Source organism: Methylobacterium longum (assembly GCF_022179385.1).
In the GTDB taxonomy this organism is placed as follows: domain Bacteria; phylum Pseudomonadota; class Alphaproteobacteria; order Rhizobiales; family Beijerinckiaceae; genus Methylobacterium; species Methylobacterium longum.
The window spans coordinates 1-56,604 of the sequence record NZ_BPQS01000033.1; the positions used below are offsets into that span (position 1 = coordinate 1).

Below are 56,604 nucleotides of genomic sequence, written 5' to 3' on the forward strand. Positions count from 1 at the left end.
CGCCACGCTGGTGGACGAGGCGACCCTGCGCGAGTGGCTGGTCAATGTCGGCCGCCGCTCCGCCGAGGAGCGCATCGCGCACCTCATGTGTGAGCTCTTGCTGCGGCTGCGTGCGGTCGGCCGGACGGCCGGCGACGGCTACGCCTTGCCGATCACCCAGGAGGATCTGGCCGACACGACCGGCCTGACCAGCGTGCACGTCAACCGCACGCTCGGAAGCCTGAAGCAGCGGGGGCTGATCGCGCTGTCCGGGCGGCAGCTGCGGATCCTGGATCTGGCCGGCTTGGAGACCCTGGCCGAGTTCAAGCCCAACTACCTGCATCTGGGCGGGAGGGATGCTGCATGAGCCTGCAGCTTCAGCCCGTGCAGGTTGCCACGGGCAGCGAGGACCAGGAGAGCCAGCTCGTGTTCCACGAGGGGTTTCTGGTCGCGATCCTGGTTCGACTCTCCGACCTGCATGAGACGGATGCCGGGAAGTGGTTCCTGGAAGCCGGGTTCGGCCGGGTCACCGACATCTCGGGTCCGACCTTCGCCGACATCGACGAGGCGCAAGCCTGGATCTGCGCGCGTCTTGGATCGTCGGGCACCTGAGCTGCCGCAACGTAGACGGGCGGCGGTACGTTGAGCTCTGACCGCCGAAGCATGGTGTTCTCACGCGAAGGGCAGGCACGTGATGACCGGATCGCTTCACCCGCCCGACACGCATCCGTTCGTGCGCAAGATGGAGAGCATCGCCCTCTTCCCCCTGTCGCGGGAGGAGCGGGCCGCGCTTTGCGCCCTGCCCATGCATGTGGCGCGTTTCGACGCCTACCAGGACATCGTGCGCGAGGGCGACCGGCCGTCCCGCTGCTTCGCCCTGCTGGAGGGCTTTGTGGCCGCCTACAAGACGACGCCGTCAGGCAAGCGTCAGGTCATGGCCTATCACGTCGTCGGGGACGTGCCGGACCTCCAGAGCCTGCACCTGAAGGTGCTCGACAACAGCATCGCGACCGTCAGCCCGAGCCGGATCGGCTTCGTGGAGCACGACGCGCTTCGTGTGCTGTTCCGGGAGCAACCGAAGCTGCTGGAGGTGTTCTGGCGCTCGACGCTGATCGATGCCGCCCTTGTCCGTGAATGGATGCTCAACATCGGACGCCGCGAGGCCTACACGCGCCTGGCCCACCTGTTCTGCGAGCTGATCACGCGCCTAGACGCCGTCGGGCTGGCCCCTGAACGAACCTGCGCAATGCCCATGACCCAGCCCGAGCTGGCTGACGCGCTCGGGATCACACCGGTCCATGTGAACCGCACGATGCGGGATCTGAAGGCCGCCGGCTTGGTCACAGTCCGTGGCAGGCGGCTGACGGTGGAGGACTGGGAGGGGCTGAAGGCGGCGGCGGAGTTCGATCCGGCCTACCTGCATCTGCGCAGCGAGGACGGCGCTAAGCTTCCGACTTCCTGAAGGTGGACGCAGCTCAGCCCGGCAACACGCCGTTCGATCGGCGATCGCCGTGCTGATCGCCGGCATGAAACCACGCTGTGTAGCCCGCGCGGCTCGATCATCCGCCGCGCCGGATCGAACAGGTCACAGGCGAACACCATCGAGGCCCGGGAAGGCCCGAAGCGAGAGCGGAGACGACGTCCGCGTCCCTGCATCGCCGTCCATTGCCGTCCCAGCGCGGACCGGTGAACGACCACCCGACTGAGACTTGCGGCGCTCTCTCGACGCCAGCGGGCTCTGCCCGAGAGGGACATGCCCGCGTCGGAGCGGATCCGCCCCGAACGCGGGCAGGCACCCACACGCGCTATGATGAGGCGGGCCGCTTGTTGGCGAGACGTTTCTCGAGGCGCTTCAGGTCGATCACCACCCGCTCGTGCGTCCCAGTCCCGATCTGCTCGGCCTCATCCCAGGCCGCAACGCGGAATTGGATCTGACGTCCCGTGACGCCCACGACCTCGGCCTCCGCTCTCACCCGGTGCCCGACCGGGGTCGCCGCCATATGGCTCACGTCGACCTTCGTTCCGATGGCGCTCTCGCCGGGGTCGAGGAACTGGCGGATGGCGTTCAGAGCCGCGTTCTCCATCATCAGGATCATCATCGGTGTGGCAAAAACCGGCGGCAAGGTGCTGTCCTTGAACTGGCTTGCCAAATGTGGGGGACGGACCAGCATGGCGAAGCTGCCCCTCGTGCCCAACGGGATGTCTTGCATACGCGCGCTCCAGATCCGCTCCACCCTACCGGTTTGAACCGCCGAGCGCGCTGGGAGAACCGCACAACCGCCGGCCGGACTTCGCCGGGAGCGGCCGGTCCGCTCCGGAGCAGTCTCGCCGGGAAAGCGGACAGCCTCCTCCCGTGCGTGCGGCCGTCATGCTCGCGCGCGGGGGCCGCGCTGAGCCGTTGACGCCGGGTCGCCCTTCGCCAGAATCGCTGGACACCTGCTGGTGCCATCGAGTCCACATGATGCGACCCGGGTCGAGTCTCAGAGCCGCCCACCCCGAGCGGGACCCGAGAGGCGGGATGACTGAACCTTGGCTTCAACGATCGCCTGAGCTCTACTGCAAACAGCGATCCGCCCGCTGTCGAGCACGATACCGTGTCGTGCGGAGGAGCCGGTCGGGCTTTGCTGGGGCATGCGCCTCGTTCGGCGTTCGACACCGAGACGGCCTCTCAGCGGCCCACACCCGACAGGAAGCCCGATGATCTCCTCCGCCGGCGCTGTCTCGACCCCGGCCGCCGCTAAGCATCCGGTGCGACCTGCCCTGCTCCTGGGGGCGCTCGGGGTGGTCTTCGGCGACATCGGCACGAGCCCGATCTACGCCTTCCGGGAGTCGTTGAAGGCTGCCGGTGAGACCGCTGGCGAGGCGACCGTATTCGGTGTCCTCTCGATGGTGTTCTGGGCCGTCCTCCTCATCGTCGCCCTCAAGTACGTCGTGTTCGTCATGCGGGCGGACAACCAGGGCGAAGGCGGCACCATGGCGCTCCTGTCGCTGGCATTGCCTGTGGCGGGGAGACTGCGGCCAACCCTGGCCATCATCGGGCTGGCGGGCGCTTCCCTGTTCTTCGGTGATGCGATGATCACGCCGGCCATCTCGGTCCTGAGCGCGATCGAGGGACTGCAACTCGTCACTCCGGTCGTCACGCCCTACGTTGTGCCCATCGCCGCAGTCGTTCTGATTGGTTTGTTCGCGATCCAAAGCCGCGGCAGCGGCCGCGTCGGCTTCCTGTTCGGCCCCGTTATGGCCGCCTGGTTCCTGACCCTGGCGCTGTTCGGGCTGTATCACCTCCTGCAGCAGCCGCGCGTGCTCCTCGCCCTCGATCCCCGCTACGCGCTGGCCTACGTCGGCGATTCTGGGGCATCGAGCACCTTCGCCGTGCTCGGCTCGGTCTTTCTGGCGCTCACCGGCGGCGAGGCCCTCTACGCCGATATGGGCCACTTCGGTCGAGGCGCTATCCGGATCAACTGGTTTGCCTTCGTGCTGCCTGCGCTGGTGCTCAACTACCTCGGCCAGGGAGCCCTGGTCCTCACTGACCCCGCTGCGGCCGCCAATCCGTTCTTCCTGCTGTTTCCCGGCTGGCTGCTCGCCCCCTTCGTCGGGCTCACGACACTGGCCACGGTGATCGCCAGTCAGGCGGTCCTCTCCGGGGCTTTCGCTCTGGTGCAGCAAGCGATCCAACTCGGCGCCATTCCTCGGCTCGAGATCCGGCAGACCTCCGAGGAGTCCATCGGACAGGTATACGTGCCGCAGCTCAACTGGCTCTTGGCCGCCGTGGTATTGGGTCTCGTCTTCGGCTTCCGCTCGTCGGACGCGCTCGCCAATGCCTACGGCATCGCGGTCGCTGGCGACATGATGGTGACCACGCTCCTGGTGACCACCGTTGCCAACGGGCTCTGGCGCTGGCCGCCTTACTTGGTCTTTCCGACGGCCGGCCTGTTCTTGATTCTCGACCTGACCTTCGTCGGTGCCAACGTCCACAAAATCCCGGCCGGGGGCTGGTTTCCGCTCCTGGTCGGCAGCGTAGCGCTGACGCTGATGCTCACGTGGCGAAAGGGCCGAGAGATCGCGTTCGAGCGGCGCGACAAGGATGCCGTCACGATGACGGATTTCATCGCCGGGCTCGATGGACCGGACGCGCCGATCCGGATGCGCGGCACTGCCATCTATCTCACCAAGCAGACCCAGATCGTCCCCGCGGCGCTGGCGCTGAACGTCCGGCACAATGGCGTGGTGCACGAGCGCATCGTGATGCTGAAGGTGACGACGGAGCGCGTGCCGCATGTTTCTGAGACGAAACGCGTGACGGTTGAGCCGTTGCCATCAGGATTCAGCCTCGTCTGGCTGACGTTTGGGTTCGCCGAAAAGCCCGATGTCATGGCGGCGCTGCGGCTGCATCGCGACGTGGTTGGAGTCGATCCGGACACGGCCTCGTTCTTCATCGGGCGGGAGAAGCCGGTCCCGTCGCTGCGCCCAGAGCTGAGCTCTTGGCAGGAGCCGCTCTACGCCTTCATGGCCAGAAACGCCGTGCGCTCACCGGACTACTACCGCATCCCGCCGCCCCGCGTCGTCGAGCTTGGAACACAGGTCGAGATGTAGGCGACTGAGCCTTGAGCACCGATAACCGACCGCACTCGTCGACGGCGCCCGAGAAAGGGGTGCGGGGCTCCTTCCGTGGCCGATGGCCGCCATCCCGCTCCACGCATTCAAATCTGAGGCGCGGCCTTTCGCTGCCTTTCAGAAGTCCGTCAGTCGCAACTCCCTGATTGCACCAAGACGTCGAGCCGATACTTGTCATCCCTGCCTTGGTGGGTGACGTACAAGAAGGTTCCGGCATCGTGGATGAAATACTCGGCCGCCTCATCGCCGGAAAGCGGGTAGTGCGTCTCCCCCGTCCAGTGCACCAGCACGACGACCCCACCCGGCTTCAGGCTCGTCCGGACACGCTCCACCAGCCGCGTCACGTCGCCGGCGTCGAGGTAGTAGACCACCTCCGACAGTACGATCAGGTCGAACAAGCCCGGCGGCCATTGTCCCGGCACCTGCGCGATCTCGAAGCGGACATGCGGCAGGCTACGGCACCGGTCGCGCGCCTGCGCCAGGGCGAGTTCCGACAGATCGAGGCTGACGAGGGCGTCGCAGCGCTGAGCCAGCCTCTCGGTCAGCACCCCGATGGAGCAGCCGACTTCCAGGGCTGAGGCGTATCGGTCTCGCGGCAGCGCGTCGAGCGTGGCGGCGTACTTGGCGTGCTCGTAGGCGCTGGTGGCGAACTGCCAGGGATCGGGATCGGCGGTGTAGCGCTCGTCGAAGTAGCTCGGCGGCAGGGAGGCGGTGTGCCGGTTCATCGTGCGTCCCACCCCTCGAAGAGGTCGCCGGCGCTGCCGCCGGCTCCCAGGATCTCGGCCGCCGCAGTCGTGAGGGCCCGATCTGGTGCGGGCTGACGCAGGTAGGTGGCGAGGTCGCGGGAGAGCCGCTCCAGCGGGTGTTCGCGCAGGAAGCCCTGCAGGCCGACCGAACGCTGGGCGAGCTGCAGCACTTCGAGGCCGGCTTTCTCGACGGCCAATCTCGCCAAGTTGACGAAAGCGACCACGCGCTCCGGTGCGAGAGCGTCCTCCGTGACGGTCAAGGCTGCGCGTTCCACCCATTGTCGGGCGCCTTGAACCGCGATGGCGCCCTCGCCGAAGCGCGCGAGCTGGTGCGGGTCGTCACCTCGGCCGGTCGCCGAGAGGTGGCCCCGCCAAGCATCGAACACGGCCTCGATGCCCCCGAGCTGTACCGCTGCGAACCGCCATGCCCCGCCCGAGAAGGCGGGCTGCCGGTGGTAGTCGTCCCATCCGCCCAGGATCTCGTCCTGCGTGATGGCGATGCCCTCGAAGTCGACCGTGCCGGTGGCGGACGCCCGCATCCCGTGGACCCGCCAAGCCGTCAGGTCGGCGCGGCTCCCGGGGCTCAAGGGCACGACGAGCATCAGCGGCGGTGTGCCCGGCTCACGCTTGACGGTCACCAGGGCGCGGGTGACGAAGCCCGCCCCAGAGGCGAAGGATTTCACGCCGCGGAGCCGACCATCCTCTCCCAGCTTCAGGCAATCGCCGGGTGGGTCGGTGTTCCAGACGCCGAACAAGTGCCCCTTCTGAGCGTCCGCGAACAGCCGTGTTCGTTGAGCGGGGGTACCGTATCGGGCGACGAGCTGGACCGCGTTGACGTGGCCCTCGTATAGGCGGCCCAGAGCGAGGCTGCCGTAGCCGACCACGCGCAGGACGTCCGCGAGTTCGCCTGCCCCCGGCTCTTCGCCGAGGCCCATGCCGCCTTCAGCCGAAGGCACCGGTGCGGCGAGCAGGCCCAAACGGGCGAGGTCGGCGACATCGTCGGCCGGGAAGCCGCCGTCACGATCCTCGGCTTCCGCCCGCGTCGCGGACGTCGCGGCGACCTCACGCGCCGCCATGACGGCATCGTAGGCCAGCTTGGATGGCGTCCTCTGGTCCATGTGCCTTCCTCCTGTCAGGCCGCTGCGGCGGCAATCTCCTCGGCCGTGCGACCGGTCGCAACCGAGCGCGGTCGCTCGTCCAGGATGTCCGGCGCTCCGGGCTGGCGCGCCGCCGCGTCCTGAGACTTGATCAGGAGCCAGGAGACATGCCGTTCGCGGGGCCGAGGTTTCATCCGCATGAGGCGCCACCGGCCGGCCAGCTTCTCGCCGTGCAGCGTGAAGGCGAGCGATCCCGATGCGAGCGCCGCAGCGGGGTTGCCGTCCGGTTCCCAGGTGCCGCGGTCCCACAGCAGCACGACGCCGGCCCCGTAGCTGCCCGGTGCGATCACGCCCTCGAAGTCGGCGTAATCCATGCCATGGTCCTCGACCGCGACCGCCAAACGACGCTCGCCCGCGATGAGACTCGGTCCGCGCGTCACCGCCCAGCTCTTGAGGACGCCGCCGAGTTCCAGGCGGAAATCGTAGTGCAACCGGCGGGCGGCGTGCTTCTGCACGCGGTAGATCAAGCCGCCGCCATCAGGCATTGCCGGGCCCCTCGACCGACGTCGCGCCCAACCGACCCACGGCACGCGCGTTCTTGGATGCACCACCGCGGAGGAGGTTTTCCGTCCCCCGCATCAGGAACAGGACCAAGCTCGCAAGGCGGATGTGCTTCGGAAGCTCCCGCGGGCGAAGCGGCCGATAGACGAGGTGAGGGCTCGTGAACTCCACCGCGGCCAGGACAGCTCCGAACGCAGGCAGCCGGACGATGGCCTGCGCGTCGCCCGCCCGGATGCCGAGCCACGGCGCCCAATGCCGTGTGTGCGTCAATCGCCCGGACACGGAGAGGTGCCGAAGTCGACGGCGCCAAGCGAACCGGAACAGCGCACGCGGCAGTGGCTCAAGGCGCGGGTCGCACGGGCTCTCCGGCACCGCGCAGCGCAGCTTCATCGTGTCCGCTGCGCCGCCCGGCGCCCGCCCGTCGAGCCGGCCGGAGGTGACGACGAGGATATCCGGATCGTGCCGCACCCGCGCGTCACTCGACAGCAGCGACGAGACGAAGGCCTTGTCCTCGCCAACCGCGAGCGGCGGCATGCCGCCGACCTGCCGGTAGGTGGCGTGACGAACCGCGAGCGTGGCACCCGAGGTCGTCCAGTGCCGCGGCCACGGATCATGCGCGAGAGGGTTGAGCCGCGCCTCGATCTCAGTGAGCAGCGTCTCGTAACGACCCTCCAGCGCCCCGCGCGCGTGCAGGGCGGCGGGAAGGCGCGCGGCATCCGTCGCGTCGAGGGCGATCTTGCCGGCCACGGCGTCGGCTCCGGCCCTGATGGCGTCGAGGTTGCGGGCGACCCAGTCAGCCGGCACCCGGCTATCCGCGTCCGTTGTCAGGATCACGCCGTCCGGTGTGCCGCTCTCCTCCAGCCACGCGGCTGCCGCCTCCATGGCCTCCCGCCGGGCCCAGCCGGCATTCGCGCCCGCGAAGATGCGCTCGACGATATGGATCGGCACGCCCAGCGTCGGCCGCAGGGCTGCGACCACGTGGGCGGTGCCGTCCGTACAATTGTTGAGGAACAGCACGATCCCCAGTCCGCTTCCCCGGAGGTCTTCCTGCTGATCGAGGGCCCGCAGGCAAGTCTCAATACGCTCAGCTTCGTTGCAGGCTGGGATGGCTACAACAGCCTGTAGGACCTGAGCTGCCCCGCTCCCGACTTCGCGGGAGAGCACCAATTGTACAGTATCGGACAACGTGCACATCTCCGACCGGTCGCATCGCGACTGTCGGCGACCCGAGAACAACGTAGGGCGACGCTGCGCCACTACCTGGGGCTGCGACATCGCACACACGGACCGGAGACCGAACTCCATGCAGCCAGCCGCCAGCCTCGGTGCCTTGAACTTCGCCCTGGCCGGCGCGCGCGAGGGCTTCGGGCCGTTTCTCGGCGTGTACTTGCAGAAACAAGGATTTGACCCGGCCGCCACCGGCTTCGCCATGGGCCTCGCGGGCTTCGCTGGCCTCCTCGCCACGACGCCGGTCGGCGCGCTGATCGACCGGACGGCGTACAAGCGTGCCGCCCTGGCGGCCGCCGTCCTCGCCATCGCCATGGGCGCGGTCGGCTTGGTGTCTACGAACAGCCTCTGGCTGATCGGCCTGTCGCAACTCCTCATCGGCGTTGCCGACACCAGCATCGCCCCGCTGGTCGCGGCCGTCACGCTCGGCATCGTCGGGCAGAAGGCTTACGGACACCGGGTCTCGCGCAACGAGGCGTTCAACCACGCCGGCAACGCCGCCAATGCCGCGTTGTCGGGCGTGCTCGGCTACACGCTGGGGCTGGGCTACGTGTCCATCGCCATCGTGGTCATGGCGGTCGCCTCGTGCGGCGTCCTGTTCACCATCGACAAGGGCAGCATTGACCACGGCACGGCGCGGGGCGGCGCGCAGGATGAGCGCTCGACGCTGCGCGTTCTGTTCGGAACCAAGCCGTTGCTGATCCTGGCGGGCACTGTCTTCGCCTACCAGACCGCGAACGGCGCCATGCTGCCGTTCCTGGCGCAGGCGCGCACCGCGGCCGGCGCGGACCCGAGCCTGACCACCGGCGTCATGACCGTCGTCGCGCAGGCCACGATGGTCGGAGCCGCGCTCCTCGCCGCCCGCGTCGCGAAGGGGCACGGGCACGCCAATGTCCTCTCCATCGCCCTCGGGCTCGTCGTGGCCCGCGGCATCCTCGCGGCGTTCGCGACATCCTGGTTGCTGGTCATCCCGGTCCAGATACTCGAAGGCTTGGCGATGGGGCTCGGCGGCGTCGCCATCCCGGCCCTCGTGGCCGAGATGATGGAGGGCACGGGCCACGCCAATGCCGGGCTCGGCGGTGTCATGACCGCCTACGGCGCGGGTGCGACCGTGAGCCCGCTGCTGGCCGGTCTCGTCGCGCAGTACCTCGGCTTCGCGGCGTCCTTCCTCGCCCTCGCGAGCGTCGCCGGCGCCGGCCTCCTCGTGTGGATGGTCGGCCGACGGTTTCTGGGCAAGGAACAGCACACGGGTCACACTGAGGAGGCGTCTGCCGAGCCGGTATGACGGTCCGGGAGCGGATGGCATGGATGCGCGGCCTGAACCGAGCACCTCGAATGCGTTGGCCCGAGCCCTGACGGGCTCCTTCCCGGCCTTCGTGCTGCTGCAGGGCGCGCTTTACGCCGCCTACGGCACGGAGTCGCCGTTCCTGCCGAGCTTCCTCGGCGAGCGGGGCCTGACGCCGGGCGAGATCGGAATCGCGCTCGCGGCCGGGACTCTGATGCGCCTCGGCGCAGGCCCCATCGCCGGTCATCTCGCGGACCGCTACGACGCCGCCCGGGCCGTCCTCGCGACGGCGGCCGCGGCGGCGGGGCTGATCTCCTTCGCCTACCTCGCGGGCTTCGGCTTCTGGCCCCTGCTGGGGGTGAGCGTGCTGCACGCCAGCGCCATCGCGGCCTTGGCACCGCTGGCCGACGCCCTCGCGCTCTCCGCCGCTGAGCGGGAGGGCACCTTCTCCTACGGCTGGGTCCGCGGCGCCGGCTCGGCGGCGTTCGTGCTCGGGACCCTGTCCTCGGGGCTGCTCGTCGCTCAAGCCGGGCTGGCGAGCATCATCGTGTCGAGCGGCGTCCTGTTCCTCGTCATGGCGATCGCGGCGGCCCGTGTCCCGGCGGCTCCTCCACGCGATGTGACGCCGAGCCTCGGCCGTGGCGGCATCCGCGAACTCCTGGCCCTGGCGCCGTTCCGGCGTATGCTCCTCGTGGCCGCGCTCGTCATCGGCAGTCACGCGCTGAACGACGGCTTCGCGGTGATCCGGTGGCGCGAGGCCGGCATCGGGCCGGGCACGATCAGTCTGCTCTGGTCGGAGGCGGTCGCGTCGGAGGTGCTCGTCTTCGTGCTCGCCGGTCCCTGGCTGCTGGAGCGTCTGGGCGTCGCCCGCGCCGCGCTCCTTGCCGCAGGGCTCGGCGCGCTGCGCTGGTCGGCGATGGCCACCACCGCCTCCGTCCCCGTGCTGGTCCTGATTCAGCCGCTGCATGGACTGACATTCGCGCTCCTGCACCTCGCCGCCATGCACCTGATCACCGCGACCGTGCCGGAACGCCTCTCCGCCACCGCTCAAACCCTCTACGGCACGCTGGGACTCGGCATTGCCTCAGCGGTGATCACGGCGGCCGGGGGGCGCTCTATGGCCGCCTCGGCCCGGGTGCGTTCTGGGCCATGGCAATCCTCTGCGTGCTCGCTCTACCGCTGGCGATCGGCTTGCCACGCGCCTCCAAGGCCATCGGATCGGTGCCGTAAACCGGCCTTCCCATCGAGGGCTGATCGATGCATCTCGGCGGACGTTCGCTCGTTCCCCAGGAACTAGCCGCCGCAGCAGGAGGCGCGCGGACTGGCATGGCTTGTCGAGCGCTGGCCTTACGTGACCAGCCCATCCACCGGTCGCCGCTTGGCGACACCGTCCCCCGGCTCGGGCCGCTTCGTTCCCATCCGTCCGTCCTCGTCCGGGACCGGAAGCCATGCGTCAGAGCGGGGCCCTGCAACGGGGACGGATCGGACAAGCATGGTGAAGCTACCCTGTGCGCCCGCTGGGATCCGTTGCGCAGGCCTCCTCCAGATGCGCATCCCCTTGACTGATTTGGACCACGAAGCGCCTGGGGAGCAGCGCAGAGCTTGCGGCCGGAGTGAGCCCAAAGCGGAGAGTCCGGTCCAGAAATAGTGCGGTCGACGATTATCATCGGGCAGAGGCTGCTGCCCCTGTCTTCGCGAAACTTCAGATCGGGGCGCACGAGCTTGGACATGAGCCACTAGCAACATACGTTTGGCTGTTTGGTGATATCTCCTTAAGGATCGACCTGATTCGAACAGCAGATCCGATGTTATGACACGCTTCAACCAGGCAAAGTTGTAGAAACTTAACGTCAGGCGTGGATGCTGGGCCGGTGAGGTTTGCCGCATGACATCCGTAGGCACGTTCAGGGTCTGTGAGCCGGGCGGGATCCCGTTCCGGGAAGCTTTCGCCGAAGCGATCGCGCTGCCGTCCGTGCTCGCCACGATGCTGCGCAGCCTGATCGAGGCGTGGCCGGACGACGTCTACTCACAGCCGCTCGTCACAACGCGCTTTCTGGGCAGTCGGACGACCTACGTCTGTGATCCGCGCCACATCCACAGCTTGCTGGTCGATCACGCCGGCGCGCTGGAGCGCGAATCCTTCATGCTCCGCGCGCTCGGGCCCGCCCTCGGATCCGGCATCCTGACTGCCGACGGATCTCACTGGCGGGGACAGCGCAGAACATCGGCCCCGATGTTCCGGCCCGACCGCGTGCGCGGCTTCGTGCCGGTCATCGCCCAGGCTGCACAGGACACGCGCGAGCGGTGGCTGAGGGAAGGATCGGCTTTTGGGGAACGCGATATCCTGCCGGAGATGATGCGGACGACCTTCGACGTCATCGTGGCGACGATGGTGTCCGGGGACAGCCAACTGAAGGTCGAGCCTTTCGGGCGGGCGATCGACACCTACCTCGGTCAGACCACTTGGAAGATCGCGCTGGGCATGCTGAATGCCCCCGACTGGACCCCCCATCCGGGCGCGCGAGCGGGCGCCGCGGCAGCGCGCTATCTGCGCAGCGAGGTGGCTCGAACGGTCGCGCGCCGCCGCGAACGGGGGGAGCCGGGCACGGATCTTCTCGGCCTGCTCCTGCAAGCGCAGGATCCCGAGACGGGCCAAGCTCTGTCGGACGAGAGCCTTGTCGACAATCTGCTGACCTTCGTGGCCGCTGGCCACGAGACCACGGCGCTCGCGCTCACCTGGACGTTGCGGATGTTGGCGGAGCATCCGCAGATCGAGCAGCGCGTGCTGGCAGAGATCTCCGGCCTCGACCAGGATCCCGCCGTCGATCCCGATGCTGCCGACCGGCTCGCCTATACGCGGCAGGTCGTGCTGGAGGTGCTGCGCCTGTATCCACCGGCGCCCTTGATCGTCCGACGCGCGACGGCAGACATCCGCCTGGGAGACAGAATCGTGCGGGCCGGCGAGTCGGTCCATGTCCCGATCTATGCGGTTCACCGCCATGAGCTGCTCTGGAACAGGCCGCAGATGTTCGATCCCGACCGCTTCGCCCCAGGGGCGGCGGCTTCGCGCGATCGCTACGCGTTCCTGCCGTTCGGGGCCGGGCCGCGCGTCTGCATCGGCATGGGCCTGGCGTTGACGGAATGCCTCGTGATTCTCGCCACCCTCCTGCCGGCGTTCCGCTTCGTACCTGCGAAGGCTGAGATGCCGCCCTCACAGTTTCGCGTCACGCTCCGCCCGAAGGGCGGCATGCCAATGAAGATTGTTCCGCGTCATGCCCTTTGAACGTCTTCGCGAAAGACGCGGCAAAATCGGAGCACCTGACCAACTGGCTGGAAAAACCACCTCGCTCCTCGCCAGCGTCCGCCATCTGGACACGGTCGAGGGCTTGCCGGCCCGGTATCGCCTGCAGGTGCGCGCCGGCCTCCTCGATGAGACCTTGAAGCTGGCGAACTACTCGGCCGTGACGCACCTGATCATAGCGGGAGCAGTCACATGGTTCTTCTGGAACTCGGCGCCGAAGAGCTATCTTGTCGGCCTGCTCGCAGTGATCGCGGTCACGATCGCGGCGACGATCCATACGAATAGGCTCTACCGTCGCGCCTACGCGGACGCGGTTTCGGAGGAAGGCGTCTCGCGCGGCTACAGGGTCGCCGGCCTCCTCGCCCTCGTCTTGGGATTGGCCTGGGCGACCATGCCCGTAATGCTGTTCGCCCCTGCGGACAGCAACGAGCGGTTGCTGGTTGTCGCCATCGCGGCCGGCCTGATCTCAGATGTCTATGTCATCGGCCCGCTCCTGTCGGTCTCCTTCCTCTTCGCAGTCCCGGTCATTCTCGGCAGCTTCTTCGGGCTGGCGCGCTGCGGGGAGCCGATCGCGCTGAGCATCTCACTCCTGCTCCTGGTCTACTCGACCTTCGTTGCGCTCAGCGTGACCCGCATGAGCCGCCTGTCCCGCGAGCGCATCCTCGACCGCGTCCGGGTGCAGGATCAGGGTGAGACCATCGGCCTGCTGCTCAATGAGTTCGAGGAGAACACGAGCGACTGGCTCTGGGAGACTAACGAGTGGGGGACGTTCCAGCACGTCTCACCGCGTGTTGCCGAAGCGCTCGGCTGCACGGTCGAAGCGCTCCAGCAATCGTCAATCGAAGTGGTGCTACGACAAGGCATTGAGGCCCGGAGCGACGCCGATCAGACCGAGGACATCCTCGAGCACCTGCGACAAGCTCGGCTCTTCCACGACCATCTCGCCGAGATCAAGACGCCCAGCGGTTCCCGCTGGTTCAGGCTCTGTGGCAAGCCGTTCCACGATCAGAGCGGCAGCTTCGCCGGCTTCCGGGGTGTCGGTTCCGATGTGACGGAGAGCCGGGAGGCTGAGGCCCACATCGCCTATCTGGCCACGCGCGACGCCCTCACCGGACTATCCAACCGGGTCGCGTTTCATGAGGTCACCTCGATCGCCTGCGCCGCCGCGGTCTCGGACCCGCAGGCCGCGCCGGCCAGCCTCCTCTATCTGGACCTGGACGGATTCAAGGCCGTCAACGACAGGGCCGGTCACGGCACCGGAGACCTTCTCCTGCAGCAGGTCGCCGAACGCCTGCGCTCCACCGTCGGGGCGGAGGCGCAGGTGTTCCGGCTCGGCGGCGACGAGTTCGCGATCGTGCATCGCGGACGGAGGCCGGCGGAGGCGGAGGCGCTGGCCGAAGCGGTCGTCGCGGCTCTGTGTGCGCCCTACACCATCGACGGCATGCGGGCCGAGATCGGGGTCAGCGTCGGCATCGCGCACGCGCCGCAGGATGCGATGAGCACCGAGGATCTGTTGCGCAAGGCTGACCTCGCGCTCTACAGCGCGAAGGAGGCCGGGAAAGGCCGGTGGCGCAGGTTCGATATCGATCTCGATCGGCGCGTTCACCGCTGGCGGGAACTGGATGTCGCGATGCGCGCCGGGCTCGTCAACGGCGAGATGGACCTGCACTACCAACCGCTCGTGAACTTGCAGGATGGAGAGGTTGTCGGGTGCGAGGCGCTGCTGCGGTGGACGCGGACCGACCATGGCGTTGTCTCACCGGCAGAGCTGATCCCGATCGCCGAGAGCACCGGTTTCGTCATTGCGATCGGGCAGTGGGCGCTTCGCAAGGCCTGCGCTGAAGCGCTGAACTGGCCGAGTCATATGCGCGTCGCGGTCAACATCTCGTCGTCGCACTTCCGGCTGCCCGACTTCTCGCGAGAGGTCGAGGTGCTCCTCGGCGAGATCGGCTTGCAGCCGCAACGTCTCGAGATCGAGATCACCGAATCCATCTTCCTGGTCAACACCACCCACGTGCTCGACAATCTTCGGGCACTGCGTTCCCTCGGCGTGCGGATCGCGCTCGACGATTTTGGAACCGGATACTCATCGCTCAGCTACTTGACTCAATTTCCGGTCGACAAGATCAAGATCGACCGGGCGTTCGTGCGCGACCTGAGCAACCGGCCCGAGTGCCTGGCCGTGATCAAGGCGGTCATGGTGATCGCGCGCGATCTGAGCATCGACGTCACCGTGGAGGGGGTCGAGACCGAGCAGCAGGCGGAGCTCCTACGGGCGAGACGCTGCAATTCCGCTCAGGGCTTTCTGTACAGCCCTGCTCGTCCATCTCAGGAGGTGCAGGGGCTGATCGACAGCATACCGCAGAACATCAAAATCACGCGGCGATCGAGCCGCCACGCAGCCTGAAACAGTCTCTCGGCAGCATGTCGTCGTCGTACCGGAGCGTTCAAACCCGCGCACGCGGCGACGGCGGCGCGGTAACGTGAGGAACGGCCGGAATGACCGCTTCACCGCATTGGCGACGCGGGGAGGGGCCGACGCGGCGGTCCTCATGTTGCAACGGCACCGCAAGCCTGCACGTGCCTGCGCTATCGATTGCAACTTCGCCGGGATGTCGGCGCCTATATCGGCCAAGCCAAGACCGAACCTACCGCATGTTTTCGGGCAGATGCTGCATGGGATTCGCGCGGCTCGGCGCGCCCTGACCCTGCGCCGCCCCCTGCGGCCGCATCACCTCGGTCGAAGACTGGATCGCACGGGGGGGAGAGACCTGACCGCTGCCGCTGCCTCGTCCGGATTGATCCCGATCCGGCGCTGTCGGCATCGTCCCCGGCGTCGGTTGATCGATCCGGCTCTGCGCTGACTGGGCCAGAGCGGGCGCGGGCACGGCGAGGCCACCCGCCAAAGCGCCCAGGATTAGGCCGAGGCCGAGCGGATAAGTGCAGACAATGGCCGTGACGGATTTGGCGGGCATCGCTTGGTCGTGTCCCTTCGAAGGGCGCCTGTGCATTCACGCCACGCCGGCAATGCGTTGGCGCCACCGTCGTTCCCTTCGCTTCAGGGCTGGATACTCGGATCGTGCCGGCGCTCTCAGCGCAGTCCGAGCTGCGACTTGCTCGTGAGCCGACCGTTGCGGAAGGACAGATTCAGGTTGGCCCCGGTGCTGCCGGTTCCCCGCCAGGAATACGTCGACCGCTGAACTGTGCCGATCTCCATGTGGGTTACCCGTCGGCCCGGGCAGCCGAGGATCTTCACCGCCCGGCTGTAGCGGGTTCCGTGCTTCAGCGAAGCGTAAGCGTCCCGGGTGACGCGACAATCGGCCGAGCGAGCGGTGGCGGGTAGGCCGCTGACACCGAGGAGAAGTGCGGCGAGGGCAAGACGAAGATTCGACATTGGGAACGGTCCCGTGACGATGGAATCCGATGCGGCGCGCCCGGAACCGCAGGGCGCGTCGAGCTCAGCCGGGCTCGCCCGTAGCGGGAGCGTCCCCGGGGCCGAGCTTCTCGTCCGGCGCGATCTCCCCCGCCGGCCGGGCAACCACCTTCAGGTTCTGCCGCATCTCCTGGAGGTGATCGACGACCACTTGGTCGCCATCCGCGAGCCCGTCCAGGATCGCCGTGTTCTCGCCGTAGGTGTCTCCCGTTGTCACGGGCTTTTGCTGGACCGTGCCGCCGGCATCGACCGCATAGACGATCTGTTGGGCGAGCTGCGAGTCGAGGGCGGCGGTCGGCACCAGGAGCCTCTCCTTCGTGCCCGTCCGGATGCTGGCGCGGACGAACTGGCCCGGCAGGAAGCGCTCGTCGTGGTTCGGCATCAGGGCCCGGACCAAGCGGCGGGCCGTCCGGGGATCGAACCGGTTGTCGAGCTGGTAGATCCTGGCCTCGCGCACCGGCTTCCCGTCCTCGCCGAGCACCGACACGGTGACGCCCCCGTCCCGCATCGCCGCCCGGACCGCCTCTGAATCCTCGGAGGACAGGGCCATCTGGATGTCGATGGGATCGAGCTGGACGACGGAGACCAACTGCGTCTGGTTCTCGATGACGAGATCGCCGGGGTTGATGATCGACAGGCTGGCACGCCCGTCGAAGGGGGCGTTCACGACCGCGTAGTCCAGGTTGAGGTTCTGCCGCGCGATGGCGGCCTCCGCCCCCTGCACCTGGGCGACGGCCGAGGTCCGGTTCGCCTGGAGCTGCTGGAACCGCTGCTCGGTAGCGTAGCCCTTGTCGGCGAGCGTCTCGGTGCGGTCCACCTCCGCCTGGGCGAACGTGAGTTGGGCCTGAGCCTGGGCCTGCTGGGATTTGGCCGTCTGCAGCGCCACGTCGAAGGGTCGGGGATCGATGCGGAACAGCACCTGACCCTTCTTGACGTGGCCACCCGGCTCGAACGGGCGCTCCGTCACGTTGCCGGTGACCCGCGCCTGCAGAGTGGCATCCTGCTGGGCGATGATCGTTCCGGTATACGTGACGGCGATCGGGACCGTCACCTTGCGGACGGTGATGACCCGGACTTCCAGCGGCGGCTCGGCCGGCTCCTTGCGCGTCTCCCTGCCGAGGAAAGGCAGCGCGGCGGCGATCCGCTCCGGCGAGGGACGTCCGGCCCCGTACCAGCCCCCCGCGCCCGCAAGGACGATCAGCCCCGCTCCCACACCAACCTTGACTGCTGTCCGCACCGTTGACGCTCCCGAGACCGACGGCTCCGGCCTCCGCGATCGCGAGCGTCCGGCGGCAGAGGAACACGCTTACCGGCCAGACGTTGCAACGCGGCCTCCACGACGGCGGTGCACGACCGGAAGTCACGACCCCGCATGTTCGCCCGCTTCGTCGATCGGCCGGTGCTGGCCGGCGTCATCTCCGTACTGATCACGCTGATCGGCGCGGTCGCCGGCCTGACCTTGCCGATCGCGCAGTTTCCCGAGATCGCCCCGCCGATCATCAACATCCAGGCGACCTATCCGGGTGCCAGCGCGCAGCAGGCCTACGAGGCGATCGCGATCCCGCTGGAGCAGGAGATCAACGGCGCCCAGAACCTGCTCTACATCAACTCCACCAGCAACACCGACGGCAGCGTCAGCATGGACGCCACCTTCGAGGTCGGCTCGGATCTCGACGCCGCAGCGGCGGAGGTTCTCACGCGTGCCAACCGGGCCGAGGCCAAGCTTCCGCCCTCGGTCAACGCGCAGGGCCTGGAGATCACGAAGAGTTCGCGCCAGCGGCTCGGCAACATCGTCCTCTACGCGGAAGACGGAGCGCCCTACGACGAGCTGTTCCTGGCCAACTGGGCTGAGACGCAGGTGATCAAGCCCCTGCGCCGGGTGCAGGGCATGGGCCGCATCGTCAATTTTTCCAACAAGCGGTATGCGATGCGGATCTGGCTCGATCCGCTGAAGATGGAAGCGCTCGGCATCAGCCCGGGCGCGGTCACGACCGCCATCACCCAGCAGAACGCCCAGATCACGACGGGCACGCTCGGCAAGCCCCCGGTCGATCAGGCGACCGCCTTCGAGCTGCAGCTCGTCACCCAGGGGCGTCTTCGCCAGCCTGAGGAGTTCGGCAGCATCCTCCTGCGCGCGAATCCGGACGGCTCCGTGGTCCGCATCCGCGACGTCGCCCGGGTCGAGCTCGGCTCCGAGCAGTACGGCGTCCGCTCGAGCTTCGACGGGGCACCCTCGGCCACGCTCGGGCTCTACCAGAACCCCGATGCCAACGCGGTGCAGGTGATGGAGGGCGCCCGCGCCACGATGGTGGACCTCGCCAAGCGCTTCCCGCCGGGCCTGAAGTACAAGATCGCCCTCGACCGCACGGAATTCGTCAAGGAGGCGATCTTCGAGGTGGTGCGGACCTTGTTCGAGGCGCTCGTCCTGGTCGTGATCGTCACCTATCTCTTCCTCCAGAACTGGCGGGCGACCCTGATCCCCGCCATCGCGGTGCCGGTGGCCCTGGTCGGCACGTTCGGGCCGATGGCCCTGCTCGGCTTCTCCTTCAACACCCTGAGCCTCCTCGGCATGGTGCTGGCGGTCGGCCTCGTGGTCGACGACGCGATCATCGTGGTCGAGAACACCGAGCGCCTGATGGACGACGGCATGGCGCCGCCCGAGGCGTCGCGCGAGGCCGTGACCGAGGTCGCGGGCCCCGTCATCGCCACCACCCTCGTCCTGGCCGCCCTCTTCGTCCCCGTGGCCTTCATCCCCGGCCTGACCGGCAAGCTCTACAACCAGTTCGCCCTGACCATCGCGATCTCGGTCCTGATCTCGGCCGTGGTCTCGCTCACCCTGACCCCGGCCTTGTGCGGGCTGATCCTCAGGCACCGGGCGCCGGGCGCCAAGGACGAGAGCCGGTGGCGCGCGCCCCTGCGCTGGTTCAACGCCGGGCTGGAGGGCGCGAGCCGCCGACTCGTTGCGGCGATCGCTTGGCTGACGGGCCACATCGCCCTGGTCGCGATCGTCTTCGTGCTCTTCGCCGCCCTGACCGTGTGGATGACGATGCAGCGCCCCTCGGGCTTCGTGCCGGACGAGGATCAGGGCTACTTCTTCGCCGACGTGGTCCTGCCGAAGGGGGCCTCCGTGGCGCGCACCGACAAGATGGTCGACCGTGTCGGCGAGGCCCTGCGGGAGATCCCGAGCGTGGAGCACACGATCGGGGTGACCGGCCGCAGCATCCTCGCGGATGCGATCGCGCCGTTCTACGGCTTCCAGATCCCGACGCTGAAGCCCTGGGGCGAGCGCGACACGAGCGTGACCGACGTCATCGCCACGGTGCAGAAGGGCTTCAAGCACGATCCCGATGGCCAGATCCGGGTGGTGAACCCCTCGCCGCTCCCCGGGCTCGGCTCACGCAGCGGCCTCACCCTGGAATTGCAGGACCGGAGTGGTACCGGCGGGCTCAGGCTCGCTGAGGCGGCCCAGCGCTTCATCGCCGAGATGGAGAAGCTGCCCTCGGTCGGCCGTGCCATCCCGACGACCAGCTACGGCGTCCCGCAAATGCGGCTCGAGATCGACCGGGCCAAGGCCGAGCAGCTCGGCGTGCCGCTCCAGAACCTGTTCGACGCCCTCGGGACCTATGTGGGCTCGAGCTTCGTCAACCTCTTCAATCGCTTCGGCTACGTCTACCAGGTCTACGTGCAGAGCGAGGCCTCGGGCCGCCGGACGATCGAGGACGTCGAGGCGCTCACCGTGCTCAACAATCGCGGCGAGCCCGTGCGGGTCGGCTCGCTGATCCAGACGCATTTCGTCACCGGCCCGACCGCGGTCCTGTCCTACAACACCTACCCGACCATCGAGATCGCGGTGGACACGGCGGCCGATGCCAGTTCGGGCACCGCCATCGCGGCGATCGAGTCCCTGGCCGAAGCCAAACTGCCGTCCGCCTACGCGGTGGAATGGACCGACGTCGCCTACCAGGAGAAGATTGCCGGCGGCTACGCGCCGCTGATCTTCGGCCTCGGCACGCTGATGATCTTCCTGCTGCTGGCCGGGCAGTACGAGTCCCTGCGCCTGCCCTTCGTGATCCTGCTCGGCACGCCGATCGCGATCTTCGGCGCGGTGGGCTTCCTGGCCATCCGGGGGCTCGCCCTCGACATTTTCGGACAGGTCGGTCTCCTGCTTCTGGTCGGGTTGGCAGCCAAGAACTCGATCCTGCTCGTCGCGTTCGCCGAAGATCTGCGCAAACAGGGCGAGGACGTCCTCAAGGCGGCCCAGGACGCGGCGCGGCTGCGCATGCGCCCGATCCTGATGACCTCGTTCGCGTTCATCATGGGCTCGGTGCCGCTCGCCATCGCCAGCGGCGCCGGGGCCAATGCCCGGGTCTCGATGGGCACCGTGGTGATCGGCGGCCTGCTGGTGGCGACCTTCATCACCCTGTTTGTCACGCCGACCTTCTACGTCGCGTTCGAGCGGCTCCTGGGCAAGCCCGTCGCCTCAGGGGCGTACGAGAGCGCGGCCTCTCAGCCCGCCGAGTGACACGCGGGTTCGAACGGCTCGCAAGATCCCGCTGCCGCGGTGGATCGCGCCGACCAGGGCCGACACCGCCCCGGCCCGCTCGGGAAGCCCGTTCAGCGCGCCCGCCACCGCGCTGGCGACGATAAACCCGGTCGCCACCACAGCAAGCGACCTGCTGGGCATCGTGCCATACCGACACCCGCCGGCCGATCCCGGCGGATCGGTCCGTGCCGCTCCGATGTGGTCCGCCGCGATCCCGGTGGGGTTGGTGGATGGAGGGCGCGCGATCATGCGGCCGTCGGTGCGGACGGACCAGACGCTCACCGGGTCGGAGCGCCCCGCCGCCGGACTCTCCCCCGTCGTGGAGGAGAACCGCGGCAAGCGCCGGGTCGACCCATGCCGGCTCGCTGGCCGCCGGCGGGATTCTGCGGGTGGCTCTGCGGGCGGCTCTGCGCGATCGGGATCGACGTGTCCTCGGCGTAGCCGCGGCGGGGCATCAGAATATGCTTTCCTGGTGCAGTGCCCCGCATTTTCGGCAGCGGTAGAGTTGCTCGGCGGTGCGCCAGTTCCGCCCCGGCCGTACGAAGGGATCGCCAACGGGCTGCCGGTCATGTCGGCACCAACCCTGTCGGGCCGCACGTGCCCGTGCGGCGATCGCCCGCCCGATGCCGGCGAAAGCCCGCCCGATGCCGGCGATCGCACTCATGCAGCCCCCGCGATCTCGTCCGCGCCTGCCCGGGCCAATAGACTATTGACAAGCTGGCATGGCCTGAATTCAGTAGTTTGTGCAGGCCGGCTGCGCTTGCAATCCGAGTAGTCATCTTGAAAAAAGCGGGTGCCAACCGGCTTTAGGCCGTGTCTAGGGGGCAATCGGCGATGAGCGGCAGCGTCCCAAAGCACACCTTCGCTGTAGCCGTGCGCGTCAAGCGGTCGGGCCAAGAGGCGGCTGTGCTTCCTCGCGCCGAGCCGGAGCCGCGCCTTCCGAGGCTGCGACCGTGCGAGATCGCAGCCGCCGCTGGCTTCAGCGCGGTGCGGCGTGCGCTCGAGGAGATGCTTGTCGATGAGCATCTAGAGACCTGATCGAATCGGGCAGCGTTTCTGCTGCCCAGGGGCGACAGGGCACACAATGGTCCTGCTCGTCCGCCGCATCCACGCAAGACCGGGACAGCGCGATGCCAGACGACGAGGAAGACGGCGCGGCCCCGTCCTGGAAAGAGGTTGGCGAGGGCGAGGCGACCAGCCGGAAGAAGCTTATCGAGGGCGGCGGCCCGCATCAGCCGCCCCCGGCCGGAGAACCCTTGGGGAAGGATCGTCCGACCGGCACCGTGTCCGAAGACGAAGAGACCGGTCCCGTCGATCGGCCGAAGGGTACGTAGCCCCTCAGCCACGGGCTCCTCCCGTCGCGGGAGCGGCGCGAGTCGTCGACCGCTCCCGGCGCTCGCGGGGGCGCGTCGCCCAGGCCTCCGCCTGCTCATCGCGCCCGGTCCGCGGGTATCCCACGGCTTCGCGCAGGGACGCCCCGGTCGCGATGCCGCGCGTGCCGTCGCGGTACGGGGCGGCGATCTGCCCATGGCTCAGGCACCAGCCTGATCGAACGGGTAGTCGGGGTCGCGTCGCGGATCGTCCGGCGGCAGCACGGCCCGCAGGGCCTCGCGGATGGCGATCTGCAGCTCGGCACAGGCCTGCACGTTCGCCTTCGTGCGGCGGACGCCGGCCGCCCTGGTTCCGGCAACCATCAGGTCGAGGCTGATCTGGTCGAGGCTGGTAAGGCGGCGGGCCATGGAGCTACTCCCCGGACGCGCTGCAAGCGGCGTCGATCGCCGCGTGCCCGGCCTCGGTGATCCTAGCCTGGACAAGGCCCATCAGGCTGCCGACGTAGAGCCGGTCGAGGCGGCGCAGGGCATTGGCGTCGGGGCAGGAGCGCTTGTCGCCCCGCATCCTCGTCGCCCGGCGGCGGGGGCGAGGCGGGGGCGCGAGCAATTCGAACCCAGTCTTTCAGTCGGCAGTAAGCATGTATTGAAAGGCTTTGAACTGCCAAAACCGTGCGCAATTCCTTGGCAATAAGCGGTCCTATTAGTGTGATCGTAGATTTGGCTGGGATGCTTGCGATGGACGAGAAACGGTTCTCCGGGCGGACGGACTGCTTCAGCGCAGCCCACATCGTGGATGAGGACACCGGCAAGCGACTGCGGTGCTTGGTGTGGAATATGTCCGATACGGGCGCGCTGCTCGAGGCCGGCGAGGAAGACGGCGTTCCGGAGGCCTTCACGCTCCTGACCGCGATCGACCAGACCTCGCGGCGCTGCAGGGTGGTCAGGCGCACAGGGGCCCGTTTCGGCGTCCTCTTCATAGGAAGCTGAGGCGCGGTATCCCTGCAAGCGGGGCACCGCATGCCGCAGCCGAACTGGGCCGCGTCTCGGACCCAGGCGTCTCGGACCCAGGCGTCTCGGACCCGGGCCGTCGAGGCACCGGATCGAGGCCCGGTCGCAGGCCGAACCCGCAATCCCAGTCCGCGCTCTGCGGACGCTCGACGCCGGGCCGAATCTGTGGAGCGCTCCGGGTCATCGGCCATCCTCCGCGCTGACCCGCTCCCCGAACGCTCGCCCAGTTGACGGATCGGCCGACGCCTCGCGTCCGTCGCTGCTCGGCCCTTGCCGCACGCACCGCGTCCCCGCTATCGCAGCGCTATGGAAGTCCTCGTCGTCGGCGCTGGAATCGTGGGTCTCGCCGTGGGGCGCGCACTGGCGCGCCGCGGTCACAGCGTCATCGTCGCGGAGAAGACCGGCGCCATCGGATCGGGTGTCTCCTCGCGCAACTCCGAGGTCATCCACGGCGGGATGTACTATCCTTCGGGCTCGCTCCGGGCCCGGCACTGTGTGGCGGGGCGGCGCCTGCTCGTCGCCTTCTGCGAGAGCCATCGTGTGCCGTATCGGCTGTGCGGAAAGCTGATAGTGGCGACCGCCGAAGCCGAGGTGCCGAAGATCGAGGCGATCCACCGTCAAGGTCTCGCGAACGGCGTCGAGGATCTCGCGATGCTGGACGGTTCGGCCGCCAGGACGCTCGAACCGAACCTCGTCTGCTTCGCCGCCCTGCACTCGCCCGCGACTGGCATCGTCGACAGCCACGCGCTGATGCTGGCGCTCCAGGGCGCGATCGAAGACGCCGGCGGATCGATGGCCTTCCACACGCCGATCCTGCGCCTCGATCGGGAGGGCCGCGGCTGGCTCGCCCGCTTCGGCGGCCCGGATCCGGGCGAGATACCGGTCGACGCGGTCGTGAACACGTCGAGCTTCGGCGCTCAGGCACTGGCGCGAGAGACCGACGGCTATCCGCCCGAACGCGTGCCTAAACTCGTTCTCGCCAAGGGGAGCTACTTCGGCTGCATGGGCCGTCCTGCCTTCACGCGGCTGATCTATCCCGCCCCGGTGGAGGGTGGCCTTGGGATCCACCTCACGCTCGATCTGGCCGGGCGGATGAAGTTCGGCCCCGACGTCGAGTGGGTGGACGACCACATGTACGAGGTCGACCCCGCCCGCGAAGCGGCCTTCCGCCAGGCGATCCGACGCTACTGGCCCAGCGTGCCTGACGGCGCGCTCTTCCCCGACTATGCCGGCATCCGTCCGAAGCTCACGGGACCAGGCGAGCCCGCGGCCGACTTCCGGATCGATGGTCCGGCCGAGCACGGATTATCCGGGCTGGTTCACCTCTTCGGCATCGAGAGCCCAGGACTGACCTCGAGCCTGTCTATCGCCGAGGACGTAGCGGACCGGTTGGAGGCCTGAAACACCCGGTCTCTGCACGCGGGACGCGGAGCGAGAGCGGGCCGACGGAAGGCCTACGCTTGGGAGTTGGAGCGGCACGGCCTGCGCGCGGGATCGGCATGCCGCCCGCGCCGGACGAAGACGCCTGATGCTCCGCACACAGGCCGGCGAGCCTCCGATGTGGATTGGAGCCGGCGCACTTATCGGCGTCATCATCGCCGGGATCGTTCAGGAGAGGCGGGGGGCGCCGGATCAACCTGCCTCCTTACAGCCTCTACATCCCGTGAAGGAGGACAACTGAGCTCCGCCGGCGGCCGCCGCGCGGGGCTTTTCCGTTTCAGGCCTCCTCCGAACGGGGGATGTGCTGAGACGTCTGCCGTTGCTACCAATGGAGCGAGCTCCAAGCTCAACCCCGACTCAGCCCACCTGGCAGTTTGCCGCGGTGGGCTGTTCTTCGACTGGAGCGGCTATCGGTCCGATCTGGATCGAGGCTCATTCCCCTCGACACTTGGATTCAGAGAAGCCCGCCCGGCCCCGTCGCGGCGGGCTCTTACGTACGCGGTCCCCGCGCTCCAGATCTGACCGGCGCCACTGCGGCGTGGCGGCTCTGACCGATGCCGGTGGGGCGCCCGCATCATCCGCGTGCACGTCGCAGACGCGCCGACAGCGCGGCGCGAAACGGCTCGATCTGATCCCTGCGCGAGGTGTTGGTCTCCGATCCGCGCTTCCGAGAGGCGCTGGGTAAGCAGCCGTCAAGATCGGATCTATGGGGTCGATCGTTCTCGAAGACTGGTCCGTCAAATCATCAGGCCGATCAGCTTCGATGCGCCCCACCAAACGGCCCAGCACCAGAACGCGATGGTGACGAGGAGGGCGATCAACACCAGCGACGTGAGCAGGGATTGGTTCAGCCATCTAAGACGGAGGCTGCGCTTCTGCTCGGGGGGCGGGAGCTGAGTTCGACCGCCCTCATTTTCAGCGCTGCCTAGCATAAGTTAATTTCAATCGCTGTATTAACAAAGGCCAGTACCGGCATGCAGGCTGATACTTGGCTGCTTTGAATGCTCCCGTGACAACGATGGTTCCACTCGGCCTCGGCCACGTGGTTGTGAGCGGCGGCAACCCGCGTGACCATCGGCCCTGGCCATCGCGACCCGCCTGTCAGACCGACGTCCTACCGCTGCTCCGCCGCCCCGTGCGTAGACCGGGGCGGGGCTGAGCGTGCAGAGCCGCTTGCGGCAGGTGTCGAGAGCGGCGCAGCGGTCAGGCCGCCCGACCTGTCATCGACGTGGGCTTCCCTGTCCGTCATGCACCGGTACGGTCGCGGCTGCGCCTCTCCCTGCAATCTCATGCGCGTGAGAGAGCATCAGATTCAGGACGGACGTACTCAGTTCAAGTTTCCGGCGATGGCGGTGAACTTGGTGCTCAACGACGTTCCGACAACTTGAAGCGTGCCGATGATGGCAACCGCGATCAGTGCGGCGATCATGCCGTACTCAATCGCCGTCGCGCCGTCATTCTCGGCCATGAATCTTTGAACAAGCTGACGCATCTTCCATCCCAGTGTTTGCCACAAGGATGCATGCGGCCGTCCGTCTTAATGGCCGATTACTTTTCAGTCCGACTATTGCGATATGTAAATAGAGTTATAAAGGGCGCTTGTCGAGAAAATTGTTCGCAATTGATTTGAGCATCTGCGCCCAAACATATGTGCTGATCGCAGCCGCCGAAGGCCGCGAGCTGTGGGCAGGTTCGGCCCACCTCCGAGCAACCGCTTCCGCGATGTCGTGCAGAACCCTGGGCGGCAGATGGCGAAGGCGGGGTGAGGTGTTGTGTCGACGCAATCGTGAATGGCGGAGAACAAGCGAAGGGCCGGAAGACGAGATGCGTCATCCGGCCGATAGATCTGCTGCGGCTACTTCTTCGAAGCTGAGGCGGGCTTGGCAGTCACCATAGTCCCCTTGGTCGACGGCGCCGAGGCGTTCGTCTTCACCTTCGGTGCTTTGGGCTTCTTTGCCTCGCGGTTGCCGCGCTTGTTTTCCGAAGCCATGGGTCTCTCCCGGTGAAGATCACTGACCTAGGCCGCCCGGGCCGGGCGACCGACAGCGCGCCGTCCAGGGACGTAGGCCATCGCGCATCCCCGCAGGATAGCCGCGCGGGAGGCGATGTCGAGGGAACGAACCGGCGCCGCAGAACGCTCAGCCGACGACATTCCGGGAGCGGTCGCGGCGACGGAGGCGATCCGCCATCGGCTGGTCGTCCTCGCCGAAGGTGCGGACTTCGATGGAACGGTCTCCGCGCCGCTCGAATGGCATGGCCCATGGGGGGGCGCTGTCCCCGTCGGGTCGAGGCGCTCCGCCGCCATCCTGAGTGTTGATCTGAACAAGCCGGGTTAGCACCTCTTCAAAGCTGGGGTGTCTCGTGACAGCTTCGATGGCGGCGGCTGTCGCGATCACGTCGCGTCGCCTGTCGGGCGCCGATGAGGGCTACGCCAGGATCATGGCCGCCCCTGCTGGGGTCGGGGCGGCGCTGTCTTGTCCGCCGTGCGTGTCGATGAGAACACGATCTTGATCGGCGACGGAAGCGTGCTGCCTGACGCCGGGCAGGAGCCGGCGCGAGGGACGCGCGAGGGTGCGGGACGAGACTGCGAGAGGGCCCAAACAGGGCTCACAGTTCAGACTGAGACGCGACCGGATTTTGAGTCGACACCGCTCTTCATGGCTTCTTCGTCTGCGATAGCTTTATCAATCGCCTCAATCTCGGCCTGTACGTTCTGGATACTCTCCTGCTGATCCACCAGCTTGCGGCGTTCCATCACCATCTCCTCGCGTAGCTTCCGCAAGGCCTCGACCGGGCTCAGCATGGATTGCTCCTATCAGGGCGCGCCGCCCCAGCTCTTCGCCGTTCCAAGGGTTGAAGCCGATGCGGGCGACCTCGAGGGCGACCCGAACGGGCCGCCCCGTACCCCGCCGATCAGCCGCTGACTTCCGCGGCCGGTGTCACGAGCGGAGGCGTCTGCTGGTGCTGCACGACGCGCCAGACCTCATGCTCCAGCCGTCGGTAAGTCGAGGTGCAGCGTGCCTCGTATGCCTCGCCCTCGCGGCTCGCCTTCGCATGATAGGCAATCACGATGAGGCCTTCCTGAGGACGGCTGATCCGCTCGTCGGAGATCTCGATCTGGGACCACCGCGGCGTGGAGGCGACCGCCTCGATCGCCTGGGTCCCGCTCAGGACGAACGGCGGCTGCGGCAGCACCATCAGGCATTCGTCGTCGACCAGCTCGCGATAGTGATCAGCGTCGCAGGTCCACAGGCTCTTCTCGAACGACCACACCCGATCATCGTCCACGGCGCTCTCCCTGGTTCTTCGAATCGTCGAGGAAAGCGGACGGCCGGCACGTTCGTTCCGCTTTCGATCCGGCGACGACGGGGTGGGTCCGTTGCCCTACGCCTCGCGCAGCTGCACGCGCGGCCGCTCGCTGTTTTCCGTGACGACGATCACGCCCGCGGCTTCGAGGGCGACAGCGATCAGAACAGCGCGACGAGGGCCACCCCGGCCACCATGAGTAAGCCACCCAGGATCCGCCAGACGCTGGCAGGATGTCGTTCGAAGCCAACCCAGCCAAAGTTGTCCAGCACGATCGAGGTCACCACGCCGGCCGTGACGAGGAGGCCGAGGAATGGGGCGGCTCCGATCTGACGGGCCACGAGGAACTGAGCCAGGATGATGCAGCCGCCGAGGATCCCGCCGAGCCACGCCCACCACGGCATCGCCGCAGCCTGAGCCGCCGTCGGCCAAGCGAGCTTGCCTGAGAGAAGGCCGACGACGAGAATGCACGTCGCGGTGCCGGCGACCACGACGAGGCCGGCGGTCAGAGACTCGTCCAACCCCTTTGAGAGAGCACCGTTCTGCCCTGCCTGGATGGCATTGGCGACGCCAGCCAGCAGTACGAAGGCGTAGAGGTACCACATGGCTGAGATCCTATCCGGTGAGATCTCATAGGTAGGGCGAACCAGCAGGACGCTGCGCACGCTCGCCAGCGGCACGAGGTCTTGCGCCCGGGCCCCGCCTCCAGCGCCGGTCCTGACCCGGTCGTACTTGCGGCCGATGGTATCTCGTACACGGCCTCGGAGGGCTGGCTCAGGGAATCGGCTGACGGCAGCGAGAATGTCGGCGGCGGGTCTGGTCCGGACGAAGGGTCGGGCGCGTCGGCGGTGCAGCGTTCGAGCGCCGCCTGCGGGTCGACACGCCTTCGACCTTGGCCGCGAAGCTTGGCCGTGAGGGAGGAATCGCGCGAGCGCTTGATCGTGCGCAGCCGATGCGGCCGGAGCCGGTGGGCTGCCCCGGATCCGCTGCACGGCGCGCAACGCGATCGCGACGGAGGGAGAGGCTCCTCGCTGACGTCGCACGCCCTCTCCTCATCAGCGCCGCAGTGCCACCGCCCCGGCATATCGGCCTACTCTGGTCGTTCGTTTCAGGAGCGGGCGATCCGTTTGATCGCAGCGGTGATCTCGTCGCGGAGCAAGTCGTCGTCGAGCTCCGGGTCGTCGAGGTCGAGATCCGCCGCGCGAGCGGCATCCTTCAGGCGGGCAATCTCGTCGGTGACCCATTCATCAAGGCCGCGGTCTCGCCGAGCGGAGCTGTCGTGGACGTTCGCGGCGATCCAGTCCCGCATGAAGCTCGATGCCTGTTCGGCCACGGTGGTTCTCCTGTCTGGCGCTACGCATACGCGATGTAGGGGGCCGACGATCCGCGTGAGGATCAGGCGGGCCTGCGCGTCGCGATCCGCCGCCTGACGGTGGATCAGGCGGGCAGGGGCTTCGAGAGGGCCATTCCGATCGCAGGTGTCTGCGGCGTGGCGCTCGTGCGGAAAGGGCTCGACGCGGCTGGCATCCCGTCTGGCCCGGTCTTCCGGCCGGTCTGGCAGTCGGGGCGGGTGCGAGCCGTGGACGAGTTGCCCACCCCACCGCGCGTCACAGACCGGTCCGCCGCCAGCATCCCACGGGACTACGGCCCGGCCGCGAGGCTCGATGCCTCAACCTTCCAGGTCCACTCCCTGCGAGCCGGCCGCATGCTGGCCATCGACGCGGCGCGCGTGACGGTCCGGGACATCACCAGTCGCGCGGGCATGCCTCTGGCTGGATGACTTGGCCACACCCACTCGAGGTCTGCTTCCGGGCTGCCCGCAGGGACGGCTGGAAGACTGCAGGGGGCGCGAAGCCGCCGGACGAGGCTGACGCCGTGCAGGGCCTCCCTCCTGCAAGCACCCGGCTCTCGAGCCGCCCTGGTTGCATCCGAAACGACATATGGGTTGTTGCGGCAGGAATGGGGGCCAGCCATGGTCCACCCATGAGCCAGCAGGATACCGCAGCCCAGATCCTGTTCGCCGGCAAGGGCGAGATCCAGCGTCTGGCACGCGACCTCGACTGGTCCGCGACACCGCTTGGCCCCGTGGCGGGCTGGCCGCAGAGCCTCCGCTCGACGGTGCGCACGCTGCTGTCCTCCCAGTACCCGATGATCCTGACCTGGGGACCCGCGTTCACGCAGATCTACAACGACGCCTACGCCAAGCTGATCGGCGCAGGGCATCCGGCAGCGCTGGGCGGCGACATCCGCACCACGCTGGCGGCGAGTTGGGACACACTCGGTCCGATGATCGCCCGCGTCATGCGCACCGGCGAGGCGAACTGGACCCCGGCCCTGCCGCTGCTGATGGAGCGGGCGGGCTACCGGGAGGAGGCCTACTTCAGCGTCTCGCACGCGCCGGCCGAGGACGACGACGGCCGCATCGTCGGGATGCTGGCCGTCTGCAGCGAAGTCACCGCGCAGGTCGTCGGCGAGCGTCGGCTGGGCTTGCTGCGCGATCTCGCGGCCAAGGCCGGCGAGACCCGCAGCGTCGAGACGACCTGCGCCGACATTGCGGGCGCGCTCACCGACGACCGGCTCGACCTCCCCTTCTCGCTCCTCTTCCTGCGTGAGCCGGATGGCGGCCTACGGCGGGCCGCGGCGACCGGCATCGGCGCCGACCATCCCGAGGCCGCGCCGGCGGGCGCCGCGTGCTGGCCTCTCGCGCGCGCGCTCGCGGGAGAGGTCGTCTCGGTCGATGGACTGGCCGATCGTCTCTCGCTGCCGGCCGGCTTCTGGGCGGATCCGACCGACAGTGCCCTCGTCCTCCCGCTCGCCGGAGAGGCCGGCTCAGTTGCGCTCGGTGTCGTCGTGCTCGGCGCGAGCCCGAGCCGCGCACTCGACGAGGATTACCGCGGCTTCCTGCAGATCGTCGCAGGCCAGATCTCGACGGCCCTGCGCAATGCCCGCGCCCACGAGGAGGAGCGGCGCCGCGCTGAAGCGCTGGCCGAACTCGACCGCGCCAAGACCCAGTTCTTCTCCAATGTCAGCCACGAGTTCCGCACGCCGCTGACCCTGATGCTCGGCCCGCTGGAAGAGGTGCTGGCGTCCGACCGCCTCGAAGAGCGCGCCCGTGCCGAGCTGGACGTGGCCTACCGCAATGCGCTGCGCCTCCTGCGCCTCGTCAACACGCTCCTCGACTTCTCGCGCGTCGAAGCCGGTCGCGCCCAGGCCACCTTCGCTCAGGTCGACCTCGCCGCCCTGACGGCGGACCTTGCCAGCACCTTCCGCTCGGCAGTCGAGCGCGGCGGGCTGAGCCTGCGGGTCGACTGCCCAGCGCTGCCCGAGCCCGTCTTCGTCGACCGGGACATGTGGGAGAAGATCGTCCTCAACCTGCTCTCGAACGCCTTCAAGTTCACCTTCCAGGGCGGCATCGCCGTCCGGCTGGAGCCGACGCCGGGCGCTGTCCGGCTGACGGTCACCGACACGGGCGTCGGCATCCCGGCCGAGATCTTGCCGCGCATCTTCGAGCGCTTCCACCGCGTCGAGAGCAGCCGCAGCCGCTCGCACGAGGGGTCGGGCATCGGCCTCGCGCTCGTGCGCGAGCTCGCGGGCATGCATGGCGGTACCGTCGCAGTCGAGAGCCGGGTCGAGCGGGGCACCACCTTCACCGTGACGGTCCCAACCGGGCGAGAGCATCTGCCACCGGATCGGATCGCGGACGCGCCCGAGGCCCTGCGGCACGGCGGCCATGCCCGAGCCTACAGCGAGGAGGCTCTCCGGTGGCTTCCCGACGGGACCGCCGTGACGAACGTCGTCCCGCTGCGACGTGAGCTCGAATCTCGGCGCGACGCACAGGAGCGCGCGCGCATCGTGCTGGCGGACGACAACGCCGACATGCGCGCCTATGTCCACCGCCTGCTCGGGCTCGATCATGAGGTGGTCTCCGTCCCCGACGGTGGGGCGGCCCTGGCCGCTCTCCGCGAGGCGCCGACCGACCTGCTCCTGACGGACGTGATGATGCCGGTGCTGGACGGCATGGCGCTCACCCGTGCGGTGCGGGCCGACCCGGCCCTGCGCACCGTGCCGGTCATCATGCTCTCGGCCAGAGCGGGCGCTGAGGCCGGCATCGAGGGATTGGAGGCCGGCGCGGACGACTACCTCGTCAAGCCTTTCTCGGCCCGCGAACTGCAGGCGCGCGTCAGGACGAACCTCGAACTGGCGCGCCTCCGGCGAGAGACCGAGGAACAGACTGCGCAGGCCCGCAAGATGGAGGCTGTCGGCCAACTCACGAGCGGGGTGGCGCACGATTTCAACAACCTGCTGGCCGCCGTGATGGGCTCGGTCGAGCTGGCCGAACGCCGGGTCAGCGACGAGCGCGTCCTGCGCCTTCTGCACAACGCCTATCAGGCGGCCAAGCGCGGCGCGGCGCTCACCGAGCAGCTTCTCGCCTTCTCGCGGCGGCAGCGCCTGGAGGCGCGCTCGACCGACCTGAACGGTGTGCTGTCCGGGATGGCCGACCTCCTCCACCGGACGCTCGGCGGTACGGTCGCCGTCTCGACGCGCCTTGCTGCCGACCTCTGGCCCGCGATGGCCGATCCGAATCGGATCGAGCTCGCGGTACTGAACCTCGCCGTGAACGCGCGCGACGCGATGCCGAAGGGAGGCGAGCTCCGGATCGAGACCGCGAACTTCGCGGCTGCCGAGCCACGCCCGGCGGCCCTCCCGCCCGGCGCGTTCGTTCGCCTGAGCGTGACGGATACCGGGGAGGGTATGCCGCCCGAGGTCCTTGCGCGCCTGTTCGAGCCCTTCTTCACGACCAAGCCCCAGGGCCAGGGCACCGGGCTCGGCCTCGCCCAGGTCTACGGCACGGCGAAGCAACTCGGGGGCGAGGTGACGGTGGACAGCCGCGTCGGTGAGGGCACGCGCGTGGCGCTGTACCTGCCCCGGGCCGCGATGGGCGTGGCGCATCCGGACGCCACCTCCGCAACGCTGCCGGAGGCGTCGGGCGGCCTGCGCGTCCTGCTGGTGGACGACGACGGCCAGGTGCGATCCACGGCGGCGGCGATGCTGGAGGAGATGGGCCATACGGTCATCGCTGCGAGCTCCGGCGCGGAGGCGTTGCGCCTCCTTGCAGGCCAGGACACGGTCGACCTGCTCGTGGCCGATCACGCCATGCCGGGGATGACCGGGAGTGCGCTGGTGACCCGGGCTGCCGCGGACCGGCCGGCCCTGCGCGTTCTGCTGATGACCGGCTACGCGGAGGCCGCGGCCCTGCCGGACGCGGCTTTGGTCCTGCGCAAACCGTTCACCTTCGCGGACTTGGCTCAGGCGGTGCGGCACGCGCTGACGGTCGACGGCAGCCACGTCCTGCGATTCGCACGGTGTGGCGAGCCGGCGGCGAGCGTCTGATCGCCGGAGCTGGACACTGACTGGTGCAGGTGATGGGAGGCTGCCTCTGTCGCTTCACCGCAATCAACAGGGCAGGCCCTCCGCAGGGGGGCGATCGCTGACCAAGTTCCCTGCGCTGTGTGGTAGCCTGCTCCTAAATCGGCCTGTTTTCAGGATGATCACCCTGAATGCAGGTGGGGCAGTGCTTTTAAGGCAAGAATGCAGGATCTATCGCCGATCGGTAAGCGTGAATTCTGGGCGCGGGCCGATCGCAGCGCCGCCCGCAGGCGCGTGCGGTCGCTGGTTCTGAGGAGCAGCAGGCCCGCTGTCCTCATGGCGGCGGCGTGTCTCGGAGCCGCGCCGACGCTCCTTCCTCCGCAACCTGAGCTCGGAGTGGTTGCTCCGGTCGCCGCCGTTCCAGTCCCCACCCCGCGGCTGCCCGGCATGGTCGCGCTCATGTCGGCCGACGGCGCCATCGCCAATTTCGTCCAGATCTACCTGACGGCCGTGAACGCGGCGGCAGCGATCCCCCAATATGTCGGGACGCTCCAGGACACGTGGCTGAACGCCTTCTACGGCGACAAACAGCGCCTGAAGCAGTTCATCGAGCACACGGCCGACGCCAACGGCTTGCCGGGAGATTTTTTCCTGCGGCTCCTGCAGCAGGAAAGCGGGCTTGATCACCGCGTGGTTAGTCGCGCCGGGGCTCAGGGCGTGGCGCAGTTCATGCCCGCGACGGCAGCCGAGCGCGGTCTGGTGGATCCCTTCGATCCCTTCGAGGCGATACCGAAGGCGGCCGAGTTTCTGCGCGAGCAGCGGGCAGCGTTGGGCAGCCTGGGCATGGCGGCGGCCGCCTACAATGCGGGCCCGCAGCGCGTGAGGAACTGGCTCACCGGCCGCTCATCGCTGCCGCAGGAGACGAGGGCCTACGTCGCCAAGATCACGGGTCGTTCCGCCGACGACTGGCGGCAAGGTGGTGACCTGCTCGCCATCGCCGAGCCGGGGGCCCGGAACGGCTGGTGATTGCGACCGCAGGGTCGCGACCTCGCCTCCGGCAACCGGTTCACGAACGTGGCGCTGAACCGGGGGAGGGCGACGGCGCGGGCGGACGGGCGCGTTGACCGGTTTCGCGGTGAACACCCGCTCGGCTGACCGATCGTCACGCCCTTCTGCCGAGCGTGATCCGGTTTGCCGCGCGGGACGGTACGCTACCGATCCGCCGCGGCACCGATCTGGGCTCTCGGGTCGGCTGGCGCACAAGGCGCTCGAAGGGCCCGCCGTCGACGCCGAGAACGCGGGCGCCTGAGGGCCGCATCGCGCAAGCCTTGCGGAGCGACGGCGGAATTCGGACGCGCCGCACGATCGGCACGACGCGCGGCTTGCCGCACTCCGCTTTCCGGCGTCGAGCGGCCCCGGGATTGTCAGGACCGCGAGGCGTTGGAGTTCGTCTGAAGGGAGGGGATACGACATCCTTCAGAACGCGAACCGCATTCGTGCGGCGTCGAGCGTGGGACATCCGGAGTCGGACACGGTCTGGCCGGTCAGGCTGAGTTCGCCCCCGGCGACCCGCATTCTCCACCGCGACGTCCAGCAGAGCCACGGGAGCACAGGGCCAAGGCGCGGAGCAGCCTTGGCACCGCCGAGCACGCGTGGCATGACTCCGCCATGAGCGACATCGAAACGAACATCCACCCCTACACGCTGGAGGTCCTTCCTCCGAAAGAAGATGGCGGAGCCTACAATTGGGCAATCCGCAAGCACGGCAAGCTCGCCCAGCGTTCTGATCGCAGCTATCCGAGCGAAGCGAAAGCTCAAGCCGCTGGCTTGGCTACGATCGAGAAGCTGTTGAGCGGCTCGGACCGGTGACTCCGGTTTCCTGAGAGGATCGGGGCTGGCTGCCGCGCCTGAGGCGTTGGCGGCCAGCAGCGGACAGACGGGAGAGCGTCCGTTCGAGGACGTAGGGCTGAGCCGCAGGCCGGGCCGTTCCCGGAGCGCGCCAGTCAGCCACCTCGATATCCGCTTCCGTCGTCGCCCTCGATGCTCCCGTGCTGAGGCTCCTCCTGCTCCTCGCTGTCGAAGGCACCCATGTCACCGGGTTCCGACTCGCCGGGCGAGCGGGACCCCTGGGGTCGTCCGGACACCTGGCACGAACACGCCTCCGCGGCGGAGGTTCGGCCTCAGGGCCGGGATGCGGGGCACTGCGCGACAGGAGAGTCAAAGCACCTGCGACAGGAACCGGCGGGTGCGCTCGTCCTGGGCGGAGGCGAAGAACGTCGCGGGCGGCCCGTGCTCCACGATCACGCCGCGATCGGTGAAGTAGATGTGGTCGGCGACGTCGCGGGCGAAGTTCATCTCGTGGGTGACGAGCATGCAGGTCATGCCCTCCTCGGCGAGTTCCCGGATCGTGACCAGCACCTCCTTGACCGTCTCCGGATCCAGGGCGGCGGTGACCTCGTCGAACAGCATCACGTCGGGCCGCATCGCCAGCGAGCGGGCGATGGCCACGCGCTGCTGCTGCCCGCCGGAGAGTTCGCCGGGATACGCGTCCTCCTTGCCGGCCAGCCGGACTTTGGCGAGCAGGATGCGGGCCCGGGCCTCGACCTCGCGCCTGTCCTGCCCGAGGACGTGGATGGGGGCCATCATCACGTTCTGCAGCGCGGTCTTGTGCGGGAACAGGTTGTACTGCTGGAACACCATGCCGACCTTGCGGCGCAGCGCCAGCTTGTCGAGCCGGGGATCGGTGACGTCGATCCCCTCGACCTGGATCGAGCCGGCGCTCACCGGCACCAGCGCGTTGACGCAGCGGATCAGCGTCGACTTGCCCGAGCCCGAGGGGCCGATGATGCAGACGACCTCGCCCTTGCGGACGTTGAAGCTGATCCCCTTCAGGACCTCGAAGGACCCGAAGGATTTGTGCACGTCGGCGAGGCGGACGATCGGCTGATCGGGGGTCCAGCTCGGGGGCGGGGTGGCGGCCAGGGTCGCGCGCGTCATGGTCTCAGCGGGTCTCGAAGCGGCGTTCCAGGGCTGCGGTGAACCGGTCGATCGGGTAGCAGTAGAGAAAGAAGCAGAGCAGCGCGAAGCCGTAGAGCGGCGCGAACAGCTCGGGGCGGCCGCCCTCGGCCGCGTGCACCTGCGCGGTCAGCGTCAGCATCTCGGTGACGCCGACGATGGAGGCCTGCACGGTCGCCATCGCGATGAGCGCGTAGACGTTCATCCAGGGCGGCAGCATCCGCTTCGTGCACTGGGGCAGGATGATGCGCCACAGCGTCTGCCGCCGGGTGAAGGCCAGGGACTCGGCGGCCTCCCACTGGGTGTTCGGCACCGAGCGCACCGCGCCGCGCACGATCTCGGCGACGTTGGCCATGACCGGCAGGCTGAAGCCGAAGGTCGCCTTCACCCAGTCGGGCAGCGGCACGCGGATGCCGAACACCGTGACTTGGAACGGCACCAGGAACATCACGAAGAACAGCAGCACCAGCCAGGGCACGTTGCGGAAGACCTGCGTGGTGCACCACGCGAGGCGGGGGAGGATCCACCCCTCCGCCAGCATGGCCAGCCCGAGCCCGATGCCCGCCACCGTCCCGATCGCCATCGCCATCAACGAGATCGCGACGTTGAAGGCGAAGCCCGTGAGCAGGAGGGGCGCCCACTTGATCACGACCTCCAGGGGCGACAGCGCGCCGCCGCCGCCCTGCGCCCAGGCCGGGACGGCGACGAGGGCGAGGCCGGCGAGCAGCCAGAGATGGGCCGGGCGCAGGCGCACCGCCGCGCGGTCCTCCGGGAGCGCGAAGGGCAGGAGGACCGGCAGAGCGCCCGGTCGCGCCTCGCCCGGGCCGCGCGGATCCGGAACACTCATCGGCCGTATCCCGGGATCCGCAGGGCGCGCTCCCAGCGGTGCATGATCCAGACGAGCACGCCGACCAGGACCGCGTAGGTCGCCAGCAGCACGAGCATCATCTCCAGGACGTTCTGCGACTCGGACCAGATCTGCTTGACCGCGTACAGGGTCTCCGGGACCGCGATGGCGTAGGCCAGCGTCGTGGTCTTCAGGAGGTTGATCAGGTTGTTGTTCAGGGCCGGCAGGCAGACCCGCAGGGCCAGCGGCAGGACGACGTGGCGGTAGGCCTTGAAGCGGGTGTAGCCCAGGGCCTCGGCGGCCTCGATCGTGGTCCGGGGCACGGCCTCGATGCCGGAGCGGAAGATCTCGACGTTGAACGCGCCCGCGAACAGCGACAGCGAGATGATCGCCCACTGCACATTGGTCAGGATCGGCGCGCGCAGGCCGTCCGCCGAGCGGATGTCCGGAAGCAGCGTCCCGAGGCCGAAGTAGAAGAAGAAGATCTGCACCAGCGGCGGCGTGTTGCGGAACACGACCACGAAGCCGTTGACCAGCCCCCGCAGGACGCGCGACGGCCCGCTCTGCAGGAGCGCACCGACCGCGCCGATGACGAGGCTGGCCAGGATCGTGCTGATCCCGAGGAGCAGCGTCATCCGCAGGCCGGCCACGTAGCGGTCCCAGTCGTAGGGATCGTAGAAGATGGTGAAGTTGAAGCCCGTGGTCTCGTAGAGCTGCTGGAACCACGCCTGGATCGTGGCGATCATCGCGGGCGAACGCTCGGAGCCGTCGTGCAGGACCGCATCAGTTGGTCGCGTTCTTGTACTTCTCGTGCATCGCCTTCGAGTAAGCGGTCGGCTCGATGCCCCACTTCTTCTCCTCGTTGACGATGAAGCCGGTCTTCATCCAGTCCTTGGTGGCGTCCTCGACCGCGGTCTGGAGCGTGGTGTTGCCCTGCGCCACCGCCATCATCCACGGGGCGTCGAGGATGCCCTTGAGCGGCAGCGCGTAGTTGGCCTTCCAGTCGTCGTCGAGCAGCTTACCCTGCAGCATGCTCTGGTCGTAGACGTAGCCGATGCAGTTGCCCTGCTTGAGCGCGAAGAGCGGCTTCTCGGATCCGTCGAAGGCGACGATCTCGGCCCCGTAGGTCCGCGCGACGTCCTTGTTGTACCACGCCCCCGAGGTGGCGCAGACCGGCTTGCCCTTCAGCTGCGCCCAGTCGGTGATGCCCGAACTCTTGGGCAGCAGGACGTTCACGAAGTCGGAATAGTAGTTCGGGTCGATCGCCTGCACGACGCGGCGGCGCTCCGGCTTGTCCGAGAGGGTGGCAATCAGCAGATCGACCTTGCCCTGCTGCAGGAACTCGATCCGGTTGGCCGAGACGACCGGCACGAGCTCGAGCTTCACGCCCAGCCGTTTGGCGAGGTCGGCGGCGAGGTCGGGCTCGAGGCCGATGATCGCACCGCTCGGGTCGCGGAAGCCGAACGGCTTGTAATCCGCCTTCACGCCGACGATCAGCGTCCCGCGCGTCTTGATCGCGTCGACGCCGTCGGCGGCCGCGGCCCGGCCGGGCAGCGCGACGGACGAGAGCGCCGCGAGCGCGGCCATCGCACCGGTGGACAGAAGGGTGCGGATCGTGAGGCGCATCGGATCTTTCCTGCTCGGGTCGACGGATCTTGGCATGGTTTCAGGCAATCCACGAGCCATCAGCCGGCGCATCAACTGAAACGTCCCAGGGCGAAGGGTCTGAGATCGACCGTGCCGCCGGTCCCGGCCAGTTCCGCCGCGACGGCCTCGCCGATGCCGGCCGAGTGCTTGAAGCCGTGCCCCGAGCAGGCGGAGACGACCAAGACCCGCTCCATCGCGGGATGCCGGTCGATGATGAAGCCGCGGTCGGGGGTCACCGTGTAGACGCAGGCGGCGGCCTGGACGACCTCCGGGGTCACGCCGGCCAGCCGCTCGGCGACGCGCAGCCGGTACATGTCGGCGGATTCGGAGGGGTCGACGCGACGCTCGACCCCGTCGGCCGTGGTGGTGGTGCTGTACTGTTCGGTCGCGACCTTGATGGAGCCGTCCAGTGGCGGGAAACCGTAGAGGTATTCCGTGTCGCTCGTCCCGTACATCCAGATGAAGACCGGCGAATGCGGACCGTAAGCGGTGTCATCCGCCAGCGCGTACCAGTGCAGGAGTTGGCGCCGGACGGTCAGCAGCCGGTCGAACGGGCGCCCGAGCAGCGGGGCCGTCCAGGAGCCCGCGGCCACGACGGCGCGGTCGGCCAGGATGGTCCCCTCCGCGGTGTCGATACGGACGCCGCTCCCGTCCTGCTGCAGCCCGACCACCGCGCAGTTCGTGCGGATCTCGGCGCCCGCGGCCCCCGCCCGGTGGAGCTGCGCCGCGAGGCAGCGCTCCGGGAACACGTAGCCCCCGCCCGGCTCGTAATAGGCCTTCTCGTCGCCCGCGAGGTTGAGGAATTGCGGGAACCGGCGGGCCACCGCCGCACCGTCGAGCACCTCGTGGACGATGCCGGCGCCCTCCGCGGCGCTGATGGAGCGTCCGACGAAGTCCGGCTTGCCGTGATGCGAGGAGACCCCGTGGCCCGGCGCCATGACGAGGGCCCCGCAGGCGTTCAGCAGGGTCTCGCCCGTCTCGGCCTCCAGCTCGCGCCAGATGCGGTGCGAGGCGGTGACGAAGGGGACGTAGTCGGCGCCCTCACCGACCGCCTGCCGGGTGATCCGCGTCTCGCCGTGGCTGGATCCGCGCGCGTGGGGCGGCGCGAAGCGGTCGAGGCCGATGACCGCGGCGCCGCGCTTCGCCAGCTGGTAGAGCGCGGCGCTGCCCATCGCGCCGAGTCCCAGGACGGCGACATCGTAGCGGCGGTTCACGGGCGGCGCGCCGCCGCGTCGCGGGACGGGGGCAGATCGGCAGGTCGAGGCATCCGGAGGCGGTCTCGTGCGGCACGGGAAGACGGCACCCAGTATGATGGATGCCGCGCATCGCATTTGACTGCCGGAGACGGTTTCTTGCACGGTTGAGCCGTCGGGCAGCGGGGCGCGGGCGGAATGGATGCGAAGACCGGGGACCATCCGCAGGAGATCGGGTTCATCCTCGTGCCCGGCTTCGCGCTGATGTCCTTCGCCTCGGCCTGCGAGCCGTTCCGCGCGGCCAACGATCTCGCCGGGCGGCCACTCTACCGGCTGCGCTACTTCGGCGAGGCAGAGGGCCGGGTGGCCGCCTCATCGGGAGCGGAGGTCCCCACCGAGGCGCTGCCCCGCCTGCGCGGCCCTCTCCACACCCTCTTCGTCTGCGCGGGCGGCGAGCCGACCGGGTGGGACAGGCCCGAGATCCGCGCGACCCTGCGGCGCATGGCCCGCCTCGGCGTCCGCATCGGCGGCATCTCGGGCGGCCCGTATCTCATGGCCGCGGCGGGCTTGCTGGCCGGGCGCGCGTTCACGCTCCATTGGGAATATGCCGGCGCCACGGTCGAGACCTTCCCGGACGCGCGCCTGAACCGGGCGCGCTACGTCGCCGACGGCGATCGCCTGACCTGCGGCGGCGGCGTCGCCCCCTTGGAGATGGCCCACGCCCTGATCGCCGAGCGCATGGGTGAGGCTTTCGCGCGCCGCGTCTCCGACTGGTTCCTCCACACCGCCATCGGTGCCGCCGACGACCCGCAGCGGGCCTCCGCGGCCGAGCGGTACGGGATCCACCATCCGGCCCTACTGACGGTGTTGGAGACGATGGAGAAGACGGTGGAGGCGCCGCTCGGCCGCCTGGCCATGGCGCGCCTCGCCGCGATCAGCCCGCGCCACCTCGACCGGCTGTTCCTCAAGAAGCTCGGGCTGAGCTTCTCGGCCCAGTACAGGGCCATCCGCCTCGCCCATGGACGGCGCCTGCTGCGTCAGAGCCCGCTCAGGATCGGTGAGATCGCGACCGCCTGCGGCTTCGCGAGCGCCGCCCATTTCGCGCGCTGCTACCGGTCCCGGTTCGGCTGCAGCCCATCCGCGGAGCGTTGAAACACACGCCAACGATCCCCTCGGGCTTCATCGCGGGGCGGTTCGGCGTCGGGTGCCGGCCACCGATTGGCGCCGCACCACGACGGTTAGAGCGCAGGCGATCGCATCGGTTCTGCTTCGATCGGCCGCTCGCGGGGAGCCGAAGATGGTCCTCACTTGCCGATCGCTGACGCCTGACCGGCGATCGGTGCGAGCATCCCGGCAGGATGGCCGCCGGGATGCGGCGTCGGGATGATGCCCGCGCGACCGCTGCCATCGACAGGCGGCTTCGGTTTGTCGGAGGCCCCGGCAAGTCACGGCCGAGGGGTTTCATTCGATCGCGATTGTATTCGCGCCAAAAGTGCGTCGTATATTTCGGTCTGATCGAATCGTGAAATATTCGATAGTCGACTCATCGGCAAAAGGGAGGCGGGCAATGTGCATTCGCATCTCACACCTTCTCATCGGTGTCCCTGCGTTATATTCGTGCGTCGCAATTTCATATGCGGAGGATCTGCCGCGATCGGGAGATTATAAGGTCATATATACGGGCGTGAATATGGCGCCGAGTAAACCAATGCCGATCGGCGAGAACCGCGTGGTTGCGATGAGCAATATCACGATGACTGCGGTCAATACTGAGGGCAGTGGTTTTCTGAACAACTTGGCGGGTCGCTGTGTCGGACTGGCGACCTTGGACAACGACGCCAAGACGGTGGAGAGTCACGGCCGGTGCGTCTACGCTGACGCGAGCGGCGACCAGATCTTCGAGAAGTACGATTACCCAGTGCAGGCGCAGGGTACGGGCTTGCGCGGTACGGCCGAATGGACCGGCGGTACTGGAAAATTCGCCGGCCTCTCGGGCGCTATCGAGCTGACTAATACGCGTCTAAGCCCGATGACGGACGGAATTGCGCAGGTATCTGGCACTAAGACTGGCCGATACTCATTCAATGGCACGACGTCGTCGCTGAAATGATTAAATAGCCGGAGTTAAATCTCCGGCTCCTTGTGAGGCATCTGCCGCGTGTGCTTCTCGTCGGAAGGAGAGGCCTTGGTGGGCCCCAGCCGGACTCGAACCTCCAACCGGACCGCCAGGGGCGGTCGACTCTGACCAGGGCGCTGCAGGCGCCGACGCTCGCATGGCCGGGTGCCGCCTCGCAGGTGCAGCATGTAGGCCCGGTGCTCGCTCCCGCCTTCGCAAGGGTCGACAAATGACGGTTCGCGGCCTCGCAATTTCCATTGCAAGCAAGTGTGGTCGGTGCCTAGAATGACCGCGGATCGCCAAGAACTCAGGTCAATTGAGACTGTCTCCGATCCGCGATAGGGAGGTGGTTATGCTTGCATTCGCATGCCTCTTCATAGTGCTCGCCGTGCTCGGGTCGCTCGTGGGCGCAGGCACCGTCGGGACCTCAATCGGCGCCCATCACCTGACAAGCTACGGCTGGGCGTTGTGCATCAACGCGGCAGCTATCAGCGCCCTGTTGGTGTTCAATTTCTATGATCGGCATAGATCGCGGCCTCACTGATCCGCCACTTCTGTCGACGGTCGAGCGCGGCCCCGGGCCTGCTGGAGGATGCCGGCTTGGCCGCTTCACGTGCATGTGACGCGACAGCTGATCGCTTTGGACTACGGTCTACGCGTTCTCCCCTCCAAGGCAGAACAACCTTCAGCCCGCTCGGCACTCCGCCGCAGCGGGCTTTCTTGTGCAAGCGAAAGCCGTGCGCATCTCGGCAGGATGGCCGCCGGGCCGGCGGTTTCGAGCTTTGGCGGGCCGCGGCTCGCGACCTCGCCGCCAGCAGCGGAGCTGCCCGTCATGTTGTAGCCAGCCCGGCCCCGCCGGCCGATCTGATCACCGGCTGAAGGGGTTCGGTGCCGCTCCTGACCGCGCAGGGCTCGGGACGCGACGGGACCCGAGAGGTCGCATGGAGGAGGGCCTTTCGCGGTGAGGCTCCATGGTCGGCGGACAGGCGACCCCGGAACGGGATCTGGCAGCGTCCACGCGTCAGGTGGAGCGTTCCCCGAAGGCTGGGCGGCTCGGCTTGACCCTCGTCGCGCCCTACATGACCACGATGAGAGATTTTCGAACGATCGGGACCCTGTGTGAGCTGGGGATCATCTCCGAAGACGAGGTGGGCGTGGCTGTCGAAGCCTTCCTGTCCGGCACGGTGGAAAGCGTGTTCCTCTTCCGGGCGGGCCTTCGTTTGAACCTCGTCAAAGCGGTCCGCAGTCACCCCGGCGCTCAGGAATTCGTCGGTCGGTCAAACGTCGGGATCGGACTGAAGCGCCCCTTCGTCCGCGCCGCCATCCTCCAGGCGCGACCCATGCCGCTGTGATGCTGGGCATCGATGGATCGTGCGCGCACATGGGCCGCCGCGCCTGTCAGCCGCGTGTCGATCGGCCTTTGGTCGGCGTTCGCGCCGCAGCAGGAATTCACTGCGCACCTTCCTCCACCAGCTCCGGAGCCTTGCCCCCCAGCGTGCCCTGATCGGTCCCGCGCCCAGGACTGCGATCCAGCGGGAGCGTCGGGGTGGCGAGAAGCTTCCTCTGACAGAAGCGTTAAGCCGCAGCCACAAGCAGCTGGCGGCGGACAAGAGGGATTCGCCGCCGTCAGCCCGAAGCCATTGCAGTCGTTGAGCTTTCGGCTGCCCCGGTTCCAAGCTTCGGAGCCGCGTTTCAGGGCACCCGTCGAAGCTCGGGGCTGGACGGCCCGGTCCGACCCCGTGTGCCTTGCCGGTCAGGCACGCGCCTGAAACCGGATCGGCGCACGGTCGATAAGCCGGCCTTCGGCTTTGCGCCCCATCCGGTCATTCACGGCGTTGCCGGCGGATCCTCGAAGCGAACTCCCGGGCGGCACACCCTCGTCAGCGCAGGACGGCGGCGCGATGCAGATCTTCCCGCAGTCCCGACCCGTCGAAGCCCGACGACAGTTCGGACTTGAGGGCTTCGTAGAATAGGGATGCCGCGGGCGTCAGTGACGTATTGCGGCGACGCACCAGACTGATCGTGCGGTAGATCGCGGGCTCGGTCAGCAGGATCTCAACGAGGTTGTCGCGCGCAGACGCGCTTCTGAGTGCCGCCGGGAGAATCGCGGCGCCAATGCCCGCCGACACCAGTGCCAGAGCGGTGGGCGTGCTCTCGACCACGAACCGGCCGCGTGGCGGCAAGTCCACGGCTGCCAGTTGAGCCTCGACGCGTGCCCGGTTGCCGCTGGCGCCGCCGAGGGTCACGAGATCCGTACCGGATAGATCGGTCCACCGGAGCGCACGCCGTCCGGCCAGGGGATGGCTGCGGTGGCAGATCAGCACGAACGGATCCCGCACCAGCCGATCCTCGACCAGATCGGCATCGGCCTCCTGCTGGATGTGGATCCCGAAATCCGCCTCACCCTTGCGCACGGCTTCGGTGACCAGCGCGCCGGAGCGTTCGAGGATTTGCACCCGGTTCTGCGGGTGATCGCGCGCGTAGGTCTGCAGAACCGCCGGCATCCGACGGAAGGCGATGGATTGGACGGTCGCGACCGTGACGTCGCCGATGCCCAGCCGGGAGGTCGTGCGCAGGCGTTCGACGTCGTGGGTGAAATCGGCGATCAGCCGCGTGGCCAGAGGCAAGAATTCGCAGCCCACGGCACTGAGGCGCACGGTCCGCGTGGTGCGGTCGAGCAGCACCGCGCCGAGGAAACCCTCAAGCTTCTGGATCCGCCGGGTGAGTGCGGTCTGAGTCAGCCCGAGGCTCTCGGAGGCCCGGCGATAGCTGCCAAGCTCAGCGATGAGAACGAAGGCCTGAACGCCGTCGACGGGGAGTTTCATGCCGGAAAGTCATGAATTAGTGCGATCAATTCATTTTACTCGAAGACGTCGTCGCGGGACAAGGCGAACGGGGCGACGCCTGCCCAACACAATGCGACTCCGGCTGAAAACGGGGCGATGCGGAGGAAACGATGACTGCGCATGCCGCTGCCGGGTCGCCGGTCGCGACCTCGACCCGTTCGATGCCGGCGCCGAAATCCTTCTGGACACGGACCATGGAAACGCGGGTCGGCATCATCCCGCTGCCCGTCTATGTCCTCTTGCTGGCCCTCATCGCTGCCTTCGCCATCAGGGGTAAGATCTCGGGCGAGGTGACGGTGATGATCGCCGTCCTGGTCGCGGGCGGCTTCACCTGCGCCGAGATCGGCCGGCGGATCCCGGTGCTGCGGGCGATCGGCGGGTCGTCGCTGGTGACGATCTTCCTGCCCTCGTTCCTCGTCGCCCATCAGCTCTTGCCGGCGCCGCTCGTGCAGTCGGTGACGACCTTCACGAAGGCGACGAACTTCATCTACCTGTTCATCACCGCCGTGGTGGTCGGCTCGATCCTGAGCATGGACCGGCGGGTGCTGATCCAGGGCTTCGCCAAGATCTTCGTGCCTCTGGCGCTGGGTTCCCTGACCGGCCTCCTCGTGGGCGGAAGCGTCGGCTGGCTCGTCGGCATCGGCTTCTGGCGGTCGATCCTCTACGTCGTGGTGCCGGTGATGGCTGGGGGCGTCGGCGAAGGCGCAATCCCACTCTCGGTCGGCTATGCGGAGGCGCTCGGCGTGGATCACGGCGGGATGCTGGGACAGATCCTGCCGCTGGTCTTCTTCGGCAACCTCGTCGCCATCATCTGCTGCGGCGCTCTCAACACCCTGGGGAAGCGCCGCCCGGACCTCACCGGCAACGGCCGGCTCCAACCCTCCGCCGAGGGAGACACGGAGGCCGACCACGGCGCGGTTCACCGCAACACCTCCGGGATCGACGTGGCGACCGTCGCGGCCGGCGGTATCACGGGCATCGCCATCTACGTCTTCGGCACGCTGATCCATGCGTGGGTCGGGCTGCCCGCGCCGGTGGCGATGCTGTTCCTCGTCGTCCTCGCGAAGCTGCTGCGGGCGGTGCCGGCCTCCCTGGAAGAAGGCGCCCGCGTGGTGTTCCGCTTCTTCGTGGTGGCGGTGACCTACCCACTTCTGTTCAGCACCGCGGTGGCGCTGACTCCCTGGCACGAGCTGGTCGAGGCGTTCCACCCGGCCAACCTCGTCACCATCGTGGCGACCGTGCTCGCGCTGACCGGCACCGGCTACGCCGTCGGGCGCTGGCTCGCCATGTACCCGATCGAGACCGCGATCGTGAACGCCTGCCACAGCGGCCTCGGCGGCACGGGCGACGTGATGATCCTGACCGCCGCCGAGCGGATGGAGCTCATGCCCTTCGCGCAGGTCGCGACGCGGATCGGAGGGGCGCTCACCGTCACCGCAGCGATCCTCGCGATGGTCCATTTCAAGATCGTCTGATGGAGGCGCGCCGTGCTGATGCGCTCGAAGCTGTTCGTTCCGGCGTCCCGTCCCGAGCTGTTCGCGAAGGCTGCCGCAGGCCCCGCCGACGCCCTCTCCTTCGACCTCGAGGACGCGGTGCCGGAAGCCCGCAAGGACGAGGCGCGGGAAACCCTCGCTGCCTACCTGCGGGAAGCGCACGTCGATCCGCGCAAAGTCGTGGTGGTTCGCGTCAACGGCCCGGGCACGGTGCACTTCGTCTCTGATCTGGAGGCGGTGGCCCTTCCGCGCACGGACCTCATCAACCTGCCGATGGTCGAGGACGCTTCCGCCGTCAAAGATGCGGCCACCCGCCTCAACAGCCTGGATCCGGCGGGTCGCATCCGCCTCCTCGTCAACATCGAGACACCGAGAAGCCTCCGCCGAGCGGCGGACCTCGCCTGCGCGCATCCCCGCGTCGCCGGCCTGCAGATCGGGTACGCTGATCTGTTGGAGCCCTGCGGCATCGACCGGCACGACGAAGCCGCCCTCGCCCAGATCCGCGTCGCCGTCCGGCTCGCCGCCGCCGAGGCCGGCCTGCCCGCCTATGACGGGGCCTTCGCGGCGGTGAGGGACCCGGGGGCCTTCCGCGCCGAGTGCGAGGCCGCCCGGCGGCACGGATTTGCGGGCAAGACCTGCATCCACCCTTCCCAAGTCGACATCGCCAACCCCGCCTTCCTGCCCAGCCCGGACGAGGTGGCGTGGTCGCGCCGCATCCTCGCGGCCGCCGCCGAGGCCGAGGCGCGCGGGCTCGGCGCGATTCTCGTGGACGGGCGAATGATCGACTCGCCCTTCCTGGCCCGCGCCCGCGCCGTCGTGGCGCTGTCCGATCTCCACACCGCGACGGAAGTCCCATGACGATGCGCGAACTGCACCGGCGCGACTACCGACCCGAGGCCCGGGGCATCCTCGACGGCGTGCGCATCCTCGACCTCTCCCGCCTCTTCGCCGGCAACGTGCTGACGCAGATGCTCGGTGATTTCGGCGCCGAGGTGATCAAGGTGGAACCCCCAGAGGGCGACACCCTGCGCGCCTGGAAGACCGAGGGTGTCGAGACCCACTGGAAGATCTACGCGCGCAACAAGAAGAGCCTCTGCCTGTCGCTGCGCGATCCCCGCGCGGTCGACGTCATCCGCGCCCTTGTCCCCTCCTGCCGGATGCTGGTGGAGAGCTTCCGGCCGGGGGTTCTGGAAGCCATGGGCCTGTCGCCCGAGGTCCTGCACGCCCTCAACCCTGGCCTCACGATCATCCGCATCTCCGGCTGGGGGCAGGACGGGCCCTACGCCCAGCGGCCCGGCTTCGGCACGGTGATCGAGGGCTTCTCGGGCTTTGCCGCCATGAACGGCTTCTCCGATCGCGAGCCCGTGCTGCCGCCGATGTACCTCGCGGACGGCGTCGCCGGGCTCACCGGCGCCTCCGCCGCGATGATCGCTCTGCGCGAGGTTGAGGTGAATGGCGGCCTGGGGCAGGTGATCGACCTGCCGCTCTTGGATCCGCTCTTCGCGATCCTCAGCCCGCAGGCAGCCAATTACCGGCTCACCGGCAAGGGCAAGCCGCGGACCGGCTCGCGCTCGACGAACTCGGCGCCGCGCAACGCCTACCGTTGCAGCGACGGGCTCTATGTCGGCCTGTCGGGCTCGATCCAGAAGATGGCCGAGCGCCTATTCCGGGCGATCGGCCGTCCGGACCTCGTGGACGACCCGCGCTTCCGCACCAACGCCGACAGGCTGCGCCATGTGGACGAGCTCGATGCGATCATCGGCGCGTTCATCGCGGAGCGGACGCAGGACGAGAACGTCGCTTACTTCGAGGCGGCCGAGGTGACCATCGGGCCGATCAACGACGCGCCCAAGCTCGTCGCCGATCCGCACGTGGTCGCGCGCGAGCTCATCGCCGACTACCCCGACCCCGACATGGAGCTCATCCCCATGCACGCCGTCGTGCCGCGCCTGCACGACCGGCCGGGTTCAATCCGCACCCCCGCGCCCACCCTCGGCCAGCACAACAGGGAGCTGCTGGGACAGATCGGCATCGCGGGCGAGGCTTTTGACGAGCTGGTTGCCGCAGGCGTGGTCCGCGGCCGCAGCGCCCGCTGACACCGATGACAGGGAGGATGGGAATGCCCACGCTGACACGCCGCGGCTTCGTCGCGGCTGCCATGGCCGGTATGGCTGCGGCCGACCGGGCGCGCGCCGCCGACGGATCGGTGCCGAACTCTGCCGGGACCGAGCGGCCGGGCCATCGCGCGCCGGCCAATGCCTGCGATTGCCACTTCCATATCATCGACGCGCGCTTCCCACCGCCGGACTCGCCCAAGCCCCCGGGCATGACTTTCGACGATTATCGCCTGCTCCAGGCTCGCCTCGGCACGACCCGCGCCGTGCCGGTTCAGCCGAAGAACCACGGCACCGATCCGACCTGCCTCCTCGACGCCCTCGCACGCTTGGGCGGGAACGGGCGCGGCATCGCCGTCCTGCATCCCGACGTCACCGACGTCGAGCTGAAGCGCCTCGATGCCGGCTCCGTACGCGGCCTCCGCTTCAGCGTCTGGAATCCCAACGACACGGTGGCTCCCATCGCCACCATCGAGCCCCTGGCCAAGCGCATCGCCGATCTCGGCTGGCACGTGCAGCTGCATATGTCCGGTGACCAGATCCGGGAGAATGAGGCCCTGCTGAACCGGCTGCCCTGCCCCATCGTGTTCGACCATATGGGCCGCCTCGACCCCGCCAAGGGCCCGGACGGCCCTGCCTTCGCGACCATCGCCGGCCTGGTCGAGAAGGGCCGGGCCTGGGTGAAGCTCGCCGGCGCCTACCTCAACACCGAGGCCGGCCCGCCCGGCTACCCGGACGCGACACGCACCGCCCAGGCCTTCGTACGCCTCGCCCCCGAGCGCCTCGTCTGGGGCAGCGACTGGCCGCACGTCACCGAGAAGCACAAGCCCGACGACGCGGTGCTGTTCGACCTGCTCTCCGACTGGGCCGGCAGCGAGGCTGCCCGCGACAGGATTCTCGTCGACAACCCGGCGAAGCTCTACGGCTTCGCCTGACGGGAGAGCGGTCAATGCGGATCCCAGCCGATCTCTCCCGCCGTCAGGTCGCCGCGTGGTTAGCCGCCGGCGCAGCCCTTGCCGCCGCACCGGCAAGGGCCGCCTCCGGTGAGGAGCCTCCCCTTGCCGACCGGCTCGCAGCCTACGCCCATGGCCTGCGGTTCGAGGATCTCGACCCGGCCACGGTCGAGACCGTGAAGGTCCATCTCATCGACGCGCTGGGATGTGGGCTCGCCGCCCTCGAGGCCGGGCCCGTGCGGATCTGCCGGGCGATCGCGCTCAGCGACGGGGCGGGTGCCGCGACGGTTCTCGGCACGGACCGGCGGAGCAGCCCGGAACTCGCGGCCTTCGCCAACGGCGTCGCCATCCGCTACGAGGATTTCAACGACGTCTATGTCGGCCGTGAGCCCGGTCACCCCAGCGACACCATCGCAGCCTGCCTCGCCGTCGCCGAGGCGGAGGGGGCCACCGGCCGCGACCTCATCGCTTCGATCGCCCTCGCCTACGAGGTCGATTGCCGCCTGCTCGATGCCGCGGAGGTGACGGGACGTGGCTGGGATCATCCGGTCTACAGCCTGCCCGCCTCGGCGCTGGCGGCGGGCCGGCTGATGCGGCTCTCGCCGGAGGCCCTGACCCAGGCCGTCAACCTCGCGATCAACGGCCATATCGCGATGAACCAGACCCGCGTTCAGACGCTCTCGGACTGGAAGGGCGTGGCCGATGCCGAGGCGACCCGCGCAGGCGTCTTCGCCGCGCGCCTCGCCCGTGCCGGCCTCACGGGCCCGGCGCCGATCTTCGAAGGGCGTGCCGGGTTCTTCAAACAGATCTCGGGCCCGTTCGCCGTCGATGTCGCGGATTTCGGTGGGGAGGGGCGCCCCTTCCGGATCGCGCGATGCGGGATCAAGCCGTACCCGGCGCAGGTCTACTGCCTGACCGCGATCCCGGCGGCCCTCGCCATCGCCGCCGGTGCCGGTGGCGTCGACGCCATTCGAAGCATGCGCATCGACACGACGCGTCTCGGCTACGTCACCGCCGGCCGAGACCGCGAGAAGTGGCGCCCGACGACGAAGGACACCGCCGACCACAGCCTGCCTTACATCGCGGCGCGGGCAATGCTCGACGGAGCCATCACCAACGACAGCTACTCCCCCGCCAAGCTGCTCGATCCGTCCCTGCTCGCCCTCATCGACAAGATCACCGTCGCCGAGGATCCTGCGCTCACGGCGATGCAGCCGGAAGCGGTGCCGAACCGGCTGACCGCGACGCTGAGGGATGGGCGCGAGATCGTGAGGCAGGTCGATGACGTGCCGGGATTCGTGGCGCGGCCGATGACCCGGGACGACGTCGAGCGCAAGTTCCGCATGAATGCTGGCGAGCGTCTCGATGCGCTCAAGGTGCGTCGCGTCCTCGACGCCTTCTGGACGATCGATGAACGACCCGGCCTGGCGGGCCTGCTCGCGTCCCTGTCCTGAGCATCCCGACGATGCGCGGCCACTCCGGCAGGCACCGCCGTCGCGCCCGCGCACGACCTATCGCAGACGGTGTGACCGCTCGTGCCCCGGCCCAGACGGAGGGCTCAGGAGATCGATTGACGGCGAGGATGTCGGCGGCGGGTTCGGTCCCGACGAAGGGTCTGGCACGCCGGTTGTGCTCGGCGACGTAGCGTCCGATCGCGGCCTGCAGGTCGACGGCACCCGTGAAGGAGAGCAGGCCGAACTCTGCGGTGACGGCCTGCAGGTCGAGGGTATGCCGAGCGCAGAACCCGGAGGTCCGGATGCGTTCAGGCTACGAACTGCTGCGCCGAGCCACTCGCGTGCTGCTCAGATCGGATGAGGGCCGTCATCAGCTTCATCGCGGTTGCTGCGGCATCGGCCAAATCCGTGTCGTGTTCAACGCGGTCAAGCAAAGCCTCGGAATCCGCGGCTGGCACCAAGTGGCTCATCGACCAATCGCCGAAGGCTGACTCTAGGACGGGTCCACACTCAACCACCTCGACGTTGCTGTGGCGCAGATCACAGCAGATGCGGTCGAAGGCCGCTTCCACAGCGAACGTCGGACCCTCCAGCGCTTGCACGAAGAACAGACCTGTGAACATCAGCGCGCCCGTCACGCCCGCTTGTCCGTTCTGATGCCGCGAGACGGTCAGGATCCGATCGATGTGCCGCTGCACTTCCTCGGCCGTTCCAGCGATCGCACAGCGGCTCCGGTAGACCAGCCGAAACAGGTCGGGGGTATCCAGCGGATTCATGCAGCCTCGCGCGCATCCACGAACGACAGGAACTCAGCCAGCGGCAGGGGCCGGCTCACGTGGTAACCCTGCACCTGATCGCAGCCTTCCGCCGTCGTAAACGCGAACTGCTCCGCCGTCTCGACGCCCTCGACCGTGATCGCCATGCCGAGGCACGTCCCCATGGTGATGATGGCCCGGACGATGGCAGCGCTCTCCGCGTCGCCCGGAAGCTGACGCACGAAGGACTGGTCGACCTTGATCTTGTCGAATGGGAAGCGGCGAAGGTAGCTGAGCGAGGAGTAGCCCGTCCCGAAATCGTCCATTGAGATGCTCACGCCTGCCGCGCGCAGTCGCGTCAGGGTGGCAAGCGTTCGCTCCTCGTCGGCCAGCAACACGCCCTCGGTGATCTCCAGCTCCAGTCTGTCCGCGGCGAGGCCGGATGTGGTGAGAGCTGCTTTCACCGTGTCGGCGAGGCGTAGGTCTCGGAACTGCGCCGGCGAGAGATTGACGGCAACTCGGATGTGCGCGGGCCAGCGGGCGGCCTGGGTGCAGGCCGTGCGCAGGACCCATTGTCCCAGCGGCCCGATCAGCCCGGTCTCCTCGGCCAGCGGGATGAAGTCGGCGGGCGAAACGAGGCCGCGCTCCGGATGCCGCCAGCGCACCAGGGCTTCCGCTGCGGTGATCCGGCCGGTCCGCGCATCGACGAGGGGCTGATAGTGCAGCTCGAATTCCTGCACCGCGATGGCGCGCCGCAGGTCAGCCTCAAGATTGCGCCGGGCCCGGACGCGAGCATCCAGCGCGGGATCGAAGCGGCGGAACGTGCCCTTGCCGTCGGCCTTGGCCTTGTAGAGCGCCAAGTCGGCGTTGCGCAGGAGTTGGCTGGGCTCCAAGCCGTCTGTCGGCGCGAGGGCGGCGCCAACCGAGGCGCCAATATTGACGAGCTGGCCCTCGATCAGGAACGGGCGGCCGATCAACTCGACGATGCGAGTGGCAAGGGCGTGGACCGCCTCTGGACCGGCCACGGCTTTCTGCAGGACCGCGAACTCGTCCCCGCCCAGACGTGCAACCACGTCGTGCGCGCCGAGCGCTGCCTTGAGCCGCCGGGCCGTCTTGCGGAGCAGCGCGTCACCCAGGCCGTGACCCAGCGTGTCGTTGACCAGCTTGAACCGGTCGAGATCGAGAACGAGGACGGCGAAGGTTTGATCCTGCTTCCGGCAGGACGCGGCGTGGCACGCCAGCAGGTCGTGGAAATGAGCCCGGTTGGGCAGGCCTGTCAGCGGGTCCGAATAAGCCAGGGCGCGCATCTTCGACTCCGTCTGCAGGCGCTCCCGCTGGTCACGTACGGCCAGCACAGTCTGGAGCCCGCTGCCGAGCGGAACTTCGCTGCGCAGCACGCGCACCGGTACGCGTTGCCCATCCGGGCCGATCAGCTCCGCCTCGCGCTCCTCGCGCTCAGGCAGCGTCGTCAGGCTCAAGCCCGGCAGGAGGTCCGAGAGGCGACGGCCGCTCAGTGCACCCGCCCCGACGCCCGACAGGTGCTCCAGGCTCCGATTGGCGGTCTTGATCACGTCGTCGCGGCAGACGGCGAGTCCCTCCACGGCGAGGTTCGCTAACTCGCGCAGGCGTTCCTGGTCCCGGCGCGCTTGAGCCCGGGCATTCAGGGTGAGGCGCAGTCCAACCACGGCCAGCGCCAGGAGGCCGAAGGACACGCCCGCCACGACCGGTGCGATGACGTCCGGCGCAAGAGCGTGGGGCGGCAGCGAACGCTCGGGATCAAAGGTCAGCGTCATGGCCGCCATGCCGCAAAAATGCAGGACGGCGATGGCGCCAACCAACAGCGGCGCCCCAATACGTCGAAGATCGCGGCGGCGCTCGCCCGTTACGACAATGGCCACGCCGAACATGAGCAGGCTCGTCGGTATGGACACGGCCAGCAGGGACCTGTCCCAGCCGACGGTACCGGCGACGAGGTAGGAAGCCGCGCCGATGTAGTGCAGCGCCGTGATGCTGCTGCCCAGGAGAAAACCGATGACGAAGCGATGGGTCCGCTTGCGCTGGCCGATCGCGAGGGCGACGCTGATCCCGATGCCGGCGATGGCGATTAGGAGCGACAGGGCCGTCAGGTAGGGATCGAAGCCCGCGGGCATGCCCGGCCGGAAGGCCAGGAGCCCAATCATGTGGGTGGCCCAAGCGGTGCAGCCTGCCGCTACGATGCTGGCACCGGCCCAGAGAGTGGCGGATCGGCCTTCCGAGCGCGCCGCATGCGTCGCGACAGAGAACGAGCCGTAGACGCCGACGACGCAGATCCCGGCAGCGAGCAGGATCAGCTGATGATCGTGCGCCTGGGTAAGGCACGTATAGACAGATCGCATAGCAAGCTCCGCGAGCTGCAATCTGACTGCGATCCGTTAATTAAAATTGTTGGCTGCATGGATTTGGCGGGGCGCGGGACTAGAAACATGACTTTCACAGATCTATGTTTCGCAACTTAGGTTAGTGTTACAAACAATTACTTATCATTGAGCGGTGGCCGCCGTGGGCGGTCGCGGCTCGTTCCCTGGTCAAGGCTCGTTCCCTGGTCGCGCGTTCGGGAACACGGTCGGCGCAGACCCTGCCGGTCGGCCATGCGTCTGGTGGAGTGACGCCACGCCCAACGTATGCATAGCCTTGCCCTACCATGACCGCCTTCGAACTCATTCGCGCACTGGCTTACGACGCCGCCATCGGCATCGTCGTCACCGATACGGTGGTCGATCAGCCCGGGCCGACCATCCTGTACGCCAACGCCGCGTTCGGTCAGCTTGTTGGGCGAGATCTGTCCGACATCGTCGGGCAGACCCCACGCTTCATGCAGGGCAAAGAGACGCGTCGGGAGACGCTGGATGCCTTTCACCGCGCGCTGGCTTCCGGCGAGCGCTTCCACGGGTACCTGACCAACTACCGCGCGGACGGCTCCAAGTACCGCGCCGAGATCGATTGCAGGCCGTTGCGCGCCACCGACGGCCGCATCGAGAACTTCGTCTCGTTCGAGCGCGAGGTGGTCCGGCGTATCGGACGCCCCGCCGTCAGCGCGGCCGGCCGCTATGAACCTGTCGCGACAAGCAACGATCCGTTAACCGGCGCCTGGCGCGAACTCGCCATTTTCAAGCACGCGTAAGTTGTTCTATGCTGGTCACAGAAGCGAGAGTACTAAGTTTGCGAGATAATCTATGTCAGTTATTGGGTAATATGGAGCGATGAGCGATCAATTTAAGGAATAAGTAACACGTTCTGCCCAGTGTTGTTTGGAGCTGACATAGATCTGGATGATGCATCGGCGGACTCATCCGCTGGCCTCCCGCTCTGCCGCGCAGCAGCCCAGAGATTCGGGAAGGCACGATCATGTTCGGTGGAACGCGCACGCACGTGGATCAGGCCGCCAGACTCGACGCATTGGATCGCTCGCAGGCCGTTATCGAGTTCACCCCGGACGGCACCATCCTCACGGCCAACGCCAACTTCCTGACCACGATGGGCTACACCCTGCCCGAGGTACAGGGGCAGCACCACGCGATGTTCGTCGAAGGGGCCTACCGCGGCAGTGCCGAGTACCGTGCGTTCTGGGATGGCCTGCGGCGGGGTATCTTCCAGTCTGCCGAGTTCAAGCGCGTCGCCAAGGCTGGGCGGATTGTCTGGATCCAGGCGAGCTACAACCCGGTTCTCGATCGCACCGGACGGGTCGTGAAGGTCGTCAAGTTCGCCGCCGACATCACCGCGCAGAAGTTGCGTGCGCTGGACAGCGACGGTCAGCTCGCGGCCCTTCACCGCTCGCAGGCGGTGATCGCCTTCGATCCCACCGGCACGATCCTGGACGCCAACCAGAACTTCCTCGACACCGTCGGCTACCGCCTCGACGAGATCGTCGGCCGGCATCACAGCCTGTTCGTGGATGCGGCTGAGCAGGCTGGCGCCGACTATCGGGGGTTCTGGGGCCGGCTCGGGCGCGGCGCGTTTGCGGCAGGCGAGTTCCGGCGCATCGCCCGCGGTGGTCGCGAGGTCTGGATCCAGGGGACCTACAACCCGATCACCGACGCCGACGGCGCGGTGCTCAAGGTGGTGAAGTTCGCCTCCGACATCACCGCGCAGGTGCACGAACGCCAGCGCCGGGCTGAGGCGCAGCGGACCATCGGCGTCGACCTCGACGCGATCGGTGCCGCGGTCGAGGCTGTCACCCGGCAGACGGCCGAGGCGGCTGGTACGGTGGGTCACGTTTCGAACGACATCCAGTGCGTGGCCTCGGGTGCGGAGGAGTTGTCAGCCTCGGTCGGTGAGATCAGCCAGCAGGTCAGCCACGCCGCACGCATGGCCGGCGAGGCCGTCGAGCAGGCGCGGCACACCGGGGTCATCGTCGCGGGCCTGAGCGGGCAGGCGACGCAGATCGGCGAGGTCGTGAGCATGATCCAGGGGATCGCCGCGCAGACCAACCTGCTGGCGCTCAACGCCACCATCGAGGCGGCCCGCGCGGGTGCAGCCGGCAAGGGCTTTGCGGTCGTTGCCTCCGAGGTGAAGGCCCTGGCCGAGCAGACCGCGAAGGCGACGGATCAGATCCGCGGGCAGATCAGCGCGACGCAGGCGGCTACGCGCGAGGCTGTGGGCGCGATCGGCTCGATCCAGGGCACGATCCGGGCGCTGGACGAGGTCTCGGCCGCGATCGCGGCGGCGGTCGAGGAGCAGTCTGCCGTCACGCGCGAGATGTCGGGCAGCATGCACACGGCCGCGCACGGGGTATCGACGATCGCCGGCGGCATGGAGGCCATCGCCCGGGCGAGCGAGCAGGTCGATGCAGCCACACGCCAGGTGCGCGAGGTTGCGCGCGCGGTCGGTTAGCCGGGCGGCCCGATCTACGTCAGCGCGGGCAAGAATTCGCTAACGCGACGCTGCCACGCTGAGG

Annotated in this window: 49 protein-coding genes and 1 pseudogene; 25 read left to right on the forward strand and 25 right to left on the reverse strand. The window is 68.2% G+C overall.

Going from position 1 to position 56,604, the window contains the following annotated elements:
* The 3 genes from MFF58_RS22180 to MFF58_RS22190 all read left to right on the forward strand — a co-directional run.
* The coding region (locus MFF58_RS22180; protein ID WP_238291148.1) for a Crp/Fnr family transcriptional regulator at window positions 1–346 on the forward strand (346 nt) is incomplete at its 5' end.
* The gene (locus MFF58_RS22185) at window positions 343–591 is read left to right on the forward strand and encodes a hypothetical protein (protein ID WP_238291149.1); all 249 of its coding nucleotides are present in this window, start codon (window positions 343–345) and stop codon (window positions 589–591) included. The genes MFF58_RS22180 and MFF58_RS22185, both read left to right, overlap by 4 nt.
* A gap of 82 nt (window positions 592–673) precedes the next feature.
* Window positions 674–1,441, forward strand: a complete 768-nt coding sequence (locus tag MFF58_RS22190; RefSeq protein WP_238291150.1) for a Crp/Fnr family transcriptional regulator — start codon at window positions 674–676, stop codon at window positions 1,439–1,441.
* Between the two features lie 343 nt (window positions 1,442–1,784).
* Here MFF58_RS22190 and MFF58_RS22195 read toward each other — a convergent pair whose 3' ends face one another.
* Entirely contained in the window at window positions 1,785–2,189 is a 405-nt protein-coding gene (locus tag MFF58_RS22195) for a thioesterase family protein (protein ID WP_238291151.1), read from the reverse strand.
* A gap of 487 nt (window positions 2,190–2,676) precedes the next feature.
* Here MFF58_RS22195 and MFF58_RS22200 point away from each other — a divergent pair, with 487 nt between their 5' ends.
* Entirely contained in the window at window positions 2,677–4,572 is a 1,896-nt protein-coding gene (locus tag MFF58_RS22200; protein ID WP_238291152.1) for a potassium transporter Kup, read from the forward strand.
* A 149-nt stretch (window positions 4,573–4,721) separates the two neighbouring features.
* Here the strand turns inward: MFF58_RS22200 and MFF58_RS22205 are convergent, their stop codons facing one another.
* Genes MFF58_RS22205 through MFF58_RS22220 form a run of 4 tightly spaced genes read right to left on the reverse strand, consistent with a single transcriptional unit; the run spans window position 4,722 to window position 8,302 of the window.
* Window positions 4,722–5,318, reverse strand: a complete 597-nt coding sequence (locus MFF58_RS22205) for a class I SAM-dependent DNA methyltransferase (RefSeq protein ID WP_238291153.1) — start codon at window positions 5,316–5,318, stop codon at window positions 4,722–4,724.
* Window positions 5,315–6,457: an acyl-CoA dehydrogenase family protein gene (locus tag MFF58_RS22210; RefSeq protein ID WP_238291154.1), complete on the reverse strand. Its 1,143-nt coding sequence runs from the start codon at window positions 6,455–6,457 to the stop codon at window positions 5,315–5,317. Before MFF58_RS22210 ends, MFF58_RS22205 begins: the two co-directional genes overlap by 4 nt.
* A gap of 14 nt (window positions 6,458–6,471) precedes the next feature.
* The gene (locus MFF58_RS22215; protein WP_373323373.1) at window positions 6,472–6,981 is read right to left on the reverse strand and encodes a DNA polymerase ligase N-terminal domain-containing protein; all 510 of its coding nucleotides are present in this window, start codon (window positions 6,979–6,981) and stop codon (window positions 6,472–6,474) included.
* The gene (locus MFF58_RS22220) at window positions 6,974–8,302 is read right to left on the reverse strand and encodes a glycosyltransferase family 2 protein (RefSeq protein WP_238291155.1); all 1,329 of its coding nucleotides are present in this window, start codon (window positions 8,300–8,302) and stop codon (window positions 6,974–6,976) included. Before MFF58_RS22220 ends, MFF58_RS22215 begins: the two co-directional genes overlap by 8 nt.
* Here MFF58_RS22220 and MFF58_RS22225 point away from each other — a divergent pair.
* From MFF58_RS22225 to MFF58_RS22240, 4 genes are all read left to right on the forward strand, one after another.
* Complete coding sequence (locus tag MFF58_RS22225; protein ID WP_238291156.1) at window positions 8,301–9,509, forward strand: MFS transporter; 1,209 nt, start codon at window positions 8,301–8,303, stop codon at window positions 9,507–9,509. The genes MFF58_RS22220 and MFF58_RS22225 overlap by 2 nt on opposite strands.
* 19 nt (window positions 9,510–9,528) lie before the next feature.
* Window positions 9,529–10,806: an MFS transporter gene (locus tag MFF58_RS22230; protein ID WP_308445471.1), complete on the forward strand. Its 1,278-nt coding sequence runs from the start codon at window positions 9,529–9,531 to the stop codon at window positions 10,804–10,806.
* Window positions 10,807–11,394: 588 nt separating this feature from the next.
* Window positions 11,395–12,792, forward strand: coding sequence for a cytochrome P450 (locus MFF58_RS22235; protein WP_243987641.1), 1,398 nt, complete (start codon window positions 11,395–11,397; stop codon window positions 12,790–12,792).
* Window positions 12,782–15,217 carry a putative bifunctional diguanylate cyclase/phosphodiesterase gene (locus MFF58_RS22240; RefSeq protein ID WP_238291158.1) on the forward strand — a complete coding sequence of 812 codons (2,436 nt, stop codon included), beginning with the start codon at window positions 12,782–12,784 and terminating at the stop codon, window positions 15,215–15,217. Before MFF58_RS22235 ends, MFF58_RS22240 begins: the two co-directional genes overlap by 11 nt.
* A 241-nt stretch (window positions 15,218–15,458) precedes the next feature.
* On the opposite strand, the gene MFF58_RS22245 is transcribed toward MFF58_RS22240, so the two are convergent.
* From MFF58_RS22245 to MFF58_RS22255, 3 genes are all read right to left on the reverse strand, one after another.
* Window positions 15,459–15,785, reverse strand: coding sequence for a hypothetical protein (locus MFF58_RS22245; protein ID WP_238291159.1), 327 nt, complete (start codon window positions 15,783–15,785; stop codon window positions 15,459–15,461).
* Between the two features lie 116 nt (window positions 15,786–15,901).
* Entirely contained in the window at window positions 15,902–16,204 is a 303-nt protein-coding gene (locus tag MFF58_RS22250; protein ID WP_238291160.1) for a DUF3862 domain-containing protein, read from the reverse strand.
* Window positions 16,205–16,268: 64 nt separating this feature from the next.
* On the reverse strand, window positions 16,269–17,480 hold the full coding sequence (locus tag MFF58_RS22255) for an efflux RND transporter periplasmic adaptor subunit (RefSeq protein ID WP_238291161.1): 1,212 nt from the start codon (window positions 17,478–17,480) through the stop codon (window positions 16,269–16,271).
* Between the two features lie 135 nt (window positions 17,481–17,615).
* On the opposite strand from MFF58_RS22255, the gene MFF58_RS22260 reads away from it, so the two are divergent.
* Together MFF58_RS22260 and MFF58_RS22265 are read left to right on the forward strand one after the other, a co-directional pair.
* Window positions 17,616–20,765 (forward strand): efflux RND transporter permease subunit, encoded by a 3,150-nt coding sequence (locus MFF58_RS22260; protein ID WP_238291162.1) that lies wholly within the window; start codon window positions 17,616–17,618, stop codon window positions 20,763–20,765.
* Between the two features lie 1,151 nt (window positions 20,766–21,916).
* On the forward strand, window positions 21,917–22,120 hold the full coding sequence (locus MFF58_RS22265; protein ID WP_238291163.1) for a hypothetical protein: 204 nt from the start codon (window positions 21,917–21,919) through the stop codon (window positions 22,118–22,120).
* A gap of 198 nt (window positions 22,121–22,318) precedes the next feature.
* Here the strand turns inward: MFF58_RS22265 and MFF58_RS22270 are convergent, their stop codons facing one another.
* Both MFF58_RS22270 and MFF58_RS22275 read right to left on the reverse strand, forming a co-directional pair.
* Window positions 22,319–22,525: a hypothetical protein gene (locus MFF58_RS22270; RefSeq protein ID WP_238291164.1), complete on the reverse strand. Its 207-nt coding sequence runs from the start codon at window positions 22,523–22,525 to the stop codon at window positions 22,319–22,321.
* A 4-nt stretch (window positions 22,526–22,529) separates the two neighbouring features.
* Window positions 22,530–22,682, reverse strand: a complete 153-nt coding sequence (locus MFF58_RS22275; RefSeq protein ID WP_238291165.1) for a hypothetical protein — start codon at window positions 22,680–22,682, stop codon at window positions 22,530–22,532.
* A gap of 170 nt (window positions 22,683–22,852) precedes the next feature.
* Here MFF58_RS22275 and MFF58_RS22280 point away from each other — a divergent pair, with 170 nt between their 5' ends.
* Together MFF58_RS22280 and MFF58_RS22285 are read left to right on the forward strand one after the other, a co-directional pair.
* A complete protein-coding gene (locus tag MFF58_RS22280) occupies window positions 22,853–23,104 on the forward strand; it encodes a hypothetical protein (RefSeq protein WP_238291166.1) in 252 nt (83 codons plus the stop codon).
* Window positions 23,105–23,431: 327 nt separating this feature from the next.
* Entirely contained in the window at window positions 23,432–24,526 is a 1,095-nt protein-coding gene (locus MFF58_RS22285) for an NAD(P)/FAD-dependent oxidoreductase (protein ID WP_238291167.1), read from the forward strand.
* Between the two features lie 1,366 nt (window positions 24,527–25,892).
* Here the strand turns inward: MFF58_RS22285 and MFF58_RS22290 are convergent.
* The 6 genes from MFF58_RS22290 to MFF58_RS22310 form a co-directional block, all read right to left on the reverse strand.
* Window positions 25,893–26,057: a Flp family type IVb pilin gene (locus tag MFF58_RS22290; RefSeq protein WP_238291168.1), complete on the reverse strand. Its 165-nt coding sequence runs from the start codon at window positions 26,055–26,057 to the stop codon at window positions 25,893–25,895.
* 363 nt (window positions 26,058–26,420) lie between these two features.
* Complete coding sequence (locus tag MFF58_RS32335; RefSeq protein ID WP_279603335.1) at window positions 26,421–26,555, reverse strand: hypothetical protein; 135 nt, start codon at window positions 26,553–26,555, stop codon at window positions 26,421–26,423.
* A gap of 624 nt (window positions 26,556–27,179) precedes the next feature.
* Complete coding sequence (locus tag MFF58_RS22295; RefSeq protein ID WP_238291169.1) at window positions 27,180–27,368, reverse strand: hypothetical protein; 189 nt, start codon at window positions 27,366–27,368, stop codon at window positions 27,180–27,182.
* Between the two features lie 110 nt (window positions 27,369–27,478).
* On the reverse strand, window positions 27,479–27,853 hold the full coding sequence (locus MFF58_RS22300) for a DUF4440 domain-containing protein (RefSeq protein ID WP_238291170.1): 375 nt from the start codon (window positions 27,851–27,853) through the stop codon (window positions 27,479–27,481).
* 179 nt (window positions 27,854–28,032) lie between these two features.
* Window positions 28,033–28,476 (reverse strand): DMT family transporter, encoded by a 444-nt coding sequence (locus MFF58_RS22305; protein ID WP_238291171.1) that lies wholly within the window; start codon window positions 28,474–28,476, stop codon window positions 28,033–28,035.
* A gap of 503 nt (window positions 28,477–28,979) precedes the next feature.
* A complete protein-coding gene (locus MFF58_RS22310; RefSeq protein WP_238291172.1) occupies window positions 28,980–29,204 on the reverse strand; it encodes a hypothetical protein in 225 nt (74 codons plus the stop codon).
* 1,097 nt (window positions 29,205–30,301) lie between these two features.
* Between MFF58_RS22310 and MFF58_RS22315 the strand changes: the two genes are divergently transcribed.
* From MFF58_RS22315 to MFF58_RS22325, 3 genes are all read left to right on the forward strand, one after another.
* A complete protein-coding gene (locus tag MFF58_RS22315; protein WP_373323374.1) occupies window positions 30,302–33,262 on the forward strand; it encodes an ATP-binding protein in 2,961 nt (986 codons plus the stop codon).
* Between the two features lie 372 nt (window positions 33,263–33,634).
* Window positions 33,635–34,264 carry a lytic transglycosylase domain-containing protein gene (locus tag MFF58_RS22320; RefSeq protein WP_238291174.1) on the forward strand — a complete coding sequence of 210 codons (630 nt, stop codon included), beginning with the start codon at window positions 33,635–33,637 and terminating at the stop codon, window positions 34,262–34,264.
* Window positions 34,265–34,906: 642 nt separating this feature from the next.
* A complete protein-coding gene (locus tag MFF58_RS22325) occupies window positions 34,907–35,107 on the forward strand; it encodes a hypothetical protein (RefSeq protein ID WP_238291175.1) in 201 nt (66 codons plus the stop codon).
* Between the two features lie 348 nt (window positions 35,108–35,455).
* On the opposite strand, the gene MFF58_RS22330 is transcribed toward MFF58_RS22325, so the two are convergent.
* From MFF58_RS22330 to solA, 5 genes are all read right to left on the reverse strand, one after another.
* On the reverse strand, window positions 35,456–36,235 hold the full coding sequence (locus MFF58_RS22330) for an amino acid ABC transporter ATP-binding protein (protein ID WP_279602676.1): 780 nt from the start codon (window positions 36,233–36,235) through the stop codon (window positions 35,456–35,458).
* A gap of 4 nt (window positions 36,236–36,239) precedes the next feature.
* A complete protein-coding gene (locus MFF58_RS22335) occupies window positions 36,240–37,100 on the reverse strand; it encodes an amino acid ABC transporter permease (RefSeq protein WP_238291176.1) in 861 nt (286 codons plus the stop codon).
* Window positions 37,097–37,846, reverse strand: coding sequence for an amino acid ABC transporter permease (locus MFF58_RS22340; RefSeq protein WP_238291178.1), 750 nt, complete (start codon window positions 37,844–37,846; stop codon window positions 37,097–37,099). Before MFF58_RS22340 ends, MFF58_RS22335 begins: the two co-directional genes overlap by 4 nt.
* 37 nt (window positions 37,847–37,883) lie before the next feature.
* Entirely contained in the window at window positions 37,884–38,726 is an 843-nt protein-coding gene (locus MFF58_RS22345; RefSeq protein ID WP_238291179.1) for a transporter substrate-binding domain-containing protein, read from the reverse strand.
* 71 nt (window positions 38,727–38,797) lie between these two features.
* A complete protein-coding gene (gene solA / locus MFF58_RS22350; protein ID WP_238291180.1) occupies window positions 38,798–39,961 on the reverse strand; it encodes an N-methyl-L-tryptophan oxidase in 1,164 nt (387 codons plus the stop codon).
* A 177-nt stretch (window positions 39,962–40,138) separates the two neighbouring features.
* On the opposite strand from solA, the gene MFF58_RS22355 reads away from it, so the two are divergent.
* From MFF58_RS22355 to MFF58_RS22365, 3 genes are all read left to right on the forward strand, one after another.
* Complete coding sequence (locus MFF58_RS22355; protein WP_238291181.1) at window positions 40,139–41,092, forward strand: GlxA family transcriptional regulator; 954 nt, start codon at window positions 40,139–40,141, stop codon at window positions 41,090–41,092.
* Window positions 41,093–41,648: 556 nt separating this feature from the next.
* Window positions 41,649–42,050 (forward strand): hypothetical protein, encoded by a 402-nt coding sequence (locus MFF58_RS22360; RefSeq protein WP_238291182.1) that lies wholly within the window; start codon window positions 41,649–41,651, stop codon window positions 42,048–42,050.
* 977 nt (window positions 42,051–43,027) lie between these two features.
* Window positions 43,028–43,408 carry a hypothetical protein gene (locus tag MFF58_RS22365; RefSeq protein ID WP_238291183.1) on the forward strand — a complete coding sequence of 127 codons (381 nt, stop codon included), beginning with the start codon at window positions 43,028–43,030 and terminating at the stop codon, window positions 43,406–43,408.
* A gap of 528 nt (window positions 43,409–43,936) precedes the next feature.
* Here MFF58_RS22365 and MFF58_RS22370 read toward each other — a convergent pair.
* Complete coding sequence (locus MFF58_RS22370) at window positions 43,937–44,881, reverse strand: LysR family transcriptional regulator (protein WP_238291184.1); 945 nt, start codon at window positions 44,879–44,881, stop codon at window positions 43,937–43,939.
* Between the two features lie 131 nt (window positions 44,882–45,012).
* Here MFF58_RS22370 and MFF58_RS22375 point away from each other — a divergent pair, with 131 nt between their 5' ends.
* From MFF58_RS22375 to MFF58_RS22395, 5 genes are read left to right on the forward strand one after another with little or no spacing between them, the layout of a single operon-like run.
* Window positions 45,013–46,377, forward strand: a complete 1,365-nt coding sequence (locus tag MFF58_RS22375; RefSeq protein ID WP_238291185.1) for a 2-hydroxycarboxylate transporter family protein — start codon at window positions 45,013–45,015, stop codon at window positions 46,375–46,377.
* A gap of 18 nt (window positions 46,378–46,395) precedes the next feature.
* Window positions 46,396–47,253 (forward strand): HpcH/HpaI aldolase/citrate lyase family protein, encoded by an 858-nt coding sequence (locus MFF58_RS22380; RefSeq protein ID WP_238291200.1) that lies wholly within the window; start codon window positions 46,396–46,398, stop codon window positions 47,251–47,253.
* A complete protein-coding gene (locus tag MFF58_RS22385) occupies window positions 47,250–48,491 on the forward strand; it encodes a CaiB/BaiF CoA transferase family protein (protein ID WP_238291187.1) in 1,242 nt (413 codons plus the stop codon). Before MFF58_RS22380 ends, MFF58_RS22385 begins: the two co-directional genes overlap by 4 nt.
* A 23-nt stretch (window positions 48,492–48,514) precedes the next feature.
* Window positions 48,515–49,444, forward strand: a complete 930-nt coding sequence (locus MFF58_RS22390; protein WP_238291188.1) for an amidohydrolase family protein — start codon at window positions 48,515–48,517, stop codon at window positions 49,442–49,444.
* A gap of 14 nt (window positions 49,445–49,458) precedes the next feature.
* Complete coding sequence (locus MFF58_RS22395; RefSeq protein ID WP_238291189.1) at window positions 49,459–50,916, forward strand: MmgE/PrpD family protein; 1,458 nt, start codon at window positions 49,459–49,461, stop codon at window positions 50,914–50,916.
* Window positions 50,917–51,010: 94 nt separating this feature from the next.
* On the opposite strand, the pseudogene MFF58_RS22400 reads toward MFF58_RS22395, so the two are convergent.
* The 3 genes and pseudogenes from MFF58_RS22400 to MFF58_RS22410 form a co-directional block, all read right to left on the reverse strand.
* Window positions 51,011–51,148, reverse strand: a pseudogene (locus MFF58_RS22400) (IS630 family transposase); the annotation flags it as partial.
* Between the two features lie 76 nt (window positions 51,149–51,224).
* The gene (locus tag MFF58_RS22405; RefSeq protein WP_238291190.1) at window positions 51,225–51,692 is read right to left on the reverse strand and encodes a BLUF domain-containing protein; all 468 of its coding nucleotides are present in this window, start codon (window positions 51,690–51,692) and stop codon (window positions 51,225–51,227) included.
* Window positions 51,689–54,046, reverse strand: coding sequence for a bifunctional diguanylate cyclase/phosphodiesterase (locus MFF58_RS22410; protein ID WP_238291191.1), 2,358 nt, complete (start codon window positions 54,044–54,046; stop codon window positions 51,689–51,691). The genes MFF58_RS22405 and MFF58_RS22410 overlap by 4 nt, the downstream gene beginning before the upstream one ends.
* 305 nt (window positions 54,047–54,351) lie before the next feature.
* On the opposite strand from MFF58_RS22410, the gene MFF58_RS22415 reads away from it, so the two are divergent.
* Together MFF58_RS22415 and MFF58_RS22420 are read left to right on the forward strand one after the other, a co-directional pair.
* Window positions 54,352–54,831: a PAS domain-containing protein gene (locus tag MFF58_RS22415; protein WP_238291192.1), complete on the forward strand. Its 480-nt coding sequence runs from the start codon at window positions 54,352–54,354 to the stop codon at window positions 54,829–54,831.
* Window positions 54,832–55,055: 224 nt separating this feature from the next.
* Window positions 55,056–56,540: a methyl-accepting chemotaxis protein gene (locus tag MFF58_RS22420; RefSeq protein WP_238291193.1), complete on the forward strand. Its 1,485-nt coding sequence runs from the start codon at window positions 55,056–55,058 to the stop codon at window positions 56,538–56,540.
* Window positions 56,541–56,604 lie beyond the last annotated feature (64 nt).

Coding starts and splice junctions, on each gene's coding strand:
- MFF58_RS22185 (WP_238291149.1), top strand. CDS start 343: ATGAGCCTGCAGCTTCAGCCCGTGCAGGTTGCCACGGGCAGCGAGGAC.
- MFF58_RS22190 (WP_238291150.1), top strand. CDS start 674: ATGACCGGATCGCTTCACCCGCCCGACACGCATCCGTTCGTGCGCAAG.
- MFF58_RS22195 (WP_238291151.1), bottom strand. CDS start 2,189: ATGCAAGACATCCCGTTGGGCACGAGGGGCAGCTTCGCCATGCTGGTC.
- MFF58_RS22200 (WP_238291152.1), top strand. CDS start 2,677: ATGATCTCCTCCGCCGGCGCTGTCTCGACCCCGGCCGCCGCTAAGCAT.
- MFF58_RS22205 (WP_238291153.1), bottom strand. CDS start 5,318: ATGAACCGGCACACCGCCTCCCTGCCGCCGAGCTACTTCGACGAGCGC.
- MFF58_RS22210 (WP_238291154.1), bottom strand. CDS start 6,457: ATGGACCAGAGGACGCCATCCAAGCTGGCCTACGATGCCGTCATGGCG.
- MFF58_RS22215 (WP_373323373.1), bottom strand. CDS start 6,981: ATGCCTGATGGCGGCGGCTTGATCTACCGCGTGCAGAAGCACGCCGCC.
- MFF58_RS22225 (WP_238291156.1), top strand. CDS start 8,301: ATGCAGCCAGCCGCCAGCCTCGGTGCCTTGAACTTCGCCCTGGCCGGC.
- MFF58_RS22220 (WP_238291155.1), bottom strand. CDS start 8,302: ATGGAGTTCGGTCTCCGGTCCGTGTGTGCGATGTCGCAGCCCCAGGTA.
- MFF58_RS22230 (WP_308445471.1), top strand. CDS start 9,529: ATGGATGCGCGGCCTGAACCGAGCACCTCGAATGCGTTGGCCCGAGCC.
- MFF58_RS22235 (WP_243987641.1), top strand. CDS start 11,395: ATGACATCCGTAGGCACGTTCAGGGTCTGTGAGCCGGGCGGGATCCCG.
- MFF58_RS22240 (WP_238291158.1), top strand. CDS start 12,782: ATGCCCTTTGAACGTCTTCGCGAAAGACGCGGCAAAATCGGAGCACCT.
- MFF58_RS22245 (WP_238291159.1), bottom strand. CDS start 15,785: ATGCCCGCCAAATCCGTCACGGCCATTGTCTGCACTTATCCGCTCGGC.
- MFF58_RS22250 (WP_238291160.1), bottom strand. CDS start 16,204: ATGTCGAATCTTCGTCTTGCCCTCGCCGCACTTCTCCTCGGTGTCAGC.
- MFF58_RS22260 (WP_238291162.1), top strand. CDS start 17,616: ATGTTCGCCCGCTTCGTCGATCGGCCGGTGCTGGCCGGCGTCATCTCC.
- MFF58_RS22265 (WP_238291163.1), top strand. CDS start 21,917: ATGCCAGACGACGAGGAAGACGGCGCGGCCCCGTCCTGGAAAGAGGTT.
- MFF58_RS22270 (WP_238291164.1), bottom strand. CDS start 22,525: ATGGCCCGCCGCCTTACCAGCCTCGACCAGATCAGCCTCGACCTGATG.
- MFF58_RS22275 (WP_238291165.1), bottom strand. CDS start 22,682: ATGCGGGGCGACAAGCGCTCCTGCCCCGACGCCAATGCCCTGCGCCGC.
- MFF58_RS22280 (WP_238291166.1), top strand. CDS start 22,853: ATGGACGAGAAACGGTTCTCCGGGCGGACGGACTGCTTCAGCGCAGCC.
- MFF58_RS22285 (WP_238291167.1), top strand. CDS start 23,432: ATGGAAGTCCTCGTCGTCGGCGCTGGAATCGTGGGTCTCGCCGTGGGG.
- MFF58_RS22290 (WP_238291168.1), bottom strand. CDS start 26,057: ATGCGTCAGCTTGTTCAAAGATTCATGGCCGAGAATGACGGCGCGACG.
- MFF58_RS32335 (WP_279603335.1), bottom strand. CDS start 26,555: ATGGCTTCGGAAAACAAGCGCGGCAACCGCGAGGCAAAGAAGCCCAAA.
- MFF58_RS22295 (WP_238291169.1), bottom strand. CDS start 27,368: ATGCTGAGCCCGGTCGAGGCCTTGCGGAAGCTACGCGAGGAGATGGTG.
- MFF58_RS22305 (WP_238291171.1), bottom strand. CDS start 28,476: ATGTGGTACCTCTACGCCTTCGTACTGCTGGCTGGCGTCGCCAATGCC.
- MFF58_RS22315 (WP_373323374.1), top strand. CDS start 30,302: ATGCTGGCCGTCTGCAGCGAAGTCACCGCGCAGGTCGTCGGCGAGCGT.
- MFF58_RS22325 (WP_238291175.1), top strand. CDS start 34,907: ATGAGCGACATCGAAACGAACATCCACCCCTACACGCTGGAGGTCCTT.
- MFF58_RS22330 (WP_279602676.1), bottom strand. CDS start 36,235: ATGACGCGCGCGACCCTGGCCGCCACCCCGCCCCCGAGCTGGACCCCC.
- MFF58_RS22335 (WP_238291176.1), bottom strand. CDS start 37,100: ATGAGTGTTCCGGATCCGCGCGGCCCGGGCGAGGCGCGACCGGGCGCT.
- MFF58_RS22340 (WP_238291178.1), bottom strand. CDS start 37,846: ATGATCGCCACGATCCAGGCGTGGTTCCAGCAGCTCTACGAGACCACG.
- MFF58_RS22345 (WP_238291179.1), bottom strand. CDS start 38,726: ATGCGCCTCACGATCCGCACCCTTCTGTCCACCGGTGCGATGGCCGCG.
- MFF58_RS22355 (WP_238291181.1), top strand. CDS start 40,139: ATGGATGCGAAGACCGGGGACCATCCGCAGGAGATCGGGTTCATCCTC.
- MFF58_RS22360 (WP_238291182.1), top strand. CDS start 41,649: ATGCCGATCGGCGAGAACCGCGTGGTTGCGATGAGCAATATCACGATG.
- MFF58_RS22365 (WP_238291183.1), top strand. CDS start 43,028: ATGGTCGGCGGACAGGCGACCCCGGAACGGGATCTGGCAGCGTCCACG.
- MFF58_RS22370 (WP_238291184.1), bottom strand. CDS start 44,881: ATGAAACTCCCCGTCGACGGCGTTCAGGCCTTCGTTCTCATCGCTGAG.
- MFF58_RS22375 (WP_238291185.1), top strand. CDS start 45,013: ATGACTGCGCATGCCGCTGCCGGGTCGCCGGTCGCGACCTCGACCCGT.
- MFF58_RS22380 (WP_238291200.1), top strand. CDS start 46,396: ATGCGCTCGAAGCTGTTCGTTCCGGCGTCCCGTCCCGAGCTGTTCGCG.
- MFF58_RS22385 (WP_238291187.1), top strand. CDS start 47,250: ATGACGATGCGCGAACTGCACCGGCGCGACTACCGACCCGAGGCCCGG.
- MFF58_RS22390 (WP_238291188.1), top strand. CDS start 48,515: ATGCCCACGCTGACACGCCGCGGCTTCGTCGCGGCTGCCATGGCCGGT.
- MFF58_RS22395 (WP_238291189.1), top strand. CDS start 49,459: ATGCGGATCCCAGCCGATCTCTCCCGCCGTCAGGTCGCCGCGTGGTTA.
- MFF58_RS22405 (WP_238291190.1), bottom strand. CDS start 51,692: ATGAATCCGCTGGATACCCCCGACCTGTTTCGGCTGGTCTACCGGAGC.
- MFF58_RS22410 (WP_238291191.1), bottom strand. CDS start 54,046: ATGCGATCTGTCTATACGTGCCTTACCCAGGCGCACGATCATCAGCTG.
- MFF58_RS22415 (WP_238291192.1), top strand. CDS start 54,352: ATGACCGCCTTCGAACTCATTCGCGCACTGGCTTACGACGCCGCCATC.
- MFF58_RS22420 (WP_238291193.1), top strand. CDS start 55,056: ATGTTCGGTGGAACGCGCACGCACGTGGATCAGGCCGCCAGACTCGAC.